Raw genomic sequence first — 55,391 nt, 5'->3', positions numbered from 1 at the left:
TCGGCGTGGTCGACCCGCTCGCCGTCGCCGTACACCACGCTCTCCTCGAAACCGAACGCCTCGGTGAGGAAACGGATGAGATCACGAGGATTCCGGGCGCGCAACATGGGCCACACCCGGGGTTGTGAAGTGTTGTTGCTCATGAACCCGAGTCTTCCGCCAGCGCGGCACCCCAGGCTTGGACGTTTCGGAACTCCTCCGCCAGCCAGCGACTCGGCGGGCACCCCGCGAGCGCACCGAACTCCCTGGCCAGATGAGCCTGGTCGCAGTAACCGCACCCGGCCGCCAGATCCGCCAGCGTCAGCCTCTCCCCCAGCGCCGCCGCCCGCCGCAACCTCCGCCGCGCCCGGTCGAAACGCACGACCCGCGCCGCCTCCTTCGGCCGGAGACCGATCTCCGCGGCGAACCTCCGGCTCAGGTAACGGCCACTCCAGCCCGCCGCGCGGGCCAGCTCGGCCGCGCTCGCCGTACCACCGGAGGCCGTCAGCAACCCCCAGGCCCGCGCCACCTCGGCCGGCATCACCCGCTCCACACTCACCCGGGCCAGCAGCTCCGCGTCGAGAGCCGCGAAACGCCCGGCCCAGCCGCCGGCCCCGCCTTCGAGCACCCGCTCACGCAACCGCCCCGCCCAGCCTCCCGCGACCTCCGACAGGTGCAGGTCGGCGCCCGCCATCTCCCCCGCGGGAAGGCCGAGCAGCGCCCGCGCGCCCCGCGGCGTCAACGCCAGCTGGATGCCCGACTGACGCCCGTCATGGGTGATCAGCGCCGAGCTGGTGTGCAGACCGCCGACGAACGCGTCGTACCGCTCCGGCCCCGCCCTCCCGTCGGAACGCACCGCGATCACGAGCGGCTCGTCGAGGGTGACGATCAGCGTGAGGTACGGCGACGGCAGGCCACGGTGCGCCCTCGGCTCCGGCCCCGCCTCCCGATAGCCGGTGTAGCCCGCGACAAAGGGCCGCAAAACAGGCGGTGGCGCCTGCACGACGAACTCCATCCCGCCTCCAGCTTCCCGGCCTCAAGGCCAGTTTATTTGTGGTTTCCGTTGTGACGGGTTTGTCCAGACCCGGCGCCTTTACAAAGTAAATCAATAAGATGAACCGGTGAACGCTGGAGAGGCACGAGCGGTGGCGGAGCGGTGGGTCGCCGAACACTCCCCGGACATCCCTGACTTCGCGGGCGCCTTCCTCAGCGGGTCGACGGCCTGGCTGCCCGCGGAGGCCGAGCTCTCCCCCTCCTCCGACGTCGACGTCATGGTCGTCCTCTCGGCCAGGCGGACCCCCCGCAAGCCCGGCAAGTTCCGCTACGGCGGGGCCCTGCTCGAAGTCACCTATCTGGGCTGGGAACCGATGCCCTCAGGTGAGGAGATCCTGGCCTCCTACCACCTCGCGGGCGCGTTGCGGGGAGAGACGGTCCTGGCCGACCCCACGGGTGCCCTGACCGCGCTGCGGGCCGCGGCCGCCGGGGACTACGCCAGGCGGAGGTGGGTCGTCAGGCGCTGTGAGGAGGCCGAGCGCAGGGTGACCGACGGGCTCGCGGCACTCGACGTCTCCGCTCCGCCGTACGACCGGGTGACGGGCTGGCTGTTCCCGACCGGTGTGACCACGCATGTCCTGCTCACCGCGGGGTTGCGCAATCCCACCGTACGGCTGCGCTACCTGGCGGCACGGGCGCTGCTGATCGAGTACGGCAGGCCGGAGGCCCACGAGGAGTTGCTCGCGCTGCTCGGCTGCGCGCATCTGACCCCGGAACGCGTGGCGCACCACCTGGGGACGATGACACGGGCCTTCGACGCCGCTTCCGCCGGGCCCGCGACGCCGTACCCCTTCGCCTCGGACGTCACAGCGGCGGCGCGGCCGATCGCGGTCGGCGGCGGTCACGACCTTCTGGCTCGCGGGCACCATCGGGAGGCGGTCTTCTGGATCGCCGCGACCTACGCCCGCTGCCTGAAGATCCTGGCCCACGGCGGCCCCGGGGCGGCCGAGGCGTTCATGCCCGGCTTCCTCGACCTGACCGAGGACCTGGGCGTCGGCTCCGCCGCCGGGCTGCGCGAACGGGCGCTGCGGGTCCGCGACTTCCTGCCGCGCCTCAGACGGCTCAGGGACCATGTCCTCGCGGCGAACCCGGGCATCGAGGACTGAGCCGGGTCAGCGGACGGGGCAATGTCTCCGGCCCCGCCACCGCAGGCGTCCGTCTCGCTTGACCTCTCGCGCGTCAGTCCGGCAGCCAGTGCAGTTCGTGCGCCAGGGTTTTGGCGACGGCACGGATGCGGCGGTGTAGCGGCGACGGCTCACGTGGGAGGACCAGGTGGATCGTCAGGCTGGGCGCGCCCCGCAGCGGTCGCCAGGTGAGACCGGCCGGTTGTGCCGTGACCGCGGCTTCTCCGCCCGGGGCGAGGGTGGCCCCGTCGCGCAGGTCGCGCAGAGACATGTCGACAGTGACCGCGGGCGTGTGGAACCGGGGGTGTGGCCGGATGTCTCGGAACAGCGCGGACAGCTGATCGTAGATCACGGGGTTGGCCGCACGGTCCGGGAGCCGCAGCGGATACGCGGCCGCGTCGGCGATCTCGATCTCCGGGTGTTCGGCCAGCGGATGGTGCCGCGCCAGCAGGACCCCGACGCGCTCACGCCGCAGCAGGAACCGGCGCACGCCACGGCCCGGCTGTTCACCGCGGGTGATCCCGGCGTCGATGCGGCCGTCGGCGACCGCGGGGCAGATCTCCGGTGTCGCCATCGGGACCGCGCCGACCTTGAGCCCCGGGCTGCTGCGAATGAGCCTGTCCACCAGGGCCGGTGCCGTCTCGGCCCCGGCGGTGAGGCTGTATCCGATGCGCAGCGTGCCCAGTTCACCGGCCGCCGCCTTCCGGGCGGTGTCCCATGCCCGGTCCAGCGCCGCCAGCGCGGACGGCGCGGACTCCGCCAAAGCCGCCCCGGCCGTGGTCAACGCGACGCTACGCGTGTTGCGGACCAGCAGGGCCGTACCGAGTTCCGCCTCCAGTCGGCGCATCCGGGCGCTGAGCGCGGGCTGTGCGATACCGATCCGTGCGGCCGCGCGGGTGAAGTTCAGCTCCTGTGCCAGCACCAGGAAGTACCGCAGGCTCACCGTGTCCGGCGCCATGTGCCCCCTGCCGATTGATAACGATCCGTTCTGAGTCTATCCCGGACCGGTCTTTCCCTCGGCCGCACATCAAGCCCTAACCTGCGCGTACGGCGATTCGACCGACCGCGGTACCCGCCGCCGGGATCGATCGATCCGAGTGCCGATTCGAAGTCGGACGTGTCCGGCCGAACACAGGAGGTTTCCATGGCCAAGGGCTACTGGGTCAGTGTCTACCCTGCCGTCTCCGACCCTGAGAGGCTGACCGCCTACGACAAGCTGGCCGGTCTGGCTGTCCAGGCCGGGGGCGGGCGCAACCTGTCCCTCCTGCCGTCCCGTGGCGGTCGAGTCGTCGCCCACGAGGCCGGAATCACGCAACGCGTCGTTCTGATCGAGTTCGACAGCTTTGAACAGGCCGTCGCGGCATACGAGAGCGAGGCATACCAGAAGGCGCTGGGGGCCCTCCCCGACGGCGTCGAGCGCGACTTCCGCATCGTCGAAGGCGTCGGCTGACCACACCCGCCCTCGCCCGGGGCGAACCGCTTCCCACGCGACAGATCGGTCCAGCGAACACCAGGCGTCGATGACCGGGGCGCACCCTGCATCCGTCTGCCGCGTGCCCCGCCGGGGCTGCTCAGAGTCTGACTTCGAGGGGTTTCGACCTGCGGTTCCTCCGTCGCCGAAGCAGCCCGGGGCGCGCCGGGATGGCGCACGCGGCGTCCGGCTCTCTCGCGAAGCGGTCGGCCGCGCCGCCGCGACCCTCACGAATCCGGATCACGACCACGTACGCCCGACGATCACGGAAAGATCCATTGAACGGGTGTACCTGGTCGCACGGGTCTTACCGGCACTCCCATTCGCGCCGCAGGATCGCGTAGACGAACTCGTCCGTCCACTCCCCCTTGAACAGCTCGTTCTCCACCAGGTGGGCCTCACGGCGCATGCCGACGCGCTCCAGCACCCGGGCGGACGCCTCGTTGCGGGTGTCGAGACGGCCGATGATCCGGCGCAGGCCCAGGCCGTCGAAGCCGAGTTCGAGCAGGGCCATGACCGTCTCGGTCGCGTATCCCCTGCCGTGGTGGGCGGGGTGGAAGACGTAGCCGACCTCTCCGCAGCGGTGCTGTTCGCTCACCCAGAACAACATGGCGTCGCCGATCAGCTCGCCGGTCTCGGCCACCTCGACCGCGACGGTGAGCGGCTGGTTCTCCTCGGTCAGCGTCGTCTGCCCGATCCTGGCCTCCAGCGCCTTGGCGGTCTTCTCCAGGTCACCCGGCTCCCAGGGCACGTACCGTGCGACCTCGGGCAGCGACCGGATGACGTGCAGTTCCTCCAGGTCGTCGTGGGTGAAGGGGCGCAGGATCAGACGGGCGGTGCGAATGGGAAAGGCGGGGGAGAAAGGCTTCGGCATCCGGACAGAGTAGGGCAGCGACCCTGCGATGGGCGACGGTTTTTCCTCCCGGCGTTTCCGCTGTTCAGACGCCTTCTCCGGGCTCCTCCCGGGAAGCGTACAGGTCGCGAAGCCCGGCGGCCGTCTCGGTCATCATGGCGCGTAGCTCGGGCGGTTCGAGCACCTCGATGTCCGCGCCCATTCGCAGCAGCAGCCAGTGGGCGTGCCTGGTCGACTCGGTCGGCAGGAGCAGTGTGGTCCAGCCCCGCTCGTCCGGCGGCTCCGCGTCGGCCAGGGCGGTGTCGACGATCTCGGCGCCGACGGCGTAACGGAGCATCTTCGTCGCCTCCGGCGCGACCCGCACCAGGGCGTGCCCGGTGTGCATGCGGGCACGGAACTCGGCCGAGTAGTCCCTCCAGAACGCGGACAGGTCGAAGCCCTCGGGCCGTTCGAAGCGGCCGTCGAGGATCTCGGCGGTCACGATCCGCGACACGCGGTAGGTGCGCGGGCCTCCCCCGTCGGCCGCCGCCACGAGGTACCACGTCCCGCCCTTGAGCACCAGGCCGTACGGCTGGGCCAGCCGTACGACCTCGCGAGGCCCCCAGCGCCGGTAGGTCATGCGGATCGGCCGCTGTTCCCAGACCGCCTCCGCGACGTCGGCCAGGAAAGGGGTCTCGTCGGCGTCGCGGTACCACCCGGGGACGTCCATGTGGAAGCGCTCGCGCATCCGGGTGGCGTGGGAACGCGGCTCCGGCGGCAGCGCGGCGAGCAGCTTCAGCTCGGCGTTCGCCGCGAGCTCTCCCAGGCCCAGTTCCGCCGCGGGCCCCGGCAGCGCCGCGAGGAACAGCGAGGAGGCCTCCTGTGCCGTCAGGCCGTTGAGGCGGGTGCGGTAGCCGTCCAGCAGCTGGTATCCCCCGGCGGGCCCCCGGTCGGCGTAGACCGGCACACCCGCCGACGACAGCGCCTCGACGTCCCGGTAGACCGTGCGGATCGAGACCTCAAGCTCTCCCGCGAGCTCGGTGGCCGTCATCCGCCCCCGGGTCTGCAGAAGCAGCAGCAGTGACAGCAGGCGACTCGCACGCATGCGCACCATTGTCCCGCAGCCGCCCCACAGCGTTCCCCGGTGTCCCCCGGCCTCCCCCGGGACGGGTGCCCCTCCCCCACGTGTCCGGCGAGGACGATCCGCCGGAGCTCACGGCCGGCGTTCCCGCTGCCTGCGGTACGGGGTGAGCATCTGGTTTCCGACGTCGACATAACTTTCGAACAGGCCGATCACGTCCTGGAGCCGCCGCCGCGCGGGACCGGGGCCGACCAGGTCCTCTCCTTCTCGCAGGGCGGCGATCAGGGTCCCGGCGCGCGCGTGGCTGGCCTCCAGCAGGGACGCGATTCCACCGGCGGCCTCGACCAGGAGCCTGCGGCTTCCCGGCTGGGGAATGGTCCTGGCCAGCCCCCAGGAGTCCAGCTGGCGCACGGCGGTGCTCACCGATCCCTTGCTCAGCGAGAGCTCGGCGGCGATCGTGTCCAGGGACTGCGGCTCCTCGCTCACCAGGAGCAGCCCGTAGACGCGGCCGGTGGCGTGCGGCAGGTTCCAGGAGGCCAGCAGGTCACCCACCGAGACGGTGAACGAGTCGCGCTTGTCGGCGTCCATCACCGCTCCTGACGGGTCAGCGTGTCGAGGAACGTCTCGATCGCCGCGTTGACGGCTCGCGGATTGTCCTGGGTGGACATGTGGCCCGCGTCAGGGATGACGACCTCTTCGACACCTTCGGCCTGAGCCCATCTGGGCATGGCCGATGCGATGTTGCCGGTTCGGTCGTGCAGACCGCGGATCAGGCACAGTGGAACGGGCGTGCGATAGCCGGGATCGGGGACGACCAGCTCGACGGCGGCCTTCCACACCTGGACGAAGTCCTCCTTGGGCATCTGGGAGAAGGCGCGCCGCGCGTCCGCCCGGGCGGCCGGTGTGACCGCTGAGGCGTTGGCCATCAGCTCCGGGAGACGCCTGGCCGGAAGCGCCAGCAACATCGGCGCGGCCATCTTGAGCAGCACGCGTTCGCCCCAGGACAGCGGCCCGGTGTTCCATGCGGAGTCGATGACGATCAGGGCCCGCGCCAGGTGGCGGTCCCGCCGGACGAGGGCCTGGCCGAGGTTGCCGCCCAGAGACTGGCCCGCCAGCACGGGCCGGTCCAGCGCCAGGTGTTCGATGAGCGCGCGCAGGTCGGCCAGCGCCCGTTCCGCGGTGAACGGGCCGGCGGCCGGTTGGGACAGGCCGTGGCCGCGCATGTCCCAGACGACGACGCGGAACCCTCGGACGCGCAGATGTTCGGCCTGGGCGTCGAACATCACGTGGTCGGCCCCGGCGCCGTGTGTGAGGACCACCGGCACCCCTTCACCGCCGCTGTCGCCGTAACGCAGGTCACACCCGTCGGACGACAGCGCATCGGTCATATTTAGCATGTACTAAATATAGCAAATATAGCGATGCCACCCTCGCCGACCACCCGGCGAGGCGTCCGTTCGGATGAGCGCGCGGAGGGCGCCACCAAGCACCGCCAACACACACCGCCAAGCGCCACCGAACTCCTCGGCACCGGTTTCCCGTCCGGGACCTCGTACGGCACGGCGGAGGAAATAACGACCGGCGAGGAGGTTGGGCACTTTCACAGCGGGCAAGGGCGAGTAATCAACCCGAGATCCCGACAAGGAGTCACAATGCTCACATTGACGGACACCGCTGCCCAGGTGATCAGGGACCTCAGTTCTCAGGTGGCGGAATCGGAGGACACCGGCGTCCGGATCGCCTCGCAGGCGGACGGCACGGGCTCACTGACACTGTCGGTCGTGAACGGCCCGGAGACGGACGACAAGGTGGTCGAGACGGACGGGGCCCGGATCTTCCTGGACCGGGCGGCCGCCGACATGCTCGACGACAAGGCGCTGGACGCGGACATCGGCGAGGGGGGTTCCGTGGCCTTCCTCGTCACCGAGCAGAACCGCTGACCGCTTCCTGGCCGCCGGGAGGCGCGTCCTGGACGGACGGGCCGCCTCCCGGCGTTCCCCGGAAAAAGGGGGTGCGGACCCGGGAGGGTCCGGGCGCACCGGGGAAGACCACGACGGGATCGGGTGCCACGCCCAGGCGTGGCACCCGATCCGCGGACGCGGCGCCGGTCCCCTGCCGCCCGCGCGTCCCGCTGTGTCACCGGATGAGCGCCCGCCCAGGCACGGTGACTACGGGGTTCGCGCGGCGGAAGGAGACCGCCGCCATGGCGGGACGGCTGGCCGTCCCGCCCACCGGTCCGCGCTGCACCGGCCCCACGGTGCGCCGGCCGGAGTATCCGGCACCGGTGACCGCGCGCACGCGGACACCGGTCATGACGGGCCGGCGCGTCAGATGCGCTGCCACAGGGCGGGGACGTTCGGCGGCTCCCACCCGGGGTAGGCGGTGTGGCCCTGGAGGCAGCGGTAGTTCGAGCCACCGTAGGAGACGACGTCTCCGGCGGCGTAGCTCGTGCCCGCGGCCCAGGTGCCACCCGGGTTGCCGGTCGGGGTCGGGGTGCTGCTGTTGGTCGGGGTCGGGGTGGGGGTCTGCGGCGTGCCCGTGAAGTTGAGCACGAAGTCGTAGGTCGCCTCCTTGCCCGAGCCGACCGTCCTGACGTTCATCAGCAGACGCGAGTCGTAGATGGTGTCCGTGCTGTTGCGGGGCTCACCCGGGAAGTACAGCTGCGTGGTCAGGATGCCCCGGCCGGGAGCCTGCACCTTCACGTGGATGTGACGGGTGCGGCCCGGGTACAGGCCCGGCACGATCGTGGTCAGCTTGTAGAAGCCCTGCGCGTTGGTGAACTGGTGACCGCGGAAGGTGTAGCCGGAGTTGTCGTAGTTACCGGCGTTGTCCGCCTGCCAGAAGTCCATCAGCGCGTTGGCGACCGGCTGGCAGGAGCGGTTGAACACGTAACCGCTCACGGTCAGCAGCGTTCCGGCGCCGGTCAGCGTGTCGCGCAGCGGGGAACCCGGCTTGAAGTACGGGCCCTCGGTCTGAGCGATCGTGGCGGGGTCGCCGGTGCCGCAGAACGGCGTCGGGTCGAGCAGCTTGCCCTCTTGCTTGGCGTCCCGAGCCAGGGCGGGCACCCCACCCATCAGCAGCGGGATCGGGGCACCTATGATGGCGGCCTTCAGCAGGGTCTTACGGCTGATGCCCCTGGTGTCATTCTCTTCGTCGAATTCCTCGACGGGGGTGTTCTCGGCGTCCACAATGGCCTCCTTGGCCTTCGGGGGGTCGTGCCTGGCCGCTCCTCCCGGCCGCGCACGGCGCCGACGAGGCCGGTGAGGGACCGGCGATGTGCGATGCCGCCGCGGGCGGGCCGAACGAACCAGGCAGCCTGGACTGGACCAAAGCTGACACCGTGCGGGAGTGGGTTGAACCCCACAGTTTTCTATAACTTCACGCTATGCACCTTTTTCCAGTAAACGAGCAGGTCAAGGCGTTCGCGGATGATTTTCATCTCGCGCCGCCCGTTTTCGACCACGGGCGAATTGCCGGAATCGGCGGGTCCGTAATACCATGCCGAGCCGTTCGCCCTTCCCTGCTTCTGGCCGCATACAAGGTGTTACGCCTGGAGAGCACACTCTAGACCGTTCCATCCTTCTTGTCGGCGACCTCACGACTCCCGCGGACACGAGGAGAGGCCGGGGGGATCACCCGAAGTGATGGCCATCCGGGGACGGACAGCCCAGACGGGGCGGCGAGGGGACAGACGCGGCCGGCACCCGCCACAACGGCCCGCCGCCTCCCGGGCACCGTCACCGGGGACCCGCACGAGCTCCGATCCGGACAGGAAAACGGCGGCCCGCGCACTCCCCCAAACGGGATATTGACGCCCCCCAAGACCCGGTTTATCTTTTCTTTAAAGAAACTTTCCTAACCATAAGCGCGCTGACCTGCGACATCATCCTCATCTAATCGCCTTCGACGGCGACTTCGGCGCGCCCCGCCCCGGGGGCCGCCTTCTTGCCCGCCCAGGAAGGCCGCGACCCCGGCGCGGACCGGAAAGGCGGGCGGCACACCCGACGCCCACCCCCAGGAGTCACGCATGAACGCCAGAAGCCGGGTCTCGGCCGTCTGCGCCACCGCGCTGCTGACCGCCACGATGGTGACCGGTACCGCGACGAGCGCCTCGGCGGCCCCAACGGGTTGCAGCTACCAGATCAACGGCCAGACCGCCAGCAGCTACTGCTCGGGTGGCACGGGAGAGCACCGTGTCTTCGTCCTGCAGAAGCACTTCCTCGCCGAGGTCGGATACATCCCGATCTACAGCGAATGGGCCCCGGCGGGCACGACCTCCTCGACCTGGATCACCGCACACCAGATCGTCTCCGTCCAGGTCCAGACACGCTGAACACCCTCTTTCCGTACGGCCCGCGCCCGTTGGCGGGGCCGTACGGAAGGGGATAGCGAGAACGGATACTTGGTCCTGATAAGCCATCCTGAGTGGTAATTCCACCAGTATGATCAACGCGCTGGCCTTCGCCGACGGAGGAGTCGCGGTGACCAAGTTGGAACGTGTTCCCCCGGGGGTCGATCCGACCGTGCCCAGCTCGGCGCGGGTCTACGACTACCTGCTGGGGGGCAAGGACAACCTCGCGGTCGACCGGACCTTCGCCGAACGGCTGCTCACGGTCGCCCCCGACGCCAGGACGACGGCCAGGGCCAACCGCGACTTCCTGGTCAGAGCGGTCCAGGTCATGGCCGAACAGGGCGTCCGGCAGTTCATCGACCTGGGGACCGGCATCCCGACCTCCCCCAGCGTGCACGAGATCGCCCACGCGACCGACCCGTCCGCCACCGTGGTCTACGTCGACTACGACCCCGTCGTACGGCTGCACGCCGAGGTGCTGCTGGCCGGCGGCAAGAACGTGACGAGCGTCCAGGCCGACGTCCGCAGGCCCGGTGACATCGTCGAGGACCCCGAGGTCACCCGGCTGATCGACTTCTCCGAGCCGGTCGGCCTGGTCATGGTCGCGGTGCTGCACTTCGTCACCGACGAGGAGGACCCGGAGGGCCTCGTCGAGGAGTTCGCCCGGCGGGTGGCGCCGGGCAGCCATCTCGCGCTCTCACACGTCATGGCCGAGAGCACGCCCGCCGCGCGGGCACAGCTGTCCTCGGGAACGGCGAACACCCCCATGCAGGTGACCTTCCGCCCGCACGAGCGGGTCCGCGCGCTCTTCGGCCCGTTCGACCTGCTCGCCCCGGGGCTGGTGCCCGTACAGGACTGGCGCTCCGACGACGACGGGCTGCCGCCGCTGCCCGGCGGGGGACCGTCCAGAATCAGAGTTGACGGAGGGCTCGGCCGTCTGGCGGGGCCTGTGAACAGCGGAGGTGCCCGATGAGAGTCGCCGTCGTCGGAGGGGGACTCGGCGGGCTGACCACCGCCCTGCTGCTGAGCCGGGCGGGGGTCGAGGTGACCGTCTACGAGCAGAGCGGTGAGCTGCGTGAGGTCGGCGCGGGCATCATCGTCGCCCCCAACATGGTGCGCCCCCTGGTCAGGGCCGGGCTCGGCGAACGGCTGGCCGAGTTCGCCGTACGCCTTGAGACCGCCTGGGAGATGCGGCGCTGGCAGGACGGCAGTGTGTTGTTCGCCCAGAAGATGGGGGCGGAGTGCCGCAAGCTGTACGGCGTCGACTGCTACGTCGCCCACCGGGCCGACCTGCTGGCCATGCTGGCCGAGGCGCTGCCCGAGGAGATCGTACGGCTCGACCGGCGGCTGACCGGCCTGCGGCAGGACGAGCGGGAGGTCGAGCTGACCCTCACCGACTCCGCGGGCCGGGAGAGCACGGCCGTCGCGGACGTGGTCGTCGGCGCCGACGGGATCCACTCCACCGTACGGCCCACGGTCGTGACCGAGGCGCCGCCGCGTTTCTCCGGGCTGTGCGCCTACCGGTGCCTGGTCCCCGCCGACGCCGCCCCCTCCCTGATGACCAGGCCGTCCCAGACGATCTGGCTCGGGCCGGGCAGGCACTTCGTGCACTACCCGGTCAGCCGGGGACGGCTGGTCAACGTCGTCGCGGTCGTGCCCGCCGGCGAGTGGCGCGTCGAGTCGTGGACGACGGACGGCCGGCTTGAGGACCTGGCCCGGGAGTTCGAGACGTGGGACCCCCGGCTCGGGGAACTGATCGCCGCCGCGTCGGAGACCAAGCGCTGGGCCATGTACGACCGCGGCCCCCTCGACCGCTGGACCGACGGGCGGGTGACCCTGCTCGGGGACGCCGCCCACGCGATGCTGCCCTTCCTCGGTCAGGGGGCCTGCCAGGCGGTCGAGGACGCCACGGTCCTGGCCGGATGCCTGCGGGAGGCGACGCCGGAGACCGCGGCGCGGGCGCTGCTGCGCTACGAGGAGATCCGCAAGCCGAGAGCCTCCCAGGTGCAGCTCGGCAGCCGGGGGCGCGAGGTGGTCAACCACCTGCCCGACGGTCCCGAACAGCGCAGGCGCGACGAGGGCTTCGCCAAGGGCGACCCGCTGCGGCAGAACGCCTGGCTGTACGGCCACGAGGTCGAGGCCGAACTGGTGCACTGAACCGGTGCGCCGGCGCCCGGCCACGGGAAGGGGGACGGCACCGCGGCCGTCCCCCTTCCTTTTCCGCTCCGTCCCGCAGCCGGCTCAGCCGGTGACCTCGACGCCCTTCCAGAAGGCCACCCGTCCCCTGATCTGGGCGGCCTCCTCCTTCGGGTCCGCGTAGTACCAGGCGGCGTCGGGGTTCTCCGCCCCCTCGACGTGCAGCGTGTAGTAGTTCGCCGTGCCCTTCCAGCCGCAGACGGTGGTGGTCTCCGACGGCCTGAGGTACTCGGAGGAGACGGACTCGATCGGGAAGTAGTGGTTGCCCTCCACGATCACCGTCTCGTCGCTTTCCGCGATGATCTCGCCGTTCCAGCGCGCAGTAGCCATGGGCCAAGGTTCGCACACGCCCCCGCGACGGATCGCGCGGGCCTCGGCCCCGGCGGGCCTCAGTGCCGGAACAGGTCCAGCAGTTCCTCGCCCCTGCGGGTACGGACGATCCACACCTCACGGCCCCGCCGTTCGCGGCTGACCAGGCCCGCCGCGACCAGCCGCTCACAGTGGTAGGTGATCGCGCTGGGCACCATCCCCGCCCCGGCGGCCAGGGCGCTCATCGTGGCGGGCTGGTCCAGGGTGTGCAGCAGCGCCGCGCGCACCGGCCCGATCAGCGCCGTCAGCTCGTCGGCCGCCCGGGGGTTGGGCCCGTGCCACAGCGTCTCGGCTCCGGGGACCGGATAGGCGATCCACACCACCTCGGGGTGGTCCAGCTTCACGATCACGGCGTCACGCCCGGCCAGCATCGGCACCAGGATCATCCTGCGGTCGCCGAGGTCGTACCGGCTCGGCTCCAGGTCCGCGATCAGCAGCCCGTCCTCGCCGTACTGGATCCGCTCGCTCAGGGAGCTCAGCAGTACGTCGAGGCCGCCCCTGACGACGGCGGTGCCGACCCGCTCGACCTCCCGGTCCAGCAGGGACGCGGCTCGCGCCCACACCGGCCCCGTCGCGTCCCACACGTCCCCGAGCGCCGCCGCGTACCCCGCCAGCCAGCGTTTCGGCCGGTCGGCGGCCCAGCGCCAGTGCTCGGGCACCCCCTGCTCGCCGAAGGCCTGTTCGAGGTCGGCGGTCAGCTGCTCCTCGGGTACCGCGCGCAGCAGCTCGGCCTGCGAGGCGACGGAGAAGCCCTCGATCGGGGTCTGGGGCACCACGCTGTCGGGGACGACCGAGTATCCCGGCGCGCCGAGCGGCCTGACCGCCTCACGCGCCTGCGGGCCGACCGAATCCTGGATCACCCGCCGCCACCGCTCGGGCAGCCCCCTCCGTCTGCCCGCCAGCGCGTCGGCGATCACGGCCAGAGCCGTCAGATTCGGCGAGATCGACACCGAGACCCTCGGCGCCGAGGAAACCCGCAGTTCGCTCCACACCCGTGTCCCCGTATCCGCCCCCACCCGGGCAACCCTAGTGACCGACCCTCGGAAACGGCGACATTTCACTAAAGCTGGAAACTTCGGTAAACCGGTCGCACAGAGGGCCTCCCGGACGGCGTTCGAACGGCGGGCGGGTGGTTCACGGTCGGCTCACGGTCGGCTCACGGGTGAGAGGAGCCGGCGCGGGGGCAGGGGCGGGACATGACACACGCCATCCACCGGACGGCCCGCCCGGGCCGGATTCTGGTCGGTACGGCCTCCTGGACGGACAGGTCGCTGCTGGAGTCGGGCTGGTATCCCGAGGAGGCCTCGACCCCGGCCGCGCGACTGGCCTGGTACGCCTCGCGGTTCCCGATCGTGGAGGTCGACTCCACCTACTACCACCCGCCGTCACTGCGGACCGTGCAGGCCTGGCGGGACCGCACCCCGGCGGGCTTCGTCTTCAACGTCAAGGCGTTCTCCCTGCTCACCGGTCATCCGACCCGCCCCGAGGCGCTCTACAAGGACCTGCGGGACACGCTCGGCGAGGTACCAGAGCGCCTCTATCTGGACGGCGTCGGCCCGCAGATCGCCGAGGAGGTCTGGCGGCGCTTCCTCGGCGCGCTCACCCCGCTGCACGAGGCGGGCAAGCTAGGCGCCCTGCTGTTCCAGTTCCCGCCGTGGCTGCCCGCCGGAGAGCACGGCAGGCGGCGCGTCCTCGACTGTGCCCGCCGATGCGCGCCGATGCGGATCTGTGTCGAGTTCCGCAACCGGACCTGGATGGAGGGGGCCGGCCGCGCCGCGACCCTGGGCTTCCTCGCCGAGCACGACATCCCCTACGTGTGCGTCGACATGCCCCAGGGCCACCCCTCCTCGATCCCTCCGGTGACGGCCGTGACCTCCGACCTCGCCGTGGTCCGCCTGCACGGCCACTCGTCGCGGTGGGTGGGCGGGAACGTCGAGGAGCGTTTCTCCTACCGGTACACCGAGACCGAGCTCAGGCGGTGGGCCTCCCGGATCCTCGCGCTCTCCCAGAGCGCGGAGACGACCCACGTGCTCACCAACGTCTGCTGCGGTGACACCTCGCAGCGCACCGCCGCCCGGCTGGCCGCCCTGATCGAGGAGTCACGGCAGGCCGGGGACGCCGCGCCCTCCTTCCGCGCCGGGGTCCTCACCCACCCCGCCGCGCGGCGCCGCCCCCGCTGAGGGGTACGGCCCCGTTCCCGTGATCCGTCACCTGGCCCCGCGTCTGGGCGCCGTCATCGCCGCCCTGCGCTCGTCGGGACTCGTCCCACCCCACACCCCGTACATCTGGTGGGTGTTCAGGGCGTACTCCAGGCAGCGGTGCTGCACCGGGCAGCGGCGGCACACGGCCTTGGCCTGCTCGTACTGCTCCCGCCCCGGCCCCTCCGTGGAGACGGGGAAGAAGAGTTCGGGGTCCTCGGTGAGACAGAGAGAACGGCGCGACCAGTGGATGATGGGGATGACGTTGCCCTGAAGAGACATAGGCGATCCAATGACGGTGAGGAAGCTCGACGGTTGGCGGCTCGGCTTCTGGATCGCGTGCCCGCAGGAAGTACATTCATACCTTTTCGGGGGAAAAATCGGGGCGTCTTGACCTCGGATTTCCCTGAGGAGCCGCCCGTCAGGGGCACGATCTCCGAACCTCCGCGCTCCTTCCCGCCCGCCGATGACGGCCGCCGGAGGCCGGCGGCCCTCCCGGGCCGTCCGCCGAACTCCCTCAGGACACCCGTCGGCCCTGCCGTACGACCACGACACGGCCACGACATGGATATGGCACAGGTCACGTTCCACCCGTCTCCCAGCCGGAGCGGGCCACGATCTCCGGCCTCGCACGGCGTGCGGGACGCCGCCTGACGCGATCGACGTGGTCGATCTCGTCGGAAGTGTCGGGAAATATCCGTGCACCAATTCCCGCAAAGGGCTCGTTTGTCGCGCTTTTACGACATGTCAGTACCAGATACACCGGAGACAGAAAAAAGCGCCATCGATGACATATCACTGTCGTCCCCAAAGGACCAAAACGATCATATTCTATTTTTTGAGATAAACCCTCAGTACTTTACTTTCCAGTTGCTCGACAACGTTGAAATCCAGACCCTCGATGCACAATCATTGTCCCTGGCGATCCGCAGGGAGCCGAAAGGCACTCACGCTGATTCGCCCAGAATTTCCCATTAGTCTCCATGGAGGAATACCATGATCCGTCGCGTTATCGTCGGCGCGGCCGTCGCAAGCGCCCTGGCTGTCGCCGCCATGACGCAGGCCACCGCGGCCTCCGCTGCTACCGACCCCTTCCCGTCGCCCTACCACGTGCCGCCGTTCCACGTCGGCCACGACCAGGACGTCGACGTCACCAGCAGCGAGACCACCTGCTCCACCAACAACCAGGGTCTCGGCCTGCTCCTGGGCCTCGGCCTCGGCCTGAACCTGTGCGACGTCAACATCCCCATCCTCAGCCCTAGCAGCAACAACAACTAGGCGCCTGTGACGGCCGCTCATGTGCACAGCGGGCACCGTCATAGAGGCACGAGGATTCTCACGTAGCACCAACCCCTGACGCGAAGAGTGACTGGCCAGCGCTTTTCTCGTCAGGGGTTTTTCATGCCCCAAGCACGACAAACCGGGCGCGGCACGCCTTTTCATGCCACTTCTCAAACTTGAGACTTGACGGGCATGCCACACCAAAAGGCGACAGCCCGGCTTTCCTCGCAACTCCCGGCAAGCTCGTAAATCACCGATGAGCCCTGCCCTTTCCCTACAGCAGCGGCCCGGGAAAGACCTCCAACGATGCGGGGCGGGCCCCTGCGGGCGCGGTCTGTATGGTCATGGCCATGACCCTGCGCGTGGTGATCGCCGACGACGAGGACCTGACCCGCACGGGGCTGCGGATCATCATCGACTCCGAACCCGGGCTCACCGTGGTCGGCGAGGCGGCCGACGGCGCCGGGGCCCTGACCGCCGCACGCGAACTGCGCCCCGACGTGGTGCTCATGGACGTGCGGATGCCCGCGGTGGACGGCGTCCAGGCCATCCGGCACCTGCTCTCCCCGCCCGAACCCCCCAAGATCATCGTGATCACCACCTTCGGCAACGACGACCTCGTCTACGAGGCGCTGCGAGCCGGGGTGAGCGGCTTCCTGCTCAGACGGACCCGCCCCGACGAACTCGTCCAGGCGATCAGGACCGTGGCCGCCGGAGACCGCCTGCTCTTCCCCTCCGCCGTACGCACCCTCGCCGCCCTGCACGGCGACGGCAGGACCGTCCCCGGCATCGGCAGGCTCACCGAACGCGAGGCGGACGTACTGCGCCTGATGGCACGCGGCCTGTCGAACGGTGAGATCGCCGTGGAACTGGCCGTCGGCACGGACGTGATCAGGACGCACGTGAGCGACGTGCTGTCCAAACTCGACGCCCGCGAACGCCCCCAGGCCGTCATCGCCGCCTACGAGTCGGGCTTCGTCTCCCCCAGGTGACACCGCGGGCTCCGTGAGCCACCCGGCGGGACTCCTCAGATGGGGGAACCGTCGTCCTCGTCGCCCTCCCCCGGCCCCGGCCTGCCACCACCGCTCTCCGAAGGGGACGGCGAGGGGGTCGGCTGCCCCGGCTCGGTCGTCGCGGGAACCGGCGGCGGGGTCGGCACGAACGTCGTCTGCGGGCGCGGCCTCGGCGGCGGCGCCCCCTCCTCCTGCCTGCGCAGCAGCACCAGCAGCATCACGGCCAGCAGCACCAGCAGCACGGCGAGCGTGGCCGTGGCGAAAAGCACGGAACGACGCGTCTCGACGGGTGGCGGCGCTCCGACCGGCGGCGCGGGCAGCGCGGGCGAGCGATCGCTCACCCAGTGCGGCGCGAAGTCGGGGCCGTGCCGCTCGCCGATCAGTGTGCCGCGCACCAGCACCGGTTCGAGGAAGCGCTCCGCCCCCGCCCTGCCCGGTTCGTACGGCGTCGCCACCCACGGCGCGTCTCCGCCGTCCATCGCCAGAACCTGGGGCATCGTGTCCGCGACCGCCGTACGGCCGCGGGCCGCCCTGACCATCCAGCCCCGCATCCCCGAACGGCTCGCCGCCGCCTCGCGGATGCCGGTGACGAAGCGGTCGCGGGCCGCGGGGTCGTGCGCGGCGCCCCTGGTGAGCACCGCGACCGAGACCTGCCTGCCGTCGGAGCCTTGCCCGAGGTAGACCAGCCCGGCGGGACCGACCCCCAGCCGCGCCCGCAGCACGAAGGGCCCCAGGTGGGGCGGGTCACCGTGCTGAAGCGGACTGGCCACGCCTGCCATGAAAGCACACGGCGCGGACGTCCCCTCGTCCACACGGGCACCGCGTTGTGGGTAGGAACGGGAAATGGGCACCCGACCAGCCGTGCGACCCGGCACTTCATTTGGTGGAATGTCAACATGACCGTCGCGGAAGAACTGCCGAGCGAGACCGACGCCGGACTGCTGCGCGAGGCCCTGGCCGAGGTCCGGCGGGTCATCGTGGGCCAGGAGCACATGGTCGAACGCCTGCTCGTCGCCCTGCTCGCCCGTGGCCACTGCCTGCTGGAGGGCGTGCCCGGGGTGGCCAAGACGCTGGCGGCCTCGACGCTGGCCACCGTCGTCGGCGGTGACTTCGCCCGCATCCAGTTCACCCCCGACCTGGTGCCCAGCGACATCGTGGGAACCCGGGTCTACCATCCCTCCCGCGAGGAGTTCGACGTCGAGCTCGGGCCCGTGTTCGTCAACTTCCTGCTGGCCGACGAGATCAACCGCGCCCCGGCCAAGGTGCAGTCGGCGCTGCTTGAGGTCATGGCCGAGCGCCAGGTGACGCTCGCGGGACGCACCCACCGGCTGCCGAGGCCGTTCATCGTGCTGGCCACCCAGAACCCGATCGAGTCCGAGGGCGTCTACCCGCTGCCCGAGGTCCAGCGCGACCGCTTCCTGTTCAGGATCCGGGTCGCCCACCCCAGCGCCCACGAGGAGCTGGAGATCCTGCACCGGATGAGCGTGACCCCGCCTGAGCCGAGGACCGTGCTCGACCCGGCGCGGCTGATCGCGCTGCAGGCCGCCGCGGAACAGGTGTCGGTGCACCACCTGGTCGCCGACTACGTGGTCCGGCTGGTGATGGCCACCCGCTCCCCCGCCGAGTACGGCCTGGCGGAGCTGGCCGACGACATCGAGATCGGGGTCAGCCCCCGCGCCACCCTCGGCCTGGTCGCCGCAGGCCGCGGCCTGGCCCTGCTGCGGGGCCGCGACTACCTGCTGCCCGACGACGTCCGCGACGTGGCCGCCGACGTGATGTCCCACCGCCTGATGCTCACCTTCGACGCCCTCGCCGACGGGGTGAACCCCGAGGACGTGGTCGGGCGGGTGCTGGCGGCCGTGCCCCCGCCCCTGGTCGTGTGGAACCAGGACTCACGGTGACGGGCGTCACCGGCGCCTCGGAGCGGGCGCTGCGACGGCTCGAACTGACCATCGTCAGACGCCTGGACGGCCTGCTGCACGGCTCCTACCAGGGGTTGCTGCCCGGCCCCGGCGGCGAGTTCGGCGACAGCAGGGTCTACGTCCCCGGTGAGGACGACATCCGCAGGATGGACTGGGCGGTGACCGCCCGCACGACCGTCCCGCACGTGCGCGACCTGATCGCCGACCGGGAGCTGGAGACCTGGGCGCTGGCCGACCTGTCGCCCAGCATGGACTTCGGCACGGACACGATGGAGAAGAGGGACCTGGTGGTCGCCGCGGTCGGTGCGATCGGCTTCCTGACGAGCCGGATCGGCAACCGGTTCGGCGCCTACGTCCTGCACGACGAGTACGTCCACCGGATGCCCGCCAGAGGCGGCAGGCCCGCCCTGTACGGCCTGCTGAACTCCCTGGCCCAGGCGCCCAGGGGCCGTCCCGTCGCGGACGCCCCCGACCTGGCCGAGGCGATCGGGGTGCTGGCCTCGGCGCGGCGGCGGCGCGGCCTGCGGGTGGTGGTCTCCGACTTCCTCGACGCCGCCCCGGTCCTCGATCCCGGCGCCGAGCCGCCCTGGGAACGGCCGATCCGCCGCCTGGCCGCCCGGCACCAGGTGCTGGCCGTCGAGGTGATCGACCCGCGTGAACTCGAACTGCCGCCGGTCGGCCTGGTCACCCTGACCGATCCGGAGACGGGCCGCGCCCGCAGGATCCGCCTGACCGGCAGGGTCCGCGCGGCCTACGCGCGGGCCGCCGCCGCCCAGCGGGAGGCCACCGCGGTGGCGCTGCGGCGCTGCGGGGTCTCGCACCTGGTGCTGCGCACCGACCGCGACTGGGTGGCGGACATCGCCCGCTTCGTCCTGCGGCAGCGGCGCACGGCCCACCTGGCGCACCGGTCCATCGTCCCGGGAGCGGCCAGATGACCTTCCTCTCACCGGCGTGGCTGTGGCTGTTCGCGGTGCTCGCGCTGCTCGTCGCGGGCTATGTGGTCGCCCAGTTCGCCCGGCGGCGCTACGCGGTGCGCTTCACCAACCTGCCGCTGCTGACGCTGGTCGCCCCCTCCGGGCCCGACTGGCGCAGGCACCTGGCTCCGCTGCTGTTCCTGCTGATGATGGGCCTGCTGGTCGTCGGCGCCGCCCGGCCCGCGGACTCCGTACGGGTTCCGCGCGACCGCGCCACGATCATCATCGCGATGGACGTCTCGCTGTCGATGGAGGCCGCCGACGTCCCGCCGAGCAGGCTGAGCGCCGCCAAGGAGGCGGCCCAGCGGTTCGTCAGGGACCTGCCCGAGCGCTTCAACGTCGGCGTCGTCGCCTTCGCCCGTTCGGCCTCGGTCGTGGTCTCCCCCACCACCGACCACCAGGCCGTCGTCACCTCCATCGGCAACCTCACCACCAGGGCCGGCACCGCCATCGGCGAGGCGGTCTTCAGCTCGATCGACTCCCTGCGCTCCTTCGACCAGCAGGCCGTCACCGACCCGCCGCCCGCGGCGATCGTGCTGCTGTCCGACGGCGACAACACCTCGGGCCGCTCGGTCGGCGACGCCATCGACGCCGCGATGAACGCGCGCGTGCCGGTCTCGACCATCGCCTACGGCACCCAGGAGGGCACCGTCTCGATCGACGGCCGCGACGTGAACGTGCCGGTCAACAAGACCACCCTGCAGTCCCTGTCCGAGGGCACCTCGGGACGGGCCTACGAGGCGGAGTCGGGCAGCCAGCTGCGGGAGGTGTACGAGCAGATCGGCACCTCGCTGGGCTACCGCACGGTCAACCAGGAGGTCAGCCAGTGGTTCGTGGTCGCGGCGATCGTGACCGGGCTGCTGGTGGCCGTGACGGCGGGGCTGCTGGGATCACGGCTGCCCTGACCGGGTCCCCACCGTTGGTAACGTTCTACGACGTGGCCCACTACTTCGAGGAGCGTCCCCAGACCGCCAGCCGCCCGGGCTCGGTCACGCTCGTGCTCCCCGACCTGCACCTGAGACTTGAGACCGACAGCGGGGTCTTCTCCCCCGAGCGGGTCGACCAGGGGACCCGCATCCTGCTGGAGAGCGTGCCCGCCCCGCCCGCGACGGGCGACCTGCTCGACCTGGGCTGCGGTTACGGGCCGATCGCGCTGACGATGGCCTCACGCGCGCCTGAGGCGACCGTGTGGGCCGTGGACGTCAACCGCAGGTCGGTCGAGCTGTGTGCGAGGAACGCCCAGACCGCCGCCCTTGACAAAGTAAGGTCGGTGCACGTCGACGAGGTCCCCCCCGAGGTGCGCTTCTCCGCCATCTGGTCCAACCCGGCGATCCGCATCGGCAAGGCCGCGCTGCACGAGATGCTGGCCCGCTGGCTGTCCCGGCTGACCCCGGACGGCCAGGCCCATCTGGTCGTCCAGAAGCACCTGGGCTCCGACTCCCTGCAGCGCTGGCTGAACGATCAGGGCTGGCCCGCCGAGCGCGCCGCCTCCCGCTCCTCCTACCGGATCCTCCGGGTCGGCGCCCGCCCCGCGGACCAGGAGCGGTGAGCGGGCCGATGGGCGAGACGAAGAACGACAACGGACGAGGAACGGTGAACGACCGATGACCGCCAACCCGCGCAGGCAGCTGCGGCCGACCGACGTCAAGCGGCTCAACCGCACCTGGCGCAGGAACACCGGGGGACGCCTGGCCCTGATCGTCGAGTCGGTGACCGGCCCGTTCAACATCGGCTCCATCTTCCGTACGGCCGCCGCGTTCGGTGTGGACCGGATCTGGCTGGCGGGCAACGCCACTCCCCCGACCAACCCGAAGGCGCAGAAGACCGCCCTCGGCACCGACCGCCTGGTCGCCTGGGAGGAGCCGGTCCCCTCGGCGGAGGCGGTGCGGGCGGCCAGGGCCGAGGGGTTCACGGTGGTCGCGATCGAGCTGACCGGCGACGCCGTACCGCTGCACGAGGCCAAGCTGGACGGTGACGTGTGCCTGGTGGTCGGCGGGGAGGACCACGGCTGCTCCCCCGCGCTGCTTGAGGCCGCCGACGCCGTCTGCTACATCCCGCAGGTCGGCCGGGTCGGCTCGCTCAACGTGGCGGTCGCGACCGCCATCGTGGTCGCCGAGGCGCGCCGCAGGGAGTGGGCCGGGCTCCCGGCCGGGGGCGGGGTGACCGGAGTGCAGTGAGCGGCCCGCCGGAGGCGGGTGGTTCCCGAACGTTCAGCTTCCGGCGATGACGGGCCGTGCCTGTAACGGGCATACTCCTGCACGTGCAGCCCCGTTACGCCTTCCTCGACCATCCCGGCCCGCTCGCCTTCGCCCACCGGGGCGGGGCGGCCGAGGGCCGGGAGAACACCCACGCCGCGTTCGCCCGCGCCGTCGAGCTCGGATACACCTACCTGGAGACCGACGCGCACGCCACCTCGGACGGGGTGCTGCTGGCCTTCCACGACCACACCCTGGACCGGGTGACCGACCGGCGGGGCCGCATCGCCGAGTTGCCGTACCGGCTGGTGCGTCAGGCGCGGATCGACGGCGTCGACGAGATCCCGCTCATGGACGACCTGCTGGGCTCCTGGCCCGAGGCGCGCTTCAACATCGACGTCAAGGAGGCCTCGGCCATCGCCCCGCTGGCCGAGGCGATCAGGCGGACCGGCGCCTACGACAGGGTCTGCCTGACGTCCTTCTCCGACGAACGGCTCGCCCGCGCCCGTGCCGCCGTCGGCAGGCCGGTCTGCTCCTCCCTGGGGCCACGCGGGGTGGCGGCCCTGCGCGCCGCGGCCACCACGTCGGGCTACGGCCGCCTGCTGGCCCGGCTGGCCCGCGCGGGCGTGCCGTGCGCGCAGGTCCCGCTGGGCTTTCGCGGGCTGCGCGTCACCACGCCCGCGCTGGTGCGCACCGCGCACGCCCTCGGCATGCAGATCCACGTGTGGACCGTCAACGACCCCCGGGAGATGGAGCGCCTGCTCGACCTTGGGGTGGACGGTGTGATGACCGACAACATCTCCGGCCTGCGCGAGGTGCTCCAGGCCCGAGGGCAGTGGCACCCCGGCGCCGCCTGACCCCTCTCTCCGTGAGCGCACGACCCCCGTCCCCCCGTGAGCAAAGGACGCCCATGACCGCAGGACAGGCCGTCGAGGAATCCCCCCTCGCCCGCCGCAGGCAGCAGCGCGGCTGGTACTTCTACGACTGGGCGAACTCCGCCTTCAACTCCACCGTGCTGACCGTCTTCCTCGGCCCCTATCTGACGACGATCGCCGAGAACGCCGCCGGGGGCAGGCCGTACGTGCCGGTGCTCTGGTTCGACGTACGGCCCAGCGCCTACTACTCCTTCGTGGTCGGGGCGGCGGCCGTCCTGCAGATCATCCTGATGCCCGTGGCCGGGGCCCTGGCCGACCACACCGGGCGCAAGAAGGAGCTCATGGGGTTGTTCGCCTACGTCGGCGCCGGGGCCACGGTCGGCATGTGGTTCGTCTCCGACGGGAGATACCTGCTGGGCGGAGTGCTGTTCATCGTGGCCAGCCTGGGGTTCTCGACGGCGTTCGTCGTCTACAACTCGTTCCTGCCGGAGATCTCGACCGCCGACGAACGCGACCGGGTCTCGGCGCGCGGCTGGGGCTTCGGCTACCTCGGCGGCGGCCTGCTGCTGGCCCTCAACCTGGCGCTCTTCCTGGGGCACGAGACCCTCGGCGTCTCCGAGACCGACGCCGTGCGCATCTGCCTGGCCTCGGCGGGCCTGTGGTGGGCGGGGTTCACGATCATCCCGATGCTGAGGCTGCGCAACCCGGGCTCGGCGGCCGGGGCGCACGGCACGGTCGTCACGGGCAGTTTCAGGCAGCTGGGCCGTACGCTCGCGGAGCTGCGCAGGTATCCGCTGACGCTGGCCTTCCTGGTGGCCTACCTGATCTACAACGACGGCGTGCAGACCGTCATCTCCTTCTCGGCCACCTACGCCGACAAGGAGCTGGGGCTGAGCCAGACCTCGCGGATCGCGGCGATCCTGATGGTGCAGTTCGTCGCCTTCGGCGGCGCCCTGCTGCTGGGCAGGCTGGCCTCCTCCTACGGGGCCAAGCGGGTCGTGATGAGCGCGCTGGTCGCCTGGATGGCCGTGGTCGGCGTGGCCTACTTCCTGCCGAGGGGCTCGGCGCTGCCGTTCTTCGCGCTGGCCTTCGCGATCGCGATCGTGATGGGCGGCACCCAGGCCCTGTCGCGTTCGTTGTTCTCCCATGTGATCCCGGCGGGCAAGGAGGCCGAGTACTACAGCCTCTACGAGATCAGCGACAAGGGTTCGACGTTTCTCGGTTCCTTCGCCCTGGGCGTGGCCCTGCAGCTGACCGACAGCTACCGGCTCGGCGTACTGTCGTTGCTGGTGTTCTTCCTGGTCGGCCTGGTGGCGCTGGGAGCGATCAACCTGCCGAAGGCGATCAGGGCCGCGGGCAACAGGGTTCCCGAGCGCATCTGAGCGGCCCGAGAACGGCTCTCTCCGCAGACCGGGTCAAGAAGGCGCGATTGGATCACCCCGGGTGTGGGAATCCACACACGGTATCAAGCGTTGTACGCCGTGGGAGACGAACCCCTCACGACGGGGCCCTCAGGAGGCATTGAGACATGGGCGAGCGTGCGCTACGCGGTACCCGACTCGGGGCGACCAGCTACGAGAACGACCGCAACACCGATCTGGCCCCGCGCCAGGAGGTGTCCTACACCTGCCCGAAGGGCCATCGATTCGACGTTCCCCTCGCCGCCGAGGCGGAGATCCCGGCGACCTGGGAGTGCCGGATGTGCGGTGCGACGGCGCTACGGGTGGACGGAGAACTGCCGGAGACCAAGAAGGTAAAGCCCCCGCGGACCCACTGGGACATGCTACTTGAGCGCCGCACCATCGAGGATCTGGAGGAGGTCCTCAACGAGCGCCTGGCCATCCTGCGCGCACAGCGCCGCAAGAGCGCCTGACCCGGCCCGCGCCCTTCGCGTCCCCCCGGTTCCTCGGTCGAGGAGCCGGGGGTCGGCGTCTCCGCCCTTTTTTCTCACCTTCTCGTCTCACCTTCCGGTCCTTGCGCCCCGTGCTCGGCACCCCCTGCCTGCGCCGATACTGAAAACGTGCTGAGCAGTCAACGCCTGCGGGTGCTCCTTGAGGTCTTCAGGACCGGGAGCATAGCCGGGGCAGCGCGTGTCCTGCGGCTCTCGCCGTCCGCCGTGTCCCACCAGCTGTCGAAGCTGGAGGAGGAGGCGGGTGTCGGCCTGGTCGAGCGGGGCGCGCAGAGCCTGCGGCTGACCGGGGCGGGACGGCGGCTGGCGACCAGGGCCCAGGAGGTCCTGGACATCATCGAGGCGGCGGAGAAGGACCTGCTGGCCCAGGCCAGGGCCGACGCGGGCCAGCTGCGGATCGGGTTCTTCGCCTCCGCCGGATACCGGCTGCTGCCGCTGGCGCTGTCGACCTTCACCGCCCGTCATCCCGCCGTCGAGCTGGACCTGGTGCTCGGCCAGCCGCACGAGCTGCTGCCCGACCTGGAGCGCGGCGCCCTGGACGTGCTGGTGGTCTTCGAGCACGCCCTCGACCCGTGGAAGGCCCCGGAGGGGGTCGAGGTCACCCACCTGTTCGACGAGCCGCAACTGCTGGTCGTACCGCTCGGCCACCCGGCGGGCCAGCGCCCGCGGGTACGGCTGGCGGACCTGGCCGAGGAGCCGTGGATCACCACCTACGGCACCGACACCCCGGTCTCGGTCCTTGAGCGGGCCAGCGCCCTTGAGGGGTTCAACCCGACGATCCGCTGCCGCAGCGACCATTACGAGGTGACGCTGGGGCTGGTCAGGGCCGGGCTGGGGGTCGCCCTCGTGCCCAGTCTCGGCGCGCAGGGCGCCTCGGGCATCCAGATGTGCCGCCTGGACGGCCCGAGGCTCTACCGCAGGATCGGGGCGGCGGTCCGGCCGACGAACCCCAACCCGGCGCTGCGGTCCTTCATCGACTATCTGCGCGACGCCTCGGCCCAGATCCGCAACGCCCTGCGCTGAGCGCGGCTCAGGCGCCGGTGAAGACGCCGGGGACCCGGCCCCGCCAGGGCAGGGCCTCCTCCAGGTGGGAGGCCAGCCGCAGCAGCAGGTCCTCACGGCCGTACGGCGCGACCAGCTGCACGCCGATCGGCAGCCCGTCCCGGCTCCAGCCGAGCGGCAGGCTGACGGCCGGCAGCCCGGCGATGTTGAACACCACCGTGAAGGGGCCGTACTCGAAGAGGCTCTCGTGCCAGCTGGTCATGGTGTGGCCGGGGTCGTCGTAGCGCAGGGTTCCGTGCGGCGCGGGCAGCTGCCCCAGGGTGGGGGTGATGAGGAGGTCGTGCCCGGTGAAGAAGGCGCCGACGGAGCGGCTGATCCGGTTCTGCGCGGCGAGGGCGCCCATCAGGTCGAGGGCGCCGAGGTCTCCGGCGACGTCGAGGGCGTGCCTGGTGACCGCCTCGAACCGTTCGGGGTCAGGGGGCGTCCCAGGGGTCGTTCCCGGAGCCGCGGCCGAGGCGACGCAGGCGACGGCGACCGGCACGACGCCGCCGATCACGAGGTCCCAGTCGACCTCGGGGCTCGCCTCGGTGACGAGGTGGCCCATTCCCTCCAGGGTCCTGCCGGTCGCGACCGCCGCGGCGGCCACCTCGGGGTCGACCGCGGCGCCCGACCAGGCCGTGGTGGTGACGGCGATCCGCAGCCTGCCGGGGTCCGCGCCGATCTCCTCGGTGTAGCGCCTGGCCGGGGGCGGCGCGGTGTACTTGTCGCCCGCGGCGGGGCCGTGGACGGCGTCGAGCAGGGCGGCGGCGTCCCTGACGGTGCGGGTCAGCCCGAAGTCGCAGGACATCCCGAACGTCACCTCGGCGGCGTCGGGGCCGCTGGAGACACGGCCCCGGCTGGGCTTGAGCCCGACCAGGCCGCAGCAGGAGGCGGGGACGCGGATGGAGCCCGCGCCGTCCGTGCCGTGCGCGAGGGGCACGGCGCCCGCGGCGACCAGGGCGGCGGCCCCACCGCTCGATCCGCCGACGCCGCGTTCCAGGTCCCAGGGGTTGCGGGTCGGCCCGTGCTTGAGCGACTCGGTGGAGAAGCTGACCACCATCTCCGGCACGGTGGTCAGGCCCAGGGTGACCAGGCCCGCGGCCCGCAGCCGGGTCATCAGCTCGCTGTCGTGGCCGGGGACCGTCTCCAGGCCCCTGCTGCCCAGGAAGGACGGCACGCCCCGCGCCATCGGCCCGCTGTCCTTGATCAGGAAGGGCACGCCCGCGAGCGGCCCGTCCGCCGCGTGGTCGAGCGCCGGGGAGAACGGCGGCAGGGCCAGGGCGTTGAGTTCGGCGTCGGCCGCCTCCAGCGCCCTTCTGGCGGCCTGTTCGACCTCGGCCGCCGTCACCTCGCCCGCCGCGATCAGGTCCCGCAGCCCGACGGCGTCGTGACGTGCGTACTCGTGGAGCTCCACTGGCGTTCCTCCCGTCGGCGGGCCCGTGTCATGTCGTCCCGCTCCTGCCTTCGAACAGTGTTAGCGCGTTCCAGCGATGGATTTCCACTGTTTCCTGGGCTTTTCTGGCGAAGAGCGACAAATAGCCGGGGTTCCCTGCCCGTACGGCGGACGGAGGAGCCGCCCGCCGTACGGGGCCTCAGGAGTCCTGTCCGGTGAGCCCGGCCAGGGCTCCGACGCGCAGGCCCGCCTCGCGGACGCGCCGGACCAGGGCGTGCTCGCTCCCGGCGGGGCCGTTGGCCAGCACGGCGTAGCCGATCCTGCCGCCGGGGCCGATCATCACCCCGACGTCGGTCCGCACCCCGGTGTCGGTTCCTGTCTTGTTGGCCACCCACACCATCCCCCGCGCAGGCGCCTGGGGAACCTCACGGTCCTCGGCCTCGTGCGGCAGCAGGGCCGGGACCAGGCTCCGGTCGCCGTTGTGCGCCATCCAGCGCAGCATGAGCCGGGTCCACTCCGTGCGCCCGTCGAGCCCTGCCGCGAACGCGGCCAGCTCACCCGCCGTGCCGACGGCGAAGGTGGGCGGGTGCGAGGGCAGCCGGGGCTCGCGGATGCGGTCGAGGACACGGGTCCGGACGAAGCCCAGTTCGGCGGCGCCGCGCGCCACCTCCTCCAGGCCGACGCGGCGCAGCAGCGCGTTGGTCGCGGTGTTGTCGCTCACCGAGGCCACGAGCACGGCCAGGTCGGCGACCGTCCAGGAGGGGGCCGACAACAGGCCGAGCAGCCCCGAGCCGCCGCAGCGGTCCTCCTGGCGCAGTTCCACCGGTTCGGCGGGGTCGAGTTCCCCCGAGACGATCCGCCGGGCGGTCACGGCCAGCAGCAGCAGTTTGCCCGCGCTGGCGAGGACCATCTCGGTGTCCTCCCGGAGGGCGAGCAGCCCGGGCACCGAGACCGCGAGGGTGCCCGGTCCCTCCTGGTCCACCACCTCGGCGCTCATGCGGCCAGCACCCTTCCCGGCCTGGCGCCGGTCTCCGCGCCGTCGCGGACCACGGTCCGCCCGGCGACGACCACCCGGTGCACCCCGGCCGGCGGCAGGAGCGGGTCGGTGAAGGTCGCGTGGTCGGCGATCGTGGCGGGGTCGAAGACGACCAGGTCGGCGTGGGCGCCGTCGGCGATCACACCGCGCCCCCGCAGGCCGAACCTGGCCGCGGCCATGCCGGTCATCTTGTGCACGGCCGTCTCCAGGCTGAGCAGCCCCAGGTCCCTGGCGTAGTGGCCGAGCACCCGGGGGAAGGTCCCGGCCCAGCGGGGGTGGGGACGACCGCCCGGCTTGGGCACGCCGTCTGAGCCGATCATCGAGTACGGCGCCGCGAGCACCCGCCGTACGTCCTCCTCGACCATGGAGTGGCTGATGATCGTGACCTCGCCCTGCTCGGCGACGAGCAGGGCGGCGGCCACGTCGAGGGGGTCCTGGCCGCGGGTGACGGCCAGCTCGGCGATCGTGAGCCCCTCCGTTTCGGAGTGGCGCGGCGCACAGGCGATCGAGATGCGATCCCAACCTCCGTTGCCGACGGTGTTCTCCCATCCGGGGACACCTTCGGCGATGGCAAGGCGCATCAGGTCGCGCTGGCCGGGGTCGGCCAGGCGTGCCGTCAGCGCGGAGATCCCGCCCTCGGAAGCCCATGGCGGAAGCATCGCGCCCAGCGCCGTACTCCCCGCAGTATAGGGATAGACGTCACATGTCACATCCATCCCGTCTGCACGAAGAGTGGAGATTCTGGGGAGAGTGCGCTCCGTACGGCCCCATGCGTACTTTCCCGCCGTCTTGTGGTGGGAGACGTGCAGCGGGGCGCCGCTCCTGGCGGCGATCTCGACGGCCTCCTCAAGCGCCTCCTCCACCCGGGACATCTCGTCGCGCAGATGGGTGACGTACGGCTTGCCGTGCCGGGCCGCGACGGCCGCGAGCGCGACGACCTCGTCCGTGCCCGCGTAGGTGCCGGGGGTGTAGATCAGCCCGGTGGAGAGCCCTGCCGCCCCGGCGGTCAGCGCCCGGTCGAGCAGCAGGCACATGGCCTCAAGCTCCTCGGGGGTCGCCGCCCGGTCGACGGGGCCCATCACCCCGCTGCGCAGCGTGCCGTGCCCGACCAGGGAGGCCAGGTGGTTGGCCCTCGGCACGGCGGCGTGCGCGGCGCCGAACTCCGCGAACCCCTCGTACATGCCGACGTCACCGCCGAAGTAGACCCGGTTCTCCGCGCCCATGGCGGCCAGCCATCCCGGCAGCGCGGGGAACAGGCTCGAACCGCAGTTGCCGGAGATCTCGGTGGTCACGCCCTGCAGCACCGAGGCCATGACCATCTCGCGGCCGAGCTCGCCGTCGATCAGGGTGACGCCGTCGGAGTGGGTGTGCACGTCGATGAAGCCGGGGGCGACGGCCAGGCCGGTCACGTCGGCGACCTCGTCGGCGGTGGCCGGGGCTCCCGGGGGAAGCAGGGTGAGGCGTCCGCCGGCGACGCCGACGTCGGCCGGGCGCGCGGCGTCCGGGGAGTCCGTCCCGTCGATCACGAGGCCGCCGCGCAGCAGCAGGTCGAAGTGGTTCACAACACCTGCCCGAGGAAGGCGCGGAAGCGGTCGTTGGCCGGGTTGGCGAGCACCTGCCGGGGGTCGCCCTGCTCGACGATGACACCGCCGTCGATGAAGACCAGGTTGTCGCCGACCTCGCGGGCGAAGCCCATCTCGTGGGTCACCACCATCATCGTCATGCCGCTGGCCGCCAGGTCCCGCATGACCGCCAGGACCTCCTGGACCAGTTCGGGGTCCAGGGCGCTCGTCGGCTCGTCGAAGAGCATGAGCTTGGGGTCCATGGCCAGGCTGCGGGCGATCGCCACGCGCTGCTGCTGGCCGCCGGACAGCTGGGCCGGGTAGTGCGTGGCCCGCTCGGCGAGGCCGACCCGTTCGAGCAGTTCCATCGCCCGTCTTCTGGCGGCCTCCCTGGGGACGCCCTTGACGACGACCGGGCCCTCCATGACGTTCTCCAGCGCCGTGCGGTGCGGGAACAGGTGGAAGCGCTGGAAGACCATGCCGATGTCCTGCCGCTGGGCGCACAGCTGGGCGGGACGCAGGTGGTGCAGGCGTTCGTCCCGCTCGGTGTAGCCGATCAGGTCGCCGTCGACCCAGATGCGGCCCGAGTCGATGGTCTCCAGGCGGTTGACACAGCGCAGCAGCGTGGACTTGCCCGACCCGGAGGGGCCGACGACGCAGACCACGCCGCCGACGGGCACGTCGAGGCTGATGCCCTTGAGCACCTCGACGGGGCCGAAGCACTTGCGCACCGAACGGATCCGCACCATGGGCCGCGTGGACGCGCTCCCGGTGACTGCCGCGGCCATCACACACTCCCCTTGCCGAAGGGCCGCAGGTTGCGGCGGACCCTGGTCTGCAGCGCGTGGTGGCCGCGCTCGAACCGCTTCTCGATGAAGTGCTGGCCGACGCTCGCGATGGTGGTGAGCACGATGTACCAGATGGAGGCCACGATGAGCATCGCGATGACCTCGAAGTTGCCCAGGTAGATGCGCTGGGAGACGGTCAGCAGCTCGGCTCCGGCGATGACCGAGACCATCGAGGTGGTCTTGAGCATCGAGATGAACTGGTTGCCGGTCGGCGGGATGATCACACGCATCGCCTGCGGGAGCACGACCCGGCGCAGCACCTGCCGGTGCGACATGCCGAGCGCCTCCGCGGCCTCACGCTGTCCCGGATCGACCGAGCGGATGCCCGCCCTGACGATCTCGGCCATGTAGGCGCCCTCGTTGATGGCCAGGCCGAGCAGCGCCGCGGTGAAGGGCGTGATCAGCTCGTTGGCCTGCCACTCGATCAGCTTGGGGCCGTCGAAGGGCACACCGATGCCGAAGGAGGGGAAGACCAGCCCGATGTTGAACCAGAAGATCAACTGGACCAGCAGCGGGGTGCCGCGGAAGAACCAGGTGTACAGCCCGGAGGCGGCCCGCAGGACGGGGCTGCCGGACAGCTGCATCACGGCGGCGAGAACGCCCAGCGCCAGGCCGATCACCATGGACAGCACGGTGAGCTGGATGGTGACCCACAGACCGCCGAGGATCCTGCCGTCGGTCAGGTACTCGACGATGACGTCCCAGTGCAGGTTCTCGTTGACGATGATCGTGTAGAGCAGCCAGACCATGGCGAAGACGGCGACCACCGCCGCGATCCACCTGCCGGGCCTGGGCGGGCGGATCGCGTCGATGGGCAGGTGCGGTTCGGACGCCGTCCGCGCGCCGGTGGCCACCTCAGGGGCGCCTGTCACTTCCACGGCTTGGTGTTGACCATCGTCTCGGACACGGCGTTGGAGGTCACGCCGTACCTTTCGAGGACCTCCTTGTAGCCGCCGTCGGCCAGCAGCTCCTGCATGGCCTTGGCGACGGCGTCGCGCAGGCCCGCGTTGTTGCGGTCGATCGCGATGCCCCAGGGGCCGGCGTCGTACTGCTCGGGCAGCACGTCGTACTTGCCGGTCTCCTTGGCGTACATGGCGGCGACGGGCGAGTCGACGATGGTGGCGACCGCGCGGCCCGAGTCGATGCTCAGCAGGCCGGTCGGCGCGTCCTCGCTCTGCATGATCTGCATCTTCTTGGCGCACTTGTCGTTCTGCCGCTGCCCGATCGCGAGGTTCGAGCTGCCCTTGGCGAGCACGACGACGCGGCCGCACAGGTCCTCAAGGTTCTTGACGCCCTCGGGGTTGCCCTTCTTGACCATGACGGCCCCGCCCGCGTTGAAGTAGTCGACGAAGTCGACGGCCGCGCGGCGCTCCTCGGTGTCGCTCATGGAGGACATGACGATGTCCCAGCGCTTGGCCTGCAGGCCGGGGATCAGGCCGTCGAAGGCGGCGTTGGTCACCTTGATCTTCAGGTCCAGCTTGGCGGCGATCGCGGCGGCGAGGTCGGGGTCGACGCCGATGAGCTCCTGGGTGCCCTCCTTGTACATCTCCATCGGGGGGTAGCCCTCCGAGGTCGCCATGCGCAGCTCACCGGTCTTGCGCACGGCCTCGGGCACCAGGTCCTTGGCGGTCTTGCCCGCCGCGGCGGCCGCGCCCGTGTTCGCGTCCGTCTCCGACGCCGAGCGCCCGCAACCGCCCGCGAGCGCCGTGACGATCAGGGCGGCAGCAATGACGGAATAAGTCCTTTTTGTCATTTAAGCTCCTGTTTTGCGAATAGTTGAGCTTATGCTGCCGACGGCAGGTAACGGTCCCAATGCAGGTGAATGCTTGCGAGTCTGAGCATCGAAAACTTCGATGCTCAGACCGGACAAATGCCTTAAAGCCCTACCTTCGACCCCATGACCTTGGTGATCGAGAACGGCTGGCCGCGCACCACGACGTGGGCCGGTGAGGAACTCCACATCGGCGGGGTGGGCGTGCGGGAGCTCGCCGCCGAGTTCGGCACCCCCGCCTACGTCCTCGACGAGGAGGACTTCCTGGCCCGCTGCGCCGAGTGGCGCCGGGCGCTGCCCGACGGGGAGGTGCACTACGGCGGCAAGGCCTTCCTCTGCCCCGAGGTGGTGCGCTGGCTCGACACGGCCGGGCTCTGCCTCGACGTGTGCACCGGAGGCGAGCTCGCGGTGGCCGTGGCCGGCGGCATGGACCCGGCACGGGTGGTCTTCCACGGCAACAACAAGTCCCCGGCCGAACTGCTCCGCGCCGTCTCCTGGCGGGTCGGCTGCGTGGTCGTCGACTCCTTCGCCGAGATCGGGCGCCTGGCCGCCGTCGCCGCCGAGGCGGGGGTACGGCAGAGCGTCATGATCCGCGTCACCCCCGGGGTCGAGGCGCACACCCACGAGTTCATCGCCACCGGCGGCGACGACTCCAAGTTCGGCTTCTCACTGCGCGCCGGGCTCGCGGCCGAGGCCGTCCGCCGGGTCCTGGCCGAGCCGTCGCTCGAACTGGCCGGGCTGCACTCCCACATCGGCTCGCAGATCACCGACCTGGCGGGGTTCACCCTGGCCTCGCGCCGGATGGCCGCCTTCCTGCGGACCATGGAGGACGAGAACGGCGTGACGATCCCCAAGCTCGACCTCGGGGGCGGCCTGGGCATCGTCCACCGGCCCGGCGACCCGCTCCCCCCGCGTCCCGCCGAGGTGATCGCCGCGGTGCGCGAGGCCGTACCGGCCCACGTGCGGCTGGCCGTCGAGCCCGGCCGCTCCATCGCCGGGCCGAGCGCCGTCGCGCTGTACGAGGTCGGCACGGTCAAGGAGATCCCCGGCGCCCGCACCTACGTCAGCGTGGACGGCGGGATGAGCGACAACCCCCGCCCCGCCATGTACGGCGCCGCCTACACCGCGATCCTGGCCTCCCGCTCCTCCTCGGCCCCCGCCCGGGAGGTCACCGTGGTCGGCAAGCACTGCGAGAGCGGGGACGTCCTGGTCCGCGACCTGCCGCTGCCCGCCGACGTCCGGCCGGGCGACCTGCTCGCCGTCCCCGCCTCCGGCGCCTACCAGCGCTCGATGGCCAGCAACTACAACCACGTGACGCGCCCGCCCGTGGTCGCGGTCCGCGACGGGTCCGCCCGGGTGATCGTGCGCAGGGAGACCGAGGAGGACCTCCTGCGGCTGTACGTCTGAGCCTCCCGGCCCTCACCGTGCTCTGGGTGCCCGTTACCGGCCGAATCCGGCCAGATACGGCGTCGGCACCGTAGCGTGCAGAAGGATTTCCCTGAAAGACCGCTCACGGACAACCCAGCACGGACCCAAGGGAGGTCTGCCATGTTACGCAAGACCCATCTGGCCCTGATCGTGGCCCTCGGCGCCGGCGTCGTCTCCGTCGGCGCCGCGGCGGCGGCCGAATCGGCGTCAGGCCACTCCGGATACCAGGCGTACACCGTGATCAAGAACGCCGAGGGGGCGGCCGTCGGCACCCTCAGGATCGACCACGAACGCTACGGCAAGTCCAGGGTGACCGTGGCCGTCAAGGGCCTGACCCCCGGCTACCACGGTTTCCACATCCACACCGCCGGGATCTGCGACCCCAAGTCGACCGATCCGGCGACCGGCAGCCCCTTCTTCAGCGCGGGCGGCCACTTCAACCTCGGCACCGGCGGCCACGGCGACCACACGGGCGACCTGCCCGCCCTGCTGGTCGGCGCGGACGGCACCGGGAACGCGTCGGTGGTGACCGACCGCTTCCGGGTCGGCCAGCTCCTCGACAAGGACGGCAGCGCGGTCATCGTCCACGGCCTGCCCGACAACCTCGCCAACATCCCCTCCCGTTACGCCGACGCCAACGGCAAGACGGGGCCGGACGAGGCGACGCTCAAGACCGGTGACGCGGGCGGGCGGATCGGCTGCGGCGTGATCACCGGGCGCTGACCCGTTCCCCGGCCCGGTCCTCGCCGGGACCGGGCCTGGGAGGGGTCTCAGGCGATCAGGCCCCACGGTTCCGAGATCCGCGAGGCCAGGCGCGGCTTGGCGTCGGCCCACCACAGGACGGACCTGGCCAGGGTCGCCGCCGGGTCGGTCACCTGACGCGTCGGCTCGAACGGGTCGGCCATGCTGGTGTAGCTCTCGAACATGCCCAGCAGCCGCACCGCCTGGAGCTGGATGGGCGACAGGTGCTGCTCGGCGAAGGGCAGGAAGAAGCGGTGCCAGCGCCTGGGCGAGATGAACGGCGGCACGGCCACCGGCGGGATGCCCCGTTCCGCGCGCCAGCCGTTGAGCGTGCCGCAGGTGACGTCCAGGAGCGTCTGCAGGGTCATGCAGGCGCCGCCGCCCGCGATCGTCTCGACCCTGAGGCCCTCCGGCGGCGGCCCGGTGACGGCCTCCGCGATCACGTCGGCCACCAGGTCGACCGGCGCCACCTCCGCGTATCCCCCCGGTTCGCCGATCACGGCCGCGGCGAGCCCGGAGACCAGGGTCTGCAGCAGCGTGTACGGGCCGGAGAAGCGGGCTATCGACCCGTCGTCGTCCCGGCCGAGGATCAGCGGCGGCCGTACGATCGTGACCGGGCCCCGGTGGCGTTCCCGCACCAGCTCCTCGCACCTGGCCTTGGACCACTCGTAGCCGTTGCGGTAGCGCCCGAATCCCTCGTCCTTGGCGTAGGGGTCGTCGGAGCCGCCGACGTAGGCCGTCGAGACGTGCACCAGGTGGGTCTCCGGCGTGAGCAGGCCGAGCACCGCGTCGAGCGGCCGGACGTTGGAGTCGAGCGCCTCCTGCGCGTTCATCGTCCACCGGGTGGAGGCCGCGGCGTGCACGACGACGTCCCAGGGGCCCCGCAGTTCCTCGGGGGGCGGCCGGACGCCGATCTCCCAGCCGATCTCGCCCTCCCCCTGGGGACGTCTGGCCACCCGGACCAGCTCGACGGGCGCGCTCCCGAGGGCACGGCACAGCTCGGTGCCGACCACCCCGGTCGATCCCGTCAGCAGCACCCGCCGCGCGCCGCCCACACGGTCGCTCATACGGCGGCCCGCAGCACCAGGGACACGTTGTGCCCGCCGAAGGCGAAGGAGTTGGACAGCGCGACCGGCGAGCCGATCCGCCTCGGCGCCCCCGCGACGAGGTCGATCCCGTCGGCGCACTCGCTCTTGCCGAAGTTGGCCACCGGCGGCACCAGCCCCGCCTGGGCCACGCCGAGCGAGATCACCGCCTCCAGTGCCCCGGCCGCGCCGATCAGATGACCGACGACGCCCTTGGGGGCGGTCACCGGCGGGCAGCGGTCGCCGAAGCAGGTGGCCAGCGCGCGGGCCTCGGCCCGGTCGTTGAGGTAGGTGGAGGTGCCGTGCGCGTTGACGTGGCCCACGTCGGAGAAGGACAGCCCCGCGTCCCGTACGGCCATGGCCATGCAGGCGGCCGCGGCCTCGCCGTCCTCCCGGGGCGCGACGATGTGGTGGGCGTCGGAGGTGCTCCCGTAGCCGAGCACCTCCCCCAGTACGGCGGCGCCCCGCCGTCTGGCGTGCTCCCAGTCCTCAAGCACCAGGAACGCCGCGCCCTCCCCCATCACGAAGCCGTCACGGTCGGCGTCGAAGGGACGGCAGGCCGCCGCCGGGTCGTCGTTGCGGCCGGACAGCGCGCCGATCCGCGCGAAGGAGGCCATCACCATCGGGGTGACCGGGGCGTCGACACCCCCGGCGACCATGACGTCGCACTCACCGGAACGGATCTTGAGCATGGCCTCGCCGATGGCCGTCGCCCCGCTGGCGCAGGCGGTGGCGTAGGTCAGCGTGGTGCCCCTGGCCCCCAGCCGCATGCCGATCCTGGCGGCCGCGGAGTTCGACATGATCTGCGGCACGGTGAACGCCGGAATCCTGGCCGGGTCGTGCTCGCAGCGCCGCAGCACCTCCTCGGTCGCGCCCAGGCCCGCGACCCCGGTGCCGACCGCGACCCCGACCCGCTCGGGCGCGAGGTCCTCCAGCCGGGCCCCCTCGGCGGCGTCCGCCGCGGCGGCCAGGGCGAGCGTCGTGCCGCGGTCCATCTGGCGCCGCTGGCGGAGGGTGAGGTAGTGGTCGAGGTCGAACTCCGGGACGGTGCACGCGAACGTCACCGCGACCTCGTTCCTGACCAGCTCCTCGACCGTCGCCGCGGTCGGCCGGGCCTCGATCAGCCGCCCCAGAAGCGCCTCGACGGTGTTGCCCGCAGGGGACTTCACCCCGAGGCCGGTCACCGCGACCCGTCTGCGGCCGCTCATGCCGGGTGCGCCGAGATCCGCGCGGCCACCAGGTCGACGGCGTGACCGATGTTGCGCATGTCGAGGAGGTCCTCGATCTGCATCCGGACGCCGAGCGCCCGTTCGAGCCGTGCCCCGATCTCCATGAGTTCGAGGCTGTCCACGGCGTACTCCGCGCCCAGGTCCGTCTGCTCGCCGATCTCGGCCTGGTCGACCCCCAGGACCTCGGACACCTTCTCGATCATCAACTCGGATATTTCGGCTCGGTTCATCGTCGTTCTCTCATCAGGTGTGGTGCTTGGGGGCCAGGGACGGCGCGCACTCGTCCAGGTCGAGCGAGGCGGGCACGCCCAGCGCGCGCCTGCCGAGGAACTGCCGGGTCGCGACGGGGGTCGGCGGGTGGAAACGGACGGCCTGGGCGTCCCGCCACAGCCGCGCCAGCACGCCCCCTCTGGCGTAGGACGCCCCGCCGCACGCCTCGGCGATCGCCGAGACGAGGTCGGGCACCGTACGCACCGCCTGCTGCTTGACCGCGAGCGCGGCGGGCAGGAGCCGCTGCGGGTCGGCGCCGGCGTCCATCCCGGCGGCGACGGCCGCGCAGCCCGCCTCCAGGGTCAGCAGCGCCGCGTACGGGTCGCCGAGCGCCGCCTGGTAGCTCGGCAGCCGCGCCCTGGTGCTGCCCAGGTGCGCGATCCGCTGGGTGCCGAGCAGGTCGCGCCCGGCACCCAGGGCCGACTCGGCCAGCCCGAGGTAGACAGCGGTCGCGGTCAGCGAGAACCAGATGACGCCCGCCGCCAGGACGTCGTCGTCCTCGGCGCCCGCGGGGGCCTGGTAGAAGACCAGTTCGTCGGGGATCACACAGCGGTCGAGCACCAGGGTGTTGGAGGCGGAGCCGCGCATGCCCATCGCGTCCCAGTTCTCCACCACGCTCAGCCCGGGGGCGTTGGTCGGCAGCATCGCGACCAGGACCTGCGGGGCGGCGCCGTCCTGGCCCGGGGCGGCCACCTGGAGGCAGACCAGGTCCGCCTCCGCGGCCAGCGAGCACGGGTACTTCCTGCCGGTCACCTCCCAGCCGCCGGGCACCCGCCCGGCGGTCAGTGTGGACCTGGTCGCCGAGCCGCCCAGGTTGGGTTCGGCGAAGGCGGAGGCGACCAGCCGGTTCTGGGTCGCGATGGCCTCGATGAGCAGCCACGACACGTCGGTGTTGCGCCGCCAGTGCTCGACCGTCAGGCCGATGGTGAAGATGTGCATGTTCACCGCGACCGCGAGCGCCGGGTCGGCCCTGCCGAGCAGGCGCTGCGCGGCGCACGACTCCAGCAGGCTCGCGCCCTTGCCCTGGAAGTCCGTGGGGATCGCGAGGGCGGGCCAGCCGATCCTCCGCAGCAGGTCGAGGCTCGCCGGGTCGGGGCGGCCGCTCTCGTCGGCCGCCGCCGCGCCCGCCGCGATGCTCTCCAGGGCGTCGGCGGGCATGAGGGCGCCGACGTCCGGCCACAGCTCACCGGACGGGAGGCCGGTGCTCGCCGTCGTGCTCACCGGCGTCCTCCCCATGCCGCCCCGGCCTCCTTCAGCGCGTCGTCGAGTACGGCCATCGCCCGTCCGACCTCGGCCGGGCCCGCGACCAGCGGCGGGAGCAGCCGAAGGGTCCGCGGCCTGCTCAGGCACGGGGAGACCAGCAGGCCGCGGCTGGCCAGTCCCATCTGGACCTCGCCCGCCAGTTCGGTCCCGGCGAAGTCGACGCCCCACAGCAGTCCTCTGCCGCGGACGTCGGCGACCAGCCCGGGATTGTCCTCGCGCAGCGTCCGCAGGCCCTGTTCCATCAGCCGGGCCAGCTCGGCGCCGTTGTCCGCCGCGGCCTCGATCTCGGCCAGCGCGGCCGGGACCGCGGCCGTCGCCAGGGGGTGTCCGCCGAAGGTCGCGGTGTGCCGGAACGGGTCCTTCAGCAGCGGCTCGTAGAGGGCGTCGGAGCAGACCAGGGCGGAGACCGGCACGACGCCGCCGCCGAGCGGCTTGCCCAGCAGCACCGCGTCCACCTCGATCCCGGCCGCGAGCGCGACCGAGGGGTCGCCGCAGCGCCGCAGGCCGCACTGGATCTCGTCGGAGACCGTGAAGGCGCCCGCCCGCCTGGCGTCGGCGCTCCAGCGCCGCAGCACCTCGGTCTCCAGCGGGCGCACGCCGTTCTCCCCCTGGACGGGTTCGAAGACGACCGCCGCGACGTCGGTCTCGGCCGTCACCCGCGCCACCGCCTCCGGGTCGTCGGGGGCGACGTGCAGCACACCGTCGAGCAGCCCGGTCAGGCCGTCACGGAAACGGTCGTGGTGGGTCAGGCCGAGCGCGCCGAGCGACTTGCCGTGGTAGCCGCCCTCGACCGCGACGACGACGCGCCTGCCGGTCGCCAGGCGGGCGAGCTTCACCGCGGCCTCGACGGCGTCGGCGCCGTTGATGCCGAAGTAGACCCGGTTCAGGCCGCCGCCGAGATACTCGCTGACCCGTTCGGCCGCCAGGGCGGAGACCGGGCTGGCCAGGCTCCTGGTGGAGGTCGGCATGACGTCGAGCTGGCGCCGTACGGCGTCCACGACGGCCGGGTTGCGGTGGCCCAGGAGGGTCACCGCGTAGGAGCCGAAGTCCAGGACCGAGCGGCCGTCCGACAGGAGCACCTCGCAGCCCGAGGCGCTCTCCTCGACCGCGCCCTGGCCGGCGAACTTGCCGCTCAGTGCGATCCCCGGGGACATGTGCCGCTGAATCCTGCGGAAGGTGACCCGTGCGATGTCGGGAGCCGCGGCCCCCGGCGGGGCGGACGGTTCCAGCACGTGGCGATCCAACGTTTCCCTTTCCTTACCTTCTGCGTGCCCGGTGAGAACACGGACCCGCGTTGTGCCGTGCGGTCAGGCGCGGTCAGGCGACGGGGCTGACGTCGCTGTTGCGGGTGCTCAGCCGGGTCAGGATGGCCCTGGAGTTCTCCTCAAGGGCGCGGGCCGCGACCGGGTTGAGCATGTCCGCCATGAGCGGGATGCCGATGTCGAACTCGACGTGCAGCTCGATCGTCGTCCGTCCGGCGCCGTCGTCGGTGACCTGCCAGTAGCCGTCGAAGTAGGCCAGGTCCCCCTCGATCTGCTCGAACTCGATCCTGCGGCGCTCGTGGTCCACGTTGTCCCGTTCGACCCACTCCAGTTCGGAGCCCTTCAGCAGCACCGCCCATCGGCTGGTCCTGCCCGTCTCCGACTGGTCGAGGATCGTCACGTCGACCACCTCGTCCATGTAGGTGGGGTAGTCCTCACAGTCGAGCAGCACCTCCCAGATCCGCTGGGCGGGCTCGGCGCTCGTGTGCGTCGTCGTCACGGTGGGCACTGTCGTCTCTTCTCTCTTCGGCGGGCGGGTTCGGGGGTGTCAGGACCAGGCCGCGGGGAACGCGGTGGGCAGTCCTGAGGCCTCGTTGAGGGGCAGCAGCGTCCTGGTGAGCCTGAGCGCGGGGAACAGGCCGGAGGGTCCGCGGATCGAGGCGGGGGGCGTGGTGAAGCCGAGGTCGCGCTCCAGTTCGGCGACGTAGTCGCCCACCCTGGCCGCGGCCTCGCGGGCGGCGGGGACGTCGGCGGCCAGCGCCACGGCGCGGGCCGCCGACAGGCCGCGCTCGATCTCCTCCTCGTCGAGTCCCGCGTACGGGTCGGCCAGCACGTCGTGCTCGTCGGGCGGCAGCCCCTCCCGCAGCAGGGACCGTACGGCCAGCGCGCGCACGACGGTGTCCCTGGCGACGAACCTCGCCACCTGCAGGAGCCCCTCGTCGAGGGTGCCGAGCAGGTCCTCGTAGCTGGCGTGGACCTCGAAGAGCAGCTCGAAGACGCCGAAGCACTCGTGGGCGGCCCATCTGCGCGGGTCCCGCACCGGGGTCAGGCCCGTCTCGCGGCTCTCGTCGTTCACGTCGTGCTCCAGTCGATCGACAGCCACAGCAGGTCCTCCCGTGCCAGCTCGCGGTGCGTCCGCGTCATCTCCGTGCTCGCGCCGGTCCAGCTCCAGCCGGGTTCGCCGAGGGGGGCGAGCTCCCGCTCCGGCCCCTCGGCCCCGCGCAGCGCCCACCGGTGGACGAGGGCGCGCCCGCCGTGGGTGTGCCAGGTCTTCAGCCCCGCGGCGGGGGTCAGGCACACCGCCGGGTCGTCCGGCAGGTCGAGCCTGGCCGCCAGCCCGTCGAAGAGCTCCCCGGTACGGCGCAGGTAGTCGTGGGCGTCCCCGGTTCCGGCGGGCAGGTCGAGGAAGCGCCCGTACAGCGCGGCCAGCTCGGTGTCGCCGAGCCGGTCGAGTTTGGCTCCGACCCACTTCTGCCCGAAGCACAGCTCGCCCCTGGCGGTGGCCAGCGCGTCGAGCGCGGCGACCCCGGCCCTGCCGAGCCGTTCGGCCGCGGCCAGCGGCCTGGTCTCGCGCAGCAGTTCGCAGGCCAGCCGGTAACGCACCGCCTCCGTCCGCCACCAGCGGACCGTCGCGTCGGCGACGGGCTTGCGCCGCTCGCGCTGCCAGTCGAGCCAGTCCTGGTCTCCCCGCAGCGGCAGGCCGAGGATCAGCCGGTTGAGCTGGGCGAGCTTCCTGCGGTAGTCCCGCCAGGCGGAGCGGTCCACCTTCGCCGTTTCGCCGGGGGCGCCCAGGGCGTCGGCCGCGCGCCGGATCGAGTCGGCCCTGATGTAGTTGACGTCGACGGCGACGCCGAGGCTGAAGGAGGTGATGGGCAGGCCCGTCACCTTCGTGCTCTCGACGACGACGTGGACGTCGACGTCGCTCATCGGGGTGCCGAACCCGTGCACCACCGAGCCGGCCGCCGACATCAGCAGGGGCTCGCCGAAGCTGGTGTCCACCTCCGCGACGAGGTCGCCGGTCGTCCTGCCGTGCGCGGCCAGGCGCGCGCCGAGATATCGCGCCATGTCGTCAGGCGATGTCAAGGGGTCTCCTTCTAGTACAGGTCGTATTTCTGGCGCCGGTAGTCGAAGGCCGTCGCGGCGACGGCCCCCAGGACCACGGCGCAGCAGCCCAGGACGCCGATCGACTGCAGGACCGGACCCCACTCCCCCCGCCCCGAGGTCGCCTCGTCCAAAGCGCGCAGGGCCCAGTGGTGCGGGGTCAGCACACCGACGGCCCTGGACAGGGCGGGCAGGTTCCCGTCGGGCACGATCGCGCCGCCGACGCTGCCCGCGGTGATCAGGAAGATGTAGAACAGGCTCTCGAAGGTCGAGGTGTCGGCGGTGACGAGATAGAGCACCACCCCCATGGCGCAGCTGACGCCGAGCAGCGTGACCGCGATCGCGAGCAGCTGCCACACCGAGCCGTGGACGGGCGTGCCGTAGAAGACGACGGCGATGGCGGTGAACAGGCTCAGCTGCGTCAGGCCGATCCCCGCGATGGGCAGGATCTTGCCGAGCAGGAAGGCGCCCCTGGGGGGCCGGTGGAGCGCCTGCCGCACCCAGGTGTTGCTGCCGAACTCGCGGAACAGCGCCAGGCCCGTGTAGTGGGTGGTGGTGAAGCTGAACATGACCGCGATGCCGAGCATGGCGCGCCCGTGGCTGCCCTCCCCCGCCACGGCGGAGCCGAGGGTCAGGGCCAGGGTGGCGGGCACCGCGAACATGAAGACCAGCGGGGTGCGCATCCGCCACAGCACGAGCAGTTCGGTCGTGGCGTAGCCCGCGGCGACCGACCAGAAACCGGCCCTGTCCTTGGTAGAGCCCTCAGTCGTTCTCACCGACGCTCCCGCGTAGTTCGGGGTCCAGGGAGATGATCTCCCGCAGGTTCCTGCTGGTCAGCCGTACGGACTCGACGGCGGAGGCGGCGTGGCCCTCCCGCGCCCAGCGGGCGAGGGTCTCGGCGGCCTGCCCGACCGTCCCGGGGGCCGGGGCGCGCAGCGTCAGCGGGCCGTCCTCGCCGCCGACCCGCATGAGCAGCTCGCTGTGGTAGCCGCCGAGCAGGTCCCGCAGCGGGCCGACGCCGACGACGGTGCCGCCGGAGACGACCGCAACGTGGGTGCAGGTCTCCTCGATGTCCTCGGGGTAGTGCGAGGTGACGATCATCGCGTCACCGTCCTGGCGCCACCGGGCCATCAGGGCGACCAGCCTGGTCCTGGTCTCGAAGTCGAGCGCGCTGGTCGGCTCGTCGAGGAAGCGGAGCCTTGGGGCGTGGACGAAGCTCGCCGCGATGTGGGACAGCCGCTCCCACCCTCCCGAAAGGCGGTGCACCGGGGTCCGCGCGACCTTCGCCAGGCCGAAGTCCTCGATCGCCCGTTCCGTCGCGGCGGCGACCCGCCCGCGCGGCAGGACGAGCCTGGCGGCGTGGGTGAGGTTCTCGGCGACGGTGAGCTTCTTGTAGAGGGAGATGCGCTGGCCGGCGACGCCGACGTGCCGCCGGGTGTCCCCGCCCGTCCCCTCCTGGCCGAGGACGACCTCTCCGGCGCGCCTGCCGGGCACGATGTCGAGGATCGCGTTGATGAGGGTGCTCTTGCCGGCGCCGTTGCGGCCGAGGACGCCCAGCACCTGGCCCCCGCGCAGCCGCAGCGTGACGCCGGTGAGGACCGGCTGGGAGTCGCCGTAGGCGAAGGACAGGTCCGTGACGGCCAGCAGGTGGTCCCCGGTGGCCTGGTCCGCGGGGGTCCCGCCCTCGCGGGTGAGGCCGCTCATGACAGCCGCGCCGCGACGACGCCGGCCACCCGGTGGGCGTTCGCCATGGCGGTCAGGGACGAGTTGGTCGCGCCCGAGGTCGGCATGAAGCTGGAGTCGGCCACGAACAGCCCCCTGGCCTCGAAGCACTCGCAGTCGCGGTCCAGTACGGCCTGCGCGGCGTCGTCGCCGAAGACCGCGCCGCCGTGGTGGTGCGCGGAGACCAGGTCCTCGCCGGAGGGGACGGGGTGCACCCGGGTCTCGACGGCGCCGAGGGCACGCCCGATCCTGGGGAGGATGGCGGTGACGCGTTCCTGCAGGAGCAGGTCGGCCGGGTGGGGGGTGTAGGTCACCGTCGGCACCCTGGCGCCGAAGGCGTTCCTGCGGGCGCTGAGCGAGACGAACTTGCCCGCCGAGGGCAGTGACTCGCCCTTGAAGCTCACCTTGACCACGTAGTGCCCGCGTTCCGCCCGCAGGAAGCGGGCCAGTTCCGGGCCGCGCATCCGCAGGTTGCGGACGTGCCTGGCCGGTGACTCGGCGACGTAGGCGTCGTAGAGGGCGAACTTGCCGCCCTTGCGCAGCGGGCCCGTCTCCCCGAGGTCGTAGAAGTCCTTGATCACGACGTTTCCGTAGAGTCCCGCCAGGCGGTCGGCCAGGTCCCGCTCGCGCGGTTCCGCGGTCACCAGGTAGGCGGTGCGTTCCAGGGTGAAGGTGAAGCGCCTGCCGAGCAGGCCGTTGCGGTCGGGCAGGTCCGAGCTGAGCAGGATGCGGTTGGTCTCCAGGGCGCCCGGGGCGAGCACCACGGTGCCGCACCTGATCCGCCGGGTCCGCAGGTCTCCGGCGTCGTCGCGCTGGAGGTACTCCACGCCCTGGACGGCTCCCCCGTCGACCAGGACGCGGGAGACGTAGCAGCCGCCGAGCAGGCGCACCCTGGGGTCCTCGCGCAGCGTGCCGTACAGGTCGACGTACCAGTTGGGGCGGGCCAGCATCGGCCGGCCGCGTTCGGCGGGGCGCCCGGTGACGGGCGAGACCGGGCAGGTGTCCCAGGCGCGCCCGCCCAGGCAGCTCTGCCCGACGTAGGCGTTCAGGCCGTCACGGCCGAGCCGGTCGACCATCAGCCGTTCGAGGTGACTCGGCCCCGGCCTCTCCAGGTACGGCCCGCCGTCGAAGTCCCGGTAGGCGGCCTCGGTGTGGCCGTAGGCGCAGCCGAAGGGCCGCAGCCTCCCCTGGATGTGGGCGTAGGCCCGGTCGAGTTCGGCGAAGTCGATGGGCCAGTCGCGCACCTCGGGGCCGAGGGCGCCGCCGTACGCCGAACGCATCCGCAGGTCACTGGGGCGGAAGCGGGACAGCTGGCCGTACCAGAGCCAGGAGCCGCCGCCGGCGAGCCGGGAGGCCCACCACTTGCGCAACCGCGCCGGGCCCGCGCCGGGGGTCCGCAGGAGCACGTGGTCCTCCCGGGGGTCGACGGTGAGCGGGCGGTCGAGGATCAGGCTTCGCTCGCCGGGGAAGGCGTGGCCCTCCGGCTCCCAGAAGGCGCCCCGGTCGAGGACGGCGACGTCGCCGGCGCCGGAGGCGCCGAGCAGCCGTTCGAGGACGGGGGCGCCGGTGAGCCCGAAACCGACGACGACCGCGTCAGCCGAGCTCGTCCATCGGGTGCTCATAGCCAACCTCCCTCCGCCAGCGCGGGGATGAGAACAGCACGTCGTTGACGCAGGCGCACACCGACTCGGCCGACGCGCGGGCCCGCTCGTCGGGGCCGTCGAGGACGCGCCTGAGGTCCTCCCAGCCGCGCACGCCCGCCCCGGCCAGGTCCGCCGAGCCGAGCCCGCGCTCCCGCGCCGCCGTGAGCACCTGCCCGGCGAGCGGCTCCAGGGACGCCTCAGGCAGGCCGTAGGCGTCCAGTACGGCCGCCACGACGTCCGCTAGAGCGTCGTCGCTCGCCATTTCTTCTCCTGTTCGGTGGGCTCGTCGGCCAGGGAGCCGTGCGCGCGCAGCCACGCCAGCGTCTCGCGCAGGCCGTCGGCGAGCGGGGTGGCCGCCCCCGCTCCCGTCCGGTCGAGACGGGTGGTGTCGAGCGTCAGCTCCAGGTCGCGGAAGGGGAAGTAGGCCCGTGCCGGGACCTCCTCGTCGTGGACGTGCACCGCCCTGTGCCCGGTCCCGGCGATCTCCGCGAGCAGGCCGAGATAGTCGGTGAAGGAGCAACTCCCCGGCCCGCCGACGTTGTAGACGCCGGGGGGAAGAGTTCCTGCGCACGCCGCGGCCACGGTCTCCGCCAGGTCGCGGACGTGGCAGAACTGGATCCCGGTACGGCCGTCGCCCGGCACGAAGATCGGCTGCCCGGTGAGCATCCTGGCCCACAGGAAGCTCTCCCTCGGCTCGGTGTTGCGCGGGCCGTACACGTAGGGCGGCCGCAGGACCGTCAGGCCGGGCAGGCCGGACAGCAGCCGCTCGCACTCCGCCTTGTCCTCGCCGTAGCCGCCCCAGGCGGGGTCGCCGTCCGCCGGGTCGTCCTCGTGGAAGGGCGGGCCCGCGTGCCCGCGCCGGTAGACCGCGGCCGAGCTGACGTAGACGTACCGGACGGCCCCGGCCACGGCGGGCGTGTCCAGGACGTTGCGCACGTGGACCGGTTCTGTGCCCGAGACGTCCACGACCACGTCGTAGCTCCCGCGCAGGACGGCGCGTGTCGAGGCCGCGTCCCGCCGGTCGGCGACGACCTGGACGATCCTGGGGTCCCACAGCGGCCGTGTCCCCCGGTTGAGCACGGTCACCTCGCAGGAGGGCAGCAGCGCCTCGACCACCGCCCGCCCGACGAACCGGGTGCCGCCGAGCACCAGTGCCCTGGTCATGGGCCCGGAACGGTGACGGGTACGGCGGCGAGCCTGCGCCAGGCGTCCTGGAGCAGGTGGTCGATCCGCTCTGCTCCCTCAAGACGCAGGATCGGCACCCTGGAACCGACGCCCGTCAGGAACGCCTCGGCCCGCGCCCTGAGGTCGGCGGCCAGGTGCCCGCCGATCCCGGACCACCAGTCCTCCTCCGGGTTGTCCGGGGTGTAGACGTTGGGCCGCATGAGGGAGGCGATCTCCCCGGGGTCCGTGACCTCGCGCAGCAGGGGGTCGCGTCCCCTGGCGACGTCCGGCAGCACGATCATGCCGAGCGGCGCGCTCAGCTCGAAGTCGGCGCCGGTGATCGAACGCAGGCTGGTCAGCGGGACGGTCACCTTGGAGTCGCTCTCGCCGCGCCACAGGCGCTCCTCGTCGACCCCCCGGTAGTCCTCGGGGATGAAGGTGTCCCAGCTTCCCGGATACTTCTGCAGCGTGCCCGCCAGGACCCGCAGGCGGGTGGGGACGCCGAAGACCCGCAGCCGCCCGGTGGCCGGGTCCTCGGCCAGGTGGACCTTGTCGACCGACAGCGGCCTGGCGCCGGTCCTGACGATCGCGTCGAGGAAGCAGGTCGTCTTGCCCGAGCGCTTCGGCCCGGAGAACAGGACGGCCCTGCCGTCGACGACGACGGCCGAGGCGTGGACCTGCAGCTGCCCGCGAACCTCCAGGGTGCGCTGGATGACGTGCAGGATCAGCAGCGCCAGGTCCTTGTGGACGGTCGGCGCGGCCGGGTAGGCGCCGCCGACGACGAACGTCAGGCGGGTGTAGCCCGCGTCGGCCAGCAGCCAGGTGGGGGTCTTCACCGTGCGCAGCAGCACGGCCTCCCCCGCCCGCCAGTGCTCGACGGGGAGCCTGCCCTTCTCCGTGCTGCAGTAGGAGATCATCGCGGGCGCCGGGGCGGCCAGCCGGGCGGCGGCCTCCTCAAGGCGCCCCACCAGGGCGTCGTCCGCGACGAACGTCATCTCGACGTCGGGACGTCCCCCCGCGGGCGGGCCCGTGTGCGAGCCGAGGTAGGCGTGCAGGGCCTCGAACAGGGCCTGGTCACCGCAGCGCACGTCCAGTTCGAGGCCCGCGACGTTCCAGGCCGCGGCGACCTCGCACCGGGCCTTGGCCGCGGCGTCCTCGACGTCGCCGAGCAGTTCCTCGGCGCCGGTCAGAGCACTCACTTGTCTCACTCTCCGAACTCGGGACGGTCGGTGGTCACGCGGGGGCCCGACGGGCGGCGCAGCACGGTGTGGGGTGTGGAGAAGCCGTTGAACTGCGAGGAGTAGGCGGTGGTGTACGCGCCCGCGGAGCCGACGAACAGCAGGTCGCCCTCGGCCAGGTCCTCGGGCAGCTCGACGCCGGTCGCGAAGGTGTCCTGGCTGTCGCAGGTGGGCCCGGTGACGTTGTACCTGCGCGGCGGGCCGCTCTCCCGCTCTCCGGAGATCGGGTAGACCAGCGCGCCCGCGGTCTCCAGGACCTCCATCATCCCGTTGAAGACGCCCAGGTCGGTGTGGGCCCACCAGGTCCCGCCCCTGCGGACGACCTGCAGGACCCGGCAGACCATGACCCCGGCCTCGGCGACCAGCGCGCGTCCCGGCTCGGCGACGACCTCGACGGGGTACGGCAGCGCATTGAGAAGACCGGTTATGTGCCGTCCGAATTCCCCGATGCCGGGGACCGGCTTGTCATAGCGCGCCGGAAATCCGCCGCCGATGTCGAGCATGGCGATTCTCACGCCTTTTTCGGCGAGCCGTTCCATGATTTCGGCCGCGTCGCGCAGCGGGGCGTCCCAGGCGTGCGGATCCGTCATCTGGGAACCGACGTGAAAGGCGATTCCATGGGGTTTCAACCCCATTTTTCCGGCGCCGAGGAGAAGGTCGCAGACATCGTCCTTCGAGACGCCGAATTTCCCCTCGCTCGGCACGACGCTGGTCGCCTGGCCGGTGCCGAGCCTGGCGTAGACGTGCGCTCCCGGCGCCGCCTGTGACAGTTTCGCCATTTCGTGCGGCGAATCGACACAGAAACGCCACACTCCGGCGTCGTGGCAGCGGGAGATGTGCTCGCGGGGCCGTACGGGATTGCTGTAGAGCACCTCGGCCGGGTCGACGCCCACGCTCGTGAGCAGTTCGAGTTCGGGGTGGGAGGCGATCTCGAAGCCGCAGCCGAGCCCCCGCAGGTGCCGCAGCAGCGCCGGGTCGGGGTTGCACTTGACCGCGTAGTGGACGCCGACCGAGGGGAAGGCCGCGCGGAAGCCGGTGAAGGCGGCGGTGACGAGGTCCTCGTCGAGGATCAGGCAGGGGGTGGCCAGGCCGGCGTCGCCGGAGACGGGCACGGCGGGTGTCAGGTGCGCGGGGATCGTCACGGGCCCTCTCCCAGGATCTCTCCGAGGAGGGCGCGCGCGGCCTCCAGGTTCTCCAGGTGCCGCCGCGGGGAGCGGCCTCTGACCAGGACCTGGAAGTTGTAGGTCCGCAGGTGCCACAGCAGGCGCAGGATCGCGATCTGCCGGGTGAAGACGGCCCGGTCCCTTCCGGATCGTTCCAGGTAGCGCGACAGGACGGTCTCCTCCTGCGCGGCCGTCAGCCAGTCGGCGCGCATCTGGTTGAAGTCCGCCGCCGCGACCCGGAACCGCGCCGCCTCCCAGTCGAGCGTCCACAGCTCCCCCGACCGGTCGACCAGCCAGTTGCCCCGGTGCACGTCGCCGTGGCACAGGCAGGGCCGTTCGTCCTCGAAGCAGGCCATCGCGCCGATGAGCAGGTCGGCCGCGCCGGTGAGCTCGCCCGCGTGGGCGGGCAGCAGCTCGCACTCGCGCCGCAGCAGGCCGAGCAGGTAGGCGGGCACCGCCGTACGGCTGAGCGGCCCGCCGACGTCGCCGAGGCCGTCGGCGGGGATCGCGTGCACGTCGAGGAGCCGGTCGGCCAGCGCGGTCAGCACCTCGGGGTCGTCCCAGTCGGGGGTGTGACCGTCGACGAACTCGAAGACGGCGAACCGGTCGTCACCCTGTTCGTCCGGGACGACCTGCAGGATCTCGGGCACCCTGATCCGGCCGGGCAGCAGGGGACCGACGAGGCGCTCCCCGGCGAAGGTCTGGCCGTAGCAGGGGTCGTCCAGGACCCGGTGCCTGACGAACACCGCTCTTCCGCCGAGGGTCGCGGCGTAGGTGTCGTTCAGCGGCCCCTTGGTGATGGGCCGCCCGGCCGCGCAGAGCCGCCGCAGGTCGTGATGCGTCCACTCACCCACGGGCGAACTCCTCGGGCGAGAGCAGCCGGGGGAGCTTGTCGACCGACTTCACCCAGTAGTGGCTCTCCCTGATGGGGTTCGCCGCGGGGCCGGGCAGGCCGTGGCCGCCGTCGAGGGCGAGCCTGCAGTACAGGTCGGGCATGTTGACGCCGAGCGTGGCCAGGAAGTAGATCGAGGAGTAGAACCTGGCGGGCTGCACCTCGGTGGGCAGCGCCGTACCGTCGTGGCCGTAGGTGAAGTCGACGCCGATGATGCCGTGCGGCCGGGCGCAGACCGCCCGCACGCACCGCAGCGCCAGCTCGTGCAGTTCCTCGTCCCAGAAGGTGCGCTGCGCCCCGGTGATGCCGGTGACGCCGGAGACCGACAGCGTCGCGTACTTCCAGGAGACCCGTTCCCTGAGCTGGGAGCAGACCAGCTCACCGTCGTTCCAGAGCCCGCTGAGCGTGGCGGTCCGCTTGGACAGGTGCTCGGCCGCGGTGAAGTGGCCCCAGCCGGAGTGCTCGTCGAGCCAGGCCGTGGCCAGCGGCATCGACCCGGTCGCGATGGAGCCCGCTCCCCCGCTGCCGCTGCGGCGGCGCAGCCACACCTTGGGGTGGCGCGCCATGATCTCCTCCAGGTCGGCCGGTGAGTCGACCAGGACGGTGTCGGGAACGGGCAGCTCCGCCTGCCTGAGGGCCTGCCAGGTGGCCCACTTGTCCTCCATCCTGTGGTGGTCGTCCCGGTCGGGAAGGAGGGTGGGCGCGACGAGGTCGTCTCGGGACTCGGCGACGGCGAGCAGTTCGGGGCTGGTGTCGGCGGCGTAGATCAGGTCGGCCGACTCCCGCCCGGCGATGTCGTTGACCTGTTTCACCAGGTCGGCGGGGTCGTTCCAGGAGACGAGGTAGCGGGCGTCCGCCTCACTGGCGTGGAAGTCCTCAAGGGTGGTGTCGACACCGACGGTCCGGTATCCCCCGGCCAGGGCGAGCGAGCGGGAGAAGTTCAGTCCCGTGCCGTCGCCGGAGCCGACGATGAGGACGGTACGGAGGTCAGAGGACGGGGACATGGGGGAGTCCAAAGGTCGCCGGGTGACTGCGGATCTTGTCACGCAGGTCGGCGGGGGCCTCACCCTCGGTGCGCACCCAGGGGTAGAGGGGCTCGGTCAGCTCGGGGTTGACGAAGTACATCAGGGACATGCGCCGGTCGAGGCCGAGGTTGCGCACCTGGTGGTCCAGCGCGCCGACCTTTCCCCCGGTGAGCTCGGCGAAGACCGAGCCCGGCATCAGGACGACCTCGTCGGGGGCCATCTCGACCGGCAGGCACTCCCCGTCCGGCCAGATCTCAAGGCCGGGGGCGGTGGTGTGGATGACGGTGACCAGGTGGCCGTCCTCGTGCCGGTCCTGGAGCAGGTCGCGCTCCCCGTCCGCGTGGGTGTAGTTGTTGACCTGCAGGTAGGAGGCTGCCTCGAAGGAGGGCGCCTGCGCGTCCCCGATGATTCCCGCGACGTGGCCGACGACGTCGGAGACGAGCGCGGACAGGTGGTTCCGCCAGGCCAGGAGCGCGTCCGTCAGGGAGGTCAGCTCCGCGGAGTTCGGCACGAGGTCGAGCCGGTCCGACCACAGCGTGAAGCAGTCGTTCAGGTCCGGCCGGTCCGCGGTGATCGAGTACTCCATGCCGAGCGGGCGGTAGCCGAAGTTGCAGTCGGCGCTTGAGTAGCGCGCCTTGGTCGCGTCGGGCAGGGAGAAGAAGCGCCGGCACTCGTCCAGGGCGGTGGCCAGGAGAGCGGCCTCCTTCGCGCCCAGTGTTATGCGCGCATAGCCGACCCCGAGTAGTTCTCGAGCGTAGTCAAGGGTCTTGTGTGGCATTTCGAGGATGTCCCCCGTCGTACGAAGGTTTGGCGGTGGCAAATGCCAGGCAGAGCGCGATCGCGCGGCCGTCGGTCACTGGTCTCCCGACCAGCGCCGCGAGCGAGTGTATAGGAGGTGATCAAAGCAAATAAATGGTGAATTTTCAGATTAAAGTCACCCAAAGTTGCGACTTCGCTACGCACCTAAATGACCGCAGACCAACTCGGATGTGCCGTACGCGAGGGGAACTCATGTTTTTGGGTTACGGACGCAACCGGAGAACTCTCCAGATAACGCTCTCTCAATTCCGGACACGATACGACCGAGACGTTCCGGTCGGTCCGGAACTGCGCCCCCACCCCTCACGGCATCCCGTACCGCCACCCGGGCCGCCGGTTTCGGACAGGACTTTAATAATTTATTCGCGTCACTAATGAGAACGGTCCAAGGGAGGGAACAAAGCGTTTTCCCCATGGTCAACGGGCTTCCGGCATGGCACACTGATCGCGCGCCGGGCCCCTTGAGGGCGAACCGAGGGTGAACCGAGGGCGGACCGGCCGACGGCGTGCCCGCGCGCATCCACGCGTGTCCCGGGCCGTCCATGTCACGGACCTCCCACCGGCCCGGCGATCTCCCCGGCGGTGTGGAGCGTTCCGGACCTCCCCCGCGACCCGCGAAGGAACCGACCGTGGACCACAGCCTCTCCCCCGCGTCCGGGGACATCCCGGGGCAGGCGCCGGTGATCGCCGTCTTCGACCTGGACGGCACCCTCGTCAGGGGCGAGTGCGGCGAGTGGTTCCTGCGCTGGCTGATGCGGCGGCGGCCGTGGCGGCTCGCGCTCCTGCTTCCCGCCCTCCCGGTGATCGCCACGCTGCGGGCGCTGCCCAACGTCAGGACGCGCAGGGCCGCCCTGTCGGGGCTCTGCTGGTTCGCCACCGTCGGCAGCGACGACGCGGAACTCGACCGGCTGGCCGGCGTCTTCGCGACGGGGCACGCGGGAGCGGGTTCGGCCAACCCGATGCGCGCGGGACTGGACCGGCTGCGTGAACACCTCTCCCGGGGCGACCGGGTCGTGATCGCCAGCGGCTCGGGGGCGCGCGTCGTCAGGGCGGTCTGCGCCGAGCTCGGGCTGGACGGCGTGGAGATCGTCGCCACCCGGGAGAGGCGGAGGCTCGGCGGGCTCGTGGTCGGCGAGCGCTGCCTCGGTGAGGGAAAGGTGCTCATGCTGCGGGCGGCGGGGGTACCGGTGCCCTTCGGCTACGCCTACTCCGACAGCGCGGCCGACCTGCCGCTGCTGCTCGCCGCCCGGCGCCGGTTCGCGATCAGCCCGTCGGCCCCCCATCTGAGGCGCATCATGGCCGGGACCGACGGCGACTGCGCGGTCCTGCCGTGGCGGACGGAGCCGTCAGGCCGGTGACCGCCCTCCACGGGGAGGGTCTCAGATCCCGTACTCGACGGTGAGCACCGCGCGGGCCAGGGCGTGGTGGTTGATCGTGCCGGAGAAGATCGCGGCCGTCTGGTCGGGGGTGACCTCGGCGCTCCGCACGCCGAGGGCGTGGACGGCGAAGACGTAGCGGTGCGGTGGCCCGGGAGGCGGGGCGGCCCCGCCGAAGTCGAAGGTGCCGTAGTCGTTGCGTCCGTGGATCGCGCCGCCCGGCAGACCCTTCATGTCACCGCTGCCCGCTCCGCGCGGCAGCTCGGTCACCTCCGCCGGGATGTCGACCAGCAGCCAGTGCCACCAGCCGCTGCAGGTGGGCGCGTCGGGGTCGAAGCAGGTGACCGCGTAGCTCACCGTCCCCTCGGGGGCGCCGGACCAGCGCAGGTGCGGGGAGAGGTTGCCGGACTCGTAGACGTGCGCGTCGGGCAGGACCCCGCCGTCCACGAGGTCGTCGCTGACGACGTCGAACGCCGGAACCCGGCGCAGATGGGCATAGGGCAGCGGCGCACGCTCGGCCATCGTTCTTCCGTTTCTCCTCGGGAAGCGCCGGCCTCCCGCCGGACGTCATCCGGCAGTGGATTGTTTCTCCGCCCGGAACCTTTGTCAAGGGTTGACAATTGTATGGGGCCTGAGGGCATACTCCGCTTTTGGAGCATCAATGGCAAAGCGGGGTTGCCAGTCGGCACCCGGCGTCACGCGACGATCCTGCGCCCGGCCGACCAGACGATTCACAAACCCGCATCCGACAGCGCGGAGTTTCCATGAGCAATCCATTCGAGGATGGAAACGGCATTTCCTCCCCCCGGCCCTCGGCGCGGTTCCGCGCTCTTCCCGGCCCTGTCCTCAGAAATTCCGCGCGTCGCAGGTGCCGTACGGCCTCGCCGCCCTCCTGAGCGACTCCCCGGTCTTCTCCTTCCGGCCCCACGCCGCTCGTATAGGGCGGCCGTACGCCCGGTTACCAGGGGTGACCGTCCGGGCGGACACGGGACGGACTTCTCTGACTTTCCTCTCGCGGGCGAATCCGAATTCAAACGCGAGCTTACCGGGGGCGGTGTGGTTCATGCCCTCCCGGCGTTCCACCGATGTCCTTCCGGCGTTCTCCCGGCGTCGGCGCCAAGGACCACACCAGAGTACGGAGTTTCCATGAGCAATCCATTCGAGGACGAAGACGGGCGCTACCTCGTCCTGGTCAACGGTGAGGGCCAGCACTCCCTGTGGCCTTTTTCCCAGGAAATTCCCAGGGGATGGGAGGTGGCGCTCGGGGAAAGCAGCCGCCGGGACTGTCTTGAATTCGTCGAGGCGAACTGGACCGACATGCGGCCCCGCGGCCTCTCGGCGTCGCGGGAAGGTCTCCCGGTCTTATGAGAAGAGCTCCCGCTCCCGGTCGTGCCCGGCGTGTTCCGTCCCGTCAGCGGCCGGGCGGCTCCCTGGTCGCCGTGTCATGAACCAGGAGGCCCGATGAACCCGCTTTCCCGCCGTGAGAGTCTCGCCCGGTTGTTCGAGGCGCGGGTCGCGGCGGACCCCGGCGCCGAAGCCGTGGTCTGCGGCACCACCCGCCTGACCGCCGCGGAGCTCAACGCCCGCGCCAACGCCCTGGCCTGCCGCCTCACCGCGGCCGGAGCCGGACCCGAGACCCCCGTCCTCGTCCTGCTGGAACGATCCGCGGAAACCGTCGTCGCCCTGCTGGCCGTCGCCAAGGCGGGCGCCGTCCACGTCCCCCTGCACCCGGCCTATCCCCCGGAGCGCATGGACTGGATCAGGCGGGAGACCGGCGCCAGGCTGGCCGTGACCGACACAACCCACCCCGGGCCCGGCCTCACCACCATCCAGGTCACCGGTGAGACCCACCCCGGCGACCCTCGGCACGACACCGACCCCCGGCAGCTCGCCTACGTCATGTTCACCTCCGGCTCCACCGGAACCCCCAAGGGCGTCGCCGTCACCCACCACAACGTCGCGGCCTTCGCCGCCGACCGTCTCTGGCGGGGGCCCGGCCATCGGCGGGTGCTGCACCACACGGCGCCCTCCTTCGACGTGTCGATGTACGAGCTGTGGGTTCCGCTGCTCAACGGCGGGACGGTGGTCGTCGCCCCGCCCGGCGTACTCGACGCGCCCACCCTCGAACGGATGCTCCACGAGGAACGCCTCACCGGCGTGTTCCTGACCACCGGACTGTTCAACGTCCTGGCCGAGGACTCACCCGAGGTGCTGGCGGCCGTACCCGAGCTGTGGATCGCGGGCGAGGCCGCCTCCGCCGCCGCGGTCGGACGGGTGCTGGCGGCCGGGGGTGACGTCCACAACGGCTACGGCCCGACCGAGACCACGGTCTACGCCACCGCCCACCACGTGACCGAGCCCGGCGACGTGGTTCCGATCGGCGGGCCGCTCGACGGCACGGCCGCCTACGTCCTGGACGCCGCGCTGCGGCCCGTTCCCGCCGGGGTGCCCGGAGAGCTGTACGTCGCCGGAGACCACCTGGCCCGCGGCTACCTCG

General features: G+C 71.6%; 60 protein-coding genes (1 of these 60 running past the window's edge). 23 read left to right on the top strand and 37 right to left on the bottom strand.

Translation table 11 applies throughout. The annotated features are described in order from the left end of the window. Positions 1-143, bottom strand: the beginning of a protein-coding gene (locus ABT340_RS25265; RefSeq protein ID WP_352013301.1) for a VOC family protein. It extends 265 nt beyond the left edge of the window; only the first 143 of its 408 coding nucleotides appear in the window; the start codon lies at positions 141-143; its stop codon lies off the left edge, out of view. Next, positions 140-994 (bottom strand): helix-turn-helix domain-containing protein, encoded by an 855-nt coding sequence (locus ABT340_RS25260; protein ID WP_352013300.1) that lies wholly within the window; start codon positions 992-994, stop codon positions 140-142. The genes ABT340_RS25265 and ABT340_RS25260 overlap by 4 nt, the downstream gene beginning before the upstream one ends. A 106-nt stretch (positions 995-1,100) precedes the next feature. Here ABT340_RS25260 and ABT340_RS25255 point away from each other — a divergent pair, with 106 nt between their 5' ends. Further along, positions 1,101-2,138 (top strand): hypothetical protein, encoded by a 1,038-nt coding sequence (locus tag ABT340_RS25255; protein WP_352013299.1) that lies wholly within the window; start codon positions 1,101-1,103, stop codon positions 2,136-2,138. Positions 2,139-2,211: 73 nt separating this feature from the next. Here ABT340_RS25255 and ABT340_RS25250 read toward each other — a convergent pair whose 3' ends face one another. Then, positions 2,212-3,114 (bottom strand): LysR family transcriptional regulator, encoded by a 903-nt coding sequence (locus ABT340_RS25250; RefSeq protein WP_352013298.1) that lies wholly within the window; start codon positions 3,112-3,114, stop codon positions 2,212-2,214. A 186-nt stretch (positions 3,115-3,300) separates the two neighbouring features. Between ABT340_RS25250 and ABT340_RS25245 the strand changes: the two genes are divergently transcribed. Further along, entirely contained in the window at positions 3,301-3,606 is a 306-nt protein-coding gene (locus ABT340_RS25245; RefSeq protein WP_352013297.1) for a DUF1330 domain-containing protein, read from the top strand. Between the two features lie 328 nt (positions 3,607-3,934). On the opposite strand, the gene ABT340_RS25240 is transcribed toward ABT340_RS25245, so the two are convergent. From ABT340_RS25240 to ABT340_RS25225, 4 genes are all read right to left on the bottom strand, one after another. Continuing rightward, entirely contained in the window at positions 3,935-4,501 is a 567-nt protein-coding gene (locus tag ABT340_RS25240) for a GNAT family N-acetyltransferase (protein WP_352013296.1), read from the bottom strand. Positions 4,502-4,565: 64 nt separating this feature from the next. Next, a complete protein-coding gene (locus tag ABT340_RS25235; RefSeq protein ID WP_352013295.1) occupies positions 4,566-5,564 on the bottom strand; it encodes a helix-turn-helix transcriptional regulator in 999 nt (332 codons plus the stop codon). Between the two features lie 108 nt (positions 5,565-5,672). Beyond that, on the bottom strand, positions 5,673-6,128 hold the full coding sequence (locus tag ABT340_RS25230) for a GbsR/MarR family transcriptional regulator (RefSeq protein WP_352013294.1): 456 nt from the start codon (positions 6,126-6,128) through the stop codon (positions 5,673-5,675). Beyond that, positions 6,128-6,928, bottom strand: a complete 801-nt coding sequence (locus tag ABT340_RS25225) for an alpha/beta fold hydrolase (RefSeq protein ID WP_352013293.1) — start codon at positions 6,926-6,928, stop codon at positions 6,128-6,130. The genes ABT340_RS25230 and ABT340_RS25225 overlap by 1 nt, the downstream gene beginning before the upstream one ends. A gap of 264 nt (positions 6,929-7,192) precedes the next feature. Here ABT340_RS25225 and ABT340_RS25220 point away from each other — a divergent pair, with 264 nt between their 5' ends. Then, positions 7,193-7,480 carry a Fe-S cluster assembly protein HesB gene (locus ABT340_RS25220; protein ID WP_352013292.1) on the top strand — a complete coding sequence of 96 codons (288 nt, stop codon included), beginning with the start codon at positions 7,193-7,195 and terminating at the stop codon, positions 7,478-7,480. 387 nt (positions 7,481-7,867) lie between these two features. On the opposite strand, the gene ABT340_RS25215 is transcribed toward ABT340_RS25220, so the two are convergent. Then, complete coding sequence (locus tag ABT340_RS25215) at positions 7,868-8,728, bottom strand: dioxygenase family protein (protein ID WP_352013291.1); 861 nt, start codon at positions 8,726-8,728, stop codon at positions 7,868-7,870. An 839-nt stretch (positions 8,729-9,567) separates the two neighbouring features. Here ABT340_RS25215 and ABT340_RS25210 point away from each other — a divergent pair. From ABT340_RS25210 to ABT340_RS25200, 3 genes are all read left to right on the top strand, one after another. Next, a complete protein-coding gene (locus tag ABT340_RS25210) occupies positions 9,568-9,873 on the top strand; it encodes a hypothetical protein (protein ID WP_352013290.1) in 306 nt (101 codons plus the stop codon). A 148-nt stretch (positions 9,874-10,021) separates the two neighbouring features. Beyond that, a complete protein-coding gene (locus tag ABT340_RS25205) occupies positions 10,022-10,864 on the top strand; it encodes an SAM-dependent methyltransferase (protein ID WP_352013289.1) in 843 nt (280 codons plus the stop codon). After that, on the top strand, positions 10,861-12,048 hold the full coding sequence (locus tag ABT340_RS25200; protein WP_352013288.1) for an FAD-dependent monooxygenase: 1,188 nt from the start codon (positions 10,861-10,863) through the stop codon (positions 12,046-12,048). Before ABT340_RS25205 ends, ABT340_RS25200 begins: the two co-directional genes overlap by 4 nt. An 84-nt stretch (positions 12,049-12,132) precedes the next feature. Here ABT340_RS25200 and ABT340_RS25195 read toward each other — a convergent pair whose 3' ends face one another. Both ABT340_RS25195 and ABT340_RS25190 read right to left on the bottom strand, forming a co-directional pair. Beyond that, positions 12,133-12,417, bottom strand: a complete 285-nt coding sequence (locus ABT340_RS25195; RefSeq protein WP_352013287.1) for a DUF427 domain-containing protein — start codon at positions 12,415-12,417, stop codon at positions 12,133-12,135. Between the two features lie 59 nt (positions 12,418-12,476). Further along, on the bottom strand, positions 12,477-13,472 hold the full coding sequence (locus tag ABT340_RS25190; protein WP_352013286.1) for an ArsR/SmtB family transcription factor: 996 nt from the start codon (positions 13,470-13,472) through the stop codon (positions 12,477-12,479). A 180-nt stretch (positions 13,473-13,652) separates the two neighbouring features. Here ABT340_RS25190 and ABT340_RS25185 point away from each other — a divergent pair, with 180 nt between their 5' ends. Continuing rightward, positions 13,653-14,636 carry a DUF72 domain-containing protein gene (locus ABT340_RS25185; RefSeq protein WP_352013285.1) on the top strand — a complete coding sequence of 328 codons (984 nt, stop codon included), beginning with the start codon at positions 13,653-13,655 and terminating at the stop codon, positions 14,634-14,636. Between the two features lie 27 nt (positions 14,637-14,663). Here ABT340_RS25185 and ABT340_RS25180 read toward each other — a convergent pair whose 3' ends face one another. Further along, entirely contained in the window at positions 14,664-14,936 is a 273-nt protein-coding gene (locus ABT340_RS25180) for a WhiB family transcriptional regulator (protein WP_352013284.1), read from the bottom strand. Between the two features lie 714 nt (positions 14,937-15,650). On the opposite strand from ABT340_RS25180, the gene ABT340_RS25175 reads away from it, so the two are divergent. Beyond that, a complete protein-coding gene (locus ABT340_RS25175; protein WP_352013283.1) occupies positions 15,651-15,932 on the top strand; it encodes a hypothetical protein in 282 nt (93 codons plus the stop codon). Positions 15,933-16,285: 353 nt separating this feature from the next. Continuing rightward, complete coding sequence (locus tag ABT340_RS25170; RefSeq protein WP_352013282.1) at positions 16,286-16,927, top strand: response regulator transcription factor; 642 nt, start codon at positions 16,286-16,288, stop codon at positions 16,925-16,927. 35 nt (positions 16,928-16,962) lie between these two features. Here ABT340_RS25170 and ABT340_RS25165 read toward each other — a convergent pair whose 3' ends face one another. After that, entirely contained in the window at positions 16,963-17,727 is a 765-nt protein-coding gene (locus ABT340_RS25165) for a hypothetical protein (protein WP_352013281.1), read from the bottom strand. 117 nt (positions 17,728-17,844) lie between these two features. Here ABT340_RS25165 and ABT340_RS25160 point away from each other — a divergent pair, with 117 nt between their 5' ends. From ABT340_RS25160 to ABT340_RS25120, 9 genes are all read left to right on the top strand, one after another. After that, entirely contained in the window at positions 17,845-18,849 is a 1,005-nt protein-coding gene (locus tag ABT340_RS25160; protein WP_352013280.1) for an AAA family ATPase, read from the top strand. Further along, the gene (locus ABT340_RS25155) at positions 18,846-19,805 is read left to right on the top strand and encodes a DUF58 domain-containing protein (RefSeq protein ID WP_352013279.1); all 960 of its coding nucleotides are present in this window, start codon (positions 18,846-18,848) and stop codon (positions 19,803-19,805) included. The genes ABT340_RS25160 and ABT340_RS25155 overlap by 4 nt, the downstream gene beginning before the upstream one ends. Then, positions 19,802-20,749: a VWA domain-containing protein gene (locus ABT340_RS25150; RefSeq protein ID WP_352013278.1), complete on the top strand. Its 948-nt coding sequence runs from the start codon at positions 19,802-19,804 to the stop codon at positions 20,747-20,749. The genes ABT340_RS25155 and ABT340_RS25150 overlap by 4 nt, the downstream gene beginning before the upstream one ends. A 32-nt stretch (positions 20,750-20,781) precedes the next feature. After that, a complete protein-coding gene (locus tag ABT340_RS25145; RefSeq protein ID WP_352013277.1) occupies positions 20,782-21,393 on the top strand; it encodes a class I SAM-dependent methyltransferase in 612 nt (203 codons plus the stop codon). Between the two features lie 55 nt (positions 21,394-21,448). Beyond that, positions 21,449-22,021: a TrmH family RNA methyltransferase gene (locus ABT340_RS25140; protein WP_352013276.1), complete on the top strand. Its 573-nt coding sequence runs from the start codon at positions 21,449-21,451 to the stop codon at positions 22,019-22,021. A gap of 83 nt (positions 22,022-22,104) precedes the next feature. Then, positions 22,105-22,896, top strand: a complete 792-nt coding sequence (locus ABT340_RS25135; protein ID WP_352013275.1) for a glycerophosphodiester phosphodiesterase family protein — start codon at positions 22,105-22,107, stop codon at positions 22,894-22,896. Positions 22,897-22,949: 53 nt separating this feature from the next. Further along, on the top strand, positions 22,950-24,296 hold the full coding sequence (locus tag ABT340_RS25130; RefSeq protein ID WP_352013274.1) for an MFS transporter: 1,347 nt from the start codon (positions 22,950-22,952) through the stop codon (positions 24,294-24,296). Positions 24,297-24,442: 146 nt separating this feature from the next. Continuing rightward, positions 24,443-24,787 (top strand): RNA polymerase-binding protein RbpA, encoded by a 345-nt coding sequence (locus ABT340_RS25125; RefSeq protein WP_352013273.1) that lies wholly within the window; start codon positions 24,443-24,445, stop codon positions 24,785-24,787. Positions 24,788-24,934: 147 nt separating this feature from the next. Continuing rightward, on the top strand, positions 24,935-25,846 hold the full coding sequence (locus ABT340_RS25120) for a LysR family transcriptional regulator (protein ID WP_352013272.1): 912 nt from the start codon (positions 24,935-24,937) through the stop codon (positions 25,844-25,846). Between the two features lie 7 nt (positions 25,847-25,853). Here ABT340_RS25120 and ABT340_RS25115 read toward each other — a convergent pair whose 3' ends face one another. From ABT340_RS25115 to ABT340_RS25090, 6 genes are all read right to left on the bottom strand, one after another. Then, positions 25,854-27,278: an amidase gene (locus tag ABT340_RS25115; protein ID WP_352013271.1), complete on the bottom strand. Its 1,425-nt coding sequence runs from the start codon at positions 27,276-27,278 to the stop codon at positions 25,854-25,856. Between the two features lie 178 nt (positions 27,279-27,456). Beyond that, positions 27,457-28,254, bottom strand: coding sequence for a serine hydrolase (locus ABT340_RS25110; RefSeq protein WP_352013270.1), 798 nt, complete (start codon positions 28,252-28,254; stop codon positions 27,457-27,459). After that, positions 28,251-29,855, bottom strand: a complete 1,605-nt coding sequence (locus ABT340_RS25105) for an N-acyl-D-amino-acid deacylase family protein (RefSeq protein ID WP_352013269.1) — start codon at positions 29,853-29,855, stop codon at positions 28,251-28,253. Before ABT340_RS25105 ends, ABT340_RS25110 begins: the two co-directional genes overlap by 4 nt. Continuing rightward, positions 29,852-30,643, bottom strand: a complete 792-nt coding sequence (locus ABT340_RS25100) for an amino acid ABC transporter ATP-binding protein (RefSeq protein ID WP_352013268.1) — start codon at positions 30,641-30,643, stop codon at positions 29,852-29,854. Before ABT340_RS25100 ends, ABT340_RS25105 begins: the two co-directional genes overlap by 4 nt. After that, positions 30,643-31,581 carry an amino acid ABC transporter permease gene (locus tag ABT340_RS25095; RefSeq protein WP_352013267.1) on the bottom strand — a complete coding sequence of 313 codons (939 nt, stop codon included), beginning with the start codon at positions 31,579-31,581 and terminating at the stop codon, positions 30,643-30,645. Before ABT340_RS25095 ends, ABT340_RS25100 begins: the two co-directional genes overlap by 1 nt. Next, a complete protein-coding gene (locus tag ABT340_RS25090) occupies positions 31,572-32,456 on the bottom strand; it encodes an ABC transporter substrate-binding protein (protein ID WP_352013266.1) in 885 nt (294 codons plus the stop codon). The genes ABT340_RS25095 and ABT340_RS25090 overlap by 10 nt, the downstream gene beginning before the upstream one ends. Before the next feature lie 144 nt (positions 32,457-32,600). Between ABT340_RS25090 and lysA the strand changes: the two genes are divergently transcribed. Continuing rightward, entirely contained in the window at positions 32,601-33,881 is a 1,281-nt protein-coding gene (lysA, locus tag ABT340_RS25085; RefSeq protein ID WP_352013265.1) for a diaminopimelate decarboxylase, read from the top strand. A gap of 141 nt (positions 33,882-34,022) precedes the next feature. After that, positions 34,023-34,625 (top strand): superoxide dismutase family protein, encoded by a 603-nt coding sequence (locus ABT340_RS25080; RefSeq protein ID WP_352013264.1) that lies wholly within the window; start codon positions 34,023-34,025, stop codon positions 34,623-34,625. A 47-nt stretch (positions 34,626-34,672) separates the two neighbouring features. On the opposite strand, the gene ABT340_RS25075 is transcribed toward ABT340_RS25080, so the two are convergent. The 18 genes from ABT340_RS25075 to ABT340_RS24990 form a co-directional block, all read right to left on the bottom strand. Further along, complete coding sequence (locus ABT340_RS25075; protein WP_352013263.1) at positions 34,673-35,710, bottom strand: SDR family oxidoreductase; 1,038 nt, start codon at positions 35,708-35,710, stop codon at positions 34,673-34,675. Then, complete coding sequence (locus ABT340_RS25070; RefSeq protein WP_352013262.1) at positions 35,707-36,936, bottom strand: beta-ketoacyl-[acyl-carrier-protein] synthase family protein; 1,230 nt, start codon at positions 36,934-36,936, stop codon at positions 35,707-35,709. Before ABT340_RS25070 ends, ABT340_RS25075 begins: the two co-directional genes overlap by 4 nt. Then, a complete protein-coding gene (locus tag ABT340_RS25065) occupies positions 36,933-37,187 on the bottom strand; it encodes an acyl carrier protein (RefSeq protein WP_352013261.1) in 255 nt (84 codons plus the stop codon). Before ABT340_RS25065 ends, ABT340_RS25070 begins: the two co-directional genes overlap by 4 nt. 13 nt (positions 37,188-37,200) lie before the next feature. Beyond that, a complete protein-coding gene (locus tag ABT340_RS25060; RefSeq protein WP_352013260.1) occupies positions 37,201-38,448 on the bottom strand; it encodes an acyl-CoA dehydrogenase family protein in 1,248 nt (415 codons plus the stop codon). After that, positions 38,445-39,722: an aspartate aminotransferase family protein gene (locus ABT340_RS25055; RefSeq protein WP_352013259.1), complete on the bottom strand. Its 1,278-nt coding sequence runs from the start codon at positions 39,720-39,722 to the stop codon at positions 38,445-38,447. Before ABT340_RS25055 ends, ABT340_RS25060 begins: the two co-directional genes overlap by 4 nt. 85 nt (positions 39,723-39,807) lie before the next feature. Beyond that, positions 39,808-40,251, bottom strand: a complete 444-nt coding sequence (locus ABT340_RS25050) for a type II toxin-antitoxin system RatA family toxin (protein WP_352013258.1) — start codon at positions 40,249-40,251, stop codon at positions 39,808-39,810. A 48-nt stretch (positions 40,252-40,299) separates the two neighbouring features. Beyond that, entirely contained in the window at positions 40,300-40,854 is a 555-nt protein-coding gene (locus tag ABT340_RS25045) for a hypothetical protein (protein WP_352013257.1), read from the bottom strand. Then, positions 40,824-41,834 (bottom strand): hypothetical protein, encoded by a 1,011-nt coding sequence (locus ABT340_RS25040; protein ID WP_352013256.1) that lies wholly within the window; start codon positions 41,832-41,834, stop codon positions 40,824-40,826. The genes ABT340_RS25045 and ABT340_RS25040 overlap by 31 nt, the downstream gene beginning before the upstream one ends. Before the next feature lie 11 nt (positions 41,835-41,845). Continuing rightward, the gene (locus tag ABT340_RS25035) at positions 41,846-42,628 is read right to left on the bottom strand and encodes an ABC transporter permease (protein WP_352013255.1); all 783 of its coding nucleotides are present in this window, start codon (positions 42,626-42,628) and stop codon (positions 41,846-41,848) included. Beyond that, entirely contained in the window at positions 42,615-43,556 is a 942-nt protein-coding gene (locus ABT340_RS25030) for an ATP-binding cassette domain-containing protein (RefSeq protein WP_352013254.1), read from the bottom strand. The genes ABT340_RS25035 and ABT340_RS25030 overlap by 14 nt, the downstream gene beginning before the upstream one ends. Then, entirely contained in the window at positions 43,553-45,196 is a 1,644-nt protein-coding gene (locus ABT340_RS25025; RefSeq protein WP_352013253.1) for a GMC oxidoreductase, read from the bottom strand. The genes ABT340_RS25030 and ABT340_RS25025 overlap by 4 nt, the downstream gene beginning before the upstream one ends. Continuing rightward, positions 45,168-45,479 carry a hypothetical protein gene (locus ABT340_RS25020; protein WP_352013252.1) on the bottom strand — a complete coding sequence of 104 codons (312 nt, stop codon included), beginning with the start codon at positions 45,477-45,479 and terminating at the stop codon, positions 45,168-45,170. The genes ABT340_RS25025 and ABT340_RS25020 overlap by 29 nt, the downstream gene beginning before the upstream one ends. Beyond that, positions 45,458-46,381, bottom strand: coding sequence for an NAD-dependent epimerase/dehydratase family protein (locus tag ABT340_RS25015; RefSeq protein ID WP_352013251.1), 924 nt, complete (start codon positions 46,379-46,381; stop codon positions 45,458-45,460). Before ABT340_RS25015 ends, ABT340_RS25020 begins: the two co-directional genes overlap by 22 nt. Beyond that, the gene (locus ABT340_RS25010; protein WP_352013250.1) at positions 46,378-47,580 is read right to left on the bottom strand and encodes a hypothetical protein; all 1,203 of its coding nucleotides are present in this window, start codon (positions 47,578-47,580) and stop codon (positions 46,378-46,380) included. Before ABT340_RS25010 ends, ABT340_RS25015 begins: the two co-directional genes overlap by 4 nt. Before the next feature lie 5 nt (positions 47,581-47,585). After that, the gene (locus ABT340_RS25005; RefSeq protein WP_352013249.1) at positions 47,586-48,761 is read right to left on the bottom strand and encodes a type III PLP-dependent enzyme; all 1,176 of its coding nucleotides are present in this window, start codon (positions 48,759-48,761) and stop codon (positions 47,586-47,588) included. Then, positions 48,758-49,636 (bottom strand): phosphotransferase family protein, encoded by an 879-nt coding sequence (locus ABT340_RS25000; RefSeq protein ID WP_352013248.1) that lies wholly within the window; start codon positions 49,634-49,636, stop codon positions 48,758-48,760. The genes ABT340_RS25005 and ABT340_RS25000 overlap by 4 nt, the downstream gene beginning before the upstream one ends. Then, the gene (locus tag ABT340_RS24995) at positions 49,629-50,678 is read right to left on the bottom strand and encodes a hypothetical protein (RefSeq protein WP_352013247.1); all 1,050 of its coding nucleotides are present in this window, start codon (positions 50,676-50,678) and stop codon (positions 49,629-49,631) included. The genes ABT340_RS25000 and ABT340_RS24995 overlap by 8 nt, the downstream gene beginning before the upstream one ends. Further along, the gene (locus ABT340_RS24990) at positions 50,662-51,477 is read right to left on the bottom strand and encodes a 2-oxoglutarate and iron-dependent oxygenase domain-containing protein (protein ID WP_352013246.1); all 816 of its coding nucleotides are present in this window, start codon (positions 51,475-51,477) and stop codon (positions 50,662-50,664) included. The genes ABT340_RS24995 and ABT340_RS24990 overlap by 17 nt, the downstream gene beginning before the upstream one ends. A 670-nt stretch (positions 51,478-52,147) precedes the next feature. Here ABT340_RS24990 and ABT340_RS24985 point away from each other — a divergent pair. Continuing rightward, complete coding sequence (locus ABT340_RS24985; RefSeq protein ID WP_352013245.1) at positions 52,148-52,876, top strand: haloacid dehalogenase-like hydrolase; 729 nt, start codon at positions 52,148-52,150, stop codon at positions 52,874-52,876. Between the two features lie 21 nt (positions 52,877-52,897). Here the strand turns inward: ABT340_RS24985 and ABT340_RS24980 are convergent, their stop codons facing one another. After that, positions 52,898-53,416 carry a YbhB/YbcL family Raf kinase inhibitor-like protein gene (locus ABT340_RS24980; protein WP_352013244.1) on the bottom strand — a complete coding sequence of 173 codons (519 nt, stop codon included), beginning with the start codon at positions 53,414-53,416 and terminating at the stop codon, positions 52,898-52,900. 624 nt (positions 53,417-54,040) lie between these two features. Here ABT340_RS24980 and ABT340_RS24975 point away from each other — a divergent pair. Further along, positions 54,041-54,262 carry an MbtH family protein gene (locus ABT340_RS24975; RefSeq protein WP_352013243.1) on the top strand — a complete coding sequence of 74 codons (222 nt, stop codon included), beginning with the start codon at positions 54,041-54,043 and terminating at the stop codon, positions 54,260-54,262. 93 nt (positions 54,263-54,355) lie between these two features. Beyond that, a partial coding sequence (locus ABT340_RS24970) for an AMP-binding protein (protein ID WP_352013242.1) occupies positions 54,356-55,391 on the top strand: 1,036 nt, incomplete at its 3' end.

Origin of the sequence: Streptosporangium sp. NPDC000239, from assembly GCF_040300765.1 — a bacterium.
GTDB lineage: Bacteria > Actinomycetota > Actinomycetes > Streptosporangiales > Streptosporangiaceae > Streptosporangium.
Note: the sequence above shows the minus strand (reverse complement) of the source record. Positions and strands in the feature narration are given on the sequence as shown.

Excerpts from the sequence above, each read along its gene's own strand:
- ABT340_RS25200 (WP_352013288.1), top strand. The coding sequence starts at position 10,861 with ATGAGAGTCGCCGTCGTCGGAGGGGGACTCGGCGGGCTGACCACCGCC.
- ABT340_RS25230 (WP_352013294.1), bottom strand. The coding sequence starts at position 6,128 with ATGGACGCCGACAAGCGCGACTCGTTCACCGTCTCGGTGGGTGACCTG.
- ABT340_RS25160 (WP_352013280.1), top strand. The coding sequence starts at position 17,845 with ATGACCGTCGCGGAAGAACTGCCGAGCGAGACCGACGCCGGACTGCTG.
- ABT340_RS24980 (WP_352013244.1), bottom strand. The coding sequence starts at position 53,416 with ATGGCCGAGCGTGCGCCGCTGCCCTATGCCCATCTGCGCCGGGTTCCG.
- ABT340_RS25260 (WP_352013300.1), bottom strand. The coding sequence starts at position 994 with ATGGAGTTCGTCGTGCAGGCGCCACCGCCTGTTTTGCGGCCCTTTGTC.
- ABT340_RS25030 (WP_352013254.1), bottom strand. The coding sequence starts at position 43,556 with ATGAGCGGCCTCACCCGCGAGGGCGGGACCCCCGCGGACCAGGCCACC.
- ABT340_RS25195 (WP_352013287.1), bottom strand. The coding sequence starts at position 12,417 with ATGGCTACTGCGCGCTGGAACGGCGAGATCATCGCGGAAAGCGACGAG.
- ABT340_RS25130 (WP_352013274.1), top strand. The coding sequence starts at position 22,950 with ATGACCGCAGGACAGGCCGTCGAGGAATCCCCCCTCGCCCGCCGCAGG.
- ABT340_RS25220 (WP_352013292.1), top strand. The coding sequence starts at position 7,193 with ATGCTCACATTGACGGACACCGCTGCCCAGGTGATCAGGGACCTCAGT.
- ABT340_RS25225 (WP_352013293.1), bottom strand. The coding sequence starts at position 6,928 with ATGACCGATGCGCTGTCGTCCGACGGGTGTGACCTGCGTTACGGCGAC.
- ABT340_RS25170 (WP_352013282.1), top strand. The coding sequence starts at position 16,286 with ATGACCCTGCGCGTGGTGATCGCCGACGACGAGGACCTGACCCGCACG.
- ABT340_RS25165 (WP_352013281.1), bottom strand. The coding sequence starts at position 17,727 with ATGGCAGGCGTGGCCAGTCCGCTTCAGCACGGTGACCCGCCCCACCTG.
- ABT340_RS25015 (WP_352013251.1), bottom strand. The coding sequence starts at position 46,381 with ATGACCAGGGCACTGGTGCTCGGCGGCACCCGGTTCGTCGGGCGGGCG.
- ABT340_RS25185 (WP_352013285.1), top strand. The coding sequence starts at position 13,653 with ATGACACACGCCATCCACCGGACGGCCCGCCCGGGCCGGATTCTGGTC.
- ABT340_RS25250 (WP_352013298.1), bottom strand. The coding sequence starts at position 3,114 with ATGGCGCCGGACACGGTGAGCCTGCGGTACTTCCTGGTGCTGGCACAG.
- ABT340_RS25150 (WP_352013278.1), top strand. The coding sequence starts at position 19,802 with ATGACCTTCCTCTCACCGGCGTGGCTGTGGCTGTTCGCGGTGCTCGCG.
- ABT340_RS25125 (WP_352013273.1), top strand. The coding sequence starts at position 24,443 with ATGGGCGAGCGTGCGCTACGCGGTACCCGACTCGGGGCGACCAGCTAC.
- lysA (WP_352013265.1), top strand. The coding sequence starts at position 32,601 with ATGACCTTGGTGATCGAGAACGGCTGGCCGCGCACCACGACGTGGGCC.
- ABT340_RS25235 (WP_352013295.1), bottom strand. The coding sequence starts at position 5,564 with ATGCGTGCGAGTCGCCTGCTGTCACTGCTGCTGCTTCTGCAGACCCGG.
- ABT340_RS25090 (WP_352013266.1), bottom strand. The coding sequence starts at position 32,456 with ATGACAAAAAGGACTTATTCCGTCATTGCTGCCGCCCTGATCGTCACG.
- ABT340_RS25175 (WP_352013283.1), top strand. The coding sequence starts at position 15,651 with ATGATCCGTCGCGTTATCGTCGGCGCGGCCGTCGCAAGCGCCCTGGCT.
- ABT340_RS25020 (WP_352013252.1), bottom strand. The coding sequence starts at position 45,479 with ATGGCGAGCGACGACGCTCTAGCGGACGTCGTGGCGGCCGTACTGGAC.
- ABT340_RS25140 (WP_352013276.1), top strand. The coding sequence starts at position 21,449 with ATGACCGCCAACCCGCGCAGGCAGCTGCGGCCGACCGACGTCAAGCGG.
- ABT340_RS25065 (WP_352013261.1), bottom strand. The coding sequence starts at position 37,187 with ATGAACCGAGCCGAAATATCCGAGTTGATGATCGAGAAGGTGTCCGAG.
- ABT340_RS25180 (WP_352013284.1), bottom strand. The coding sequence starts at position 14,936 with ATGTCTCTTCAGGGCAACGTCATCCCCATCATCCACTGGTCGCGCCGT.
- ABT340_RS25245 (WP_352013297.1), top strand. The coding sequence starts at position 3,301 with ATGGCCAAGGGCTACTGGGTCAGTGTCTACCCTGCCGTCTCCGACCCT.
- ABT340_RS25070 (WP_352013262.1), bottom strand. The coding sequence starts at position 36,936 with ATGAGCGGCCGCAGACGGGTCGCGGTGACCGGCCTCGGGGTGAAGTCC.
- ABT340_RS25080 (WP_352013264.1), top strand. The coding sequence starts at position 34,023 with ATGTTACGCAAGACCCATCTGGCCCTGATCGTGGCCCTCGGCGCCGGC.
- ABT340_RS24995 (WP_352013247.1), bottom strand. The coding sequence starts at position 50,678 with ATGTCCCCGTCCTCTGACCTCCGTACCGTCCTCATCGTCGGCTCCGGC.
- ABT340_RS24990 (WP_352013246.1), bottom strand. The coding sequence starts at position 51,477 with ATGCCACACAAGACCCTTGACTACGCTCGAGAACTACTCGGGGTCGGC.
- ABT340_RS25110 (WP_352013270.1), bottom strand. The coding sequence starts at position 28,254 with ATGAGCGCCGAGGTGGTGGACCAGGAGGGACCGGGCACCCTCGCGGTC.
- ABT340_RS25075 (WP_352013263.1), bottom strand. The coding sequence starts at position 35,710 with ATGAGCGACCGTGTGGGCGGCGCGCGGCGGGTGCTGCTGACGGGATCG.
- ABT340_RS25210 (WP_352013290.1), top strand. The coding sequence starts at position 9,568 with ATGAACGCCAGAAGCCGGGTCTCGGCCGTCTGCGCCACCGCGCTGCTG.
- ABT340_RS24975 (WP_352013243.1), top strand. The coding sequence starts at position 54,041 with ATGAGCAATCCATTCGAGGACGAAGACGGGCGCTACCTCGTCCTGGTC.
- ABT340_RS25025 (WP_352013253.1), bottom strand. The coding sequence starts at position 45,196 with ATGAGCACCCGATGGACGAGCTCGGCTGACGCGGTCGTCGTCGGTTTC.
- ABT340_RS25240 (WP_352013296.1), bottom strand. The coding sequence starts at position 4,501 with ATGCCGAAGCCTTTCTCCCCCGCCTTTCCCATTCGCACCGCCCGTCTG.
- ABT340_RS25100 (WP_352013268.1), bottom strand. The coding sequence starts at position 30,643 with ATGGCCGCGGCAGTCACCGGGAGCGCGTCCACGCGGCCCATGGTGCGG.